This is a genomic window from uncultured Cedecea sp. (genome assembly GCF_947498825.1).
Classification (GTDB): Bacteria; Pseudomonadota; Gammaproteobacteria; order Enterobacterales; family Enterobacteriaceae; genus JGM124.
In genome coordinates this window covers 1-57,671 of sequence record NZ_CANMLV010000020.1, presented here as the reverse complement: position 1 = coordinate 57,671, position 57,671 = coordinate 1, and the positions used below count along the sequence as shown (strand labels likewise).

The 57,671-nt window shown below is 45.7% G+C and carries 51 protein-coding genes (1 of these 51 running past the window's edge); 22 read left to right on the top strand and 29 right to left on the bottom strand.

Features of this window, described 5'->3' with window-relative positions; genetic code table 11:
* Positions 1–144, bottom strand: partial view of a MurR/RpiR family transcriptional regulator gene (locus Q1A40_RS17875; RefSeq protein WP_300002900.1) — the beginning only. Its footprint begins 585 nt before the window's first position; only the first 144 of its 729 coding nucleotides appear in the window; it begins with the start codon at positions 142–144; its stop codon lies off the left edge, out of view.
* A gap of 491 nt (positions 145–635) precedes the next feature.
* Here Q1A40_RS17875 and Q1A40_RS17870 point away from each other — a divergent pair, with 491 nt between their 5' ends.
* Positions 636–1,289 carry a hemolysin III family protein gene (locus Q1A40_RS17870; protein ID WP_300002828.1) on the top strand — a complete coding sequence of 218 codons (654 nt, stop codon included), beginning with the start codon at positions 636–638 and terminating at the stop codon, positions 1,287–1,289.
* 37 nt (positions 1,290–1,326) lie between these two features.
* Here Q1A40_RS17870 and ygfZ read toward each other — a convergent pair whose 3' ends face one another.
* The gene (ygfZ, locus tag Q1A40_RS17865; RefSeq protein WP_300002825.1) at positions 1,327–2,313 is read right to left on the bottom strand and encodes a tRNA-modifying protein YgfZ; all 987 of its coding nucleotides are present in this window, start codon (positions 2,311–2,313) and stop codon (positions 1,327–1,329) included.
* 250 nt (positions 2,314–2,563) lie between these two features.
* Between ygfZ and sdhE the strand changes: the two genes are divergently transcribed.
* Positions 2,564–2,830: an FAD assembly factor SdhE gene (gene sdhE / locus Q1A40_RS17860; RefSeq protein WP_300002820.1), complete on the top strand. Its 267-nt coding sequence runs from the start codon at positions 2,564–2,566 to the stop codon at positions 2,828–2,830.
* The gene (locus Q1A40_RS17855; protein ID WP_300002817.1) at positions 2,811–3,233 is read left to right on the top strand and encodes a protein YgfX; all 423 of its coding nucleotides are present in this window, start codon (positions 2,811–2,813) and stop codon (positions 3,231–3,233) included. The genes sdhE and Q1A40_RS17855 overlap by 20 nt, the downstream gene beginning before the upstream one ends.
* On the opposite strand, the gene fldB is transcribed toward Q1A40_RS17855, so the two are convergent.
* Positions 3,230–3,751: a flavodoxin FldB gene (gene fldB, locus Q1A40_RS17850; RefSeq protein ID WP_300002897.1), complete on the bottom strand. Its 522-nt coding sequence runs from the start codon at positions 3,749–3,751 to the stop codon at positions 3,230–3,232. The genes Q1A40_RS17855 and fldB overlap by 4 nt on opposite strands.
* Before the next feature lie 179 nt (positions 3,752–3,930).
* On the opposite strand from fldB, the gene xerD reads away from it, so the two are divergent.
* The 6 genes from xerD to actS all read left to right on the top strand — a co-directional run bounded on the left by xerD (position 3,931) and on the right by actS (position 10,831).
* Complete coding sequence (gene xerD, locus Q1A40_RS17845; protein WP_300002814.1) at positions 3,931–4,827, top strand: site-specific tyrosine recombinase XerD; 897 nt, start codon at positions 3,931–3,933, stop codon at positions 4,825–4,827.
* A gap of 22 nt (positions 4,828–4,849) precedes the next feature.
* The gene (dsbC, locus tag Q1A40_RS17840) at positions 4,850–5,566 is read left to right on the top strand and encodes a bifunctional protein-disulfide isomerase/oxidoreductase DsbC (protein WP_300002811.1); all 717 of its coding nucleotides are present in this window, start codon (positions 4,850–4,852) and stop codon (positions 5,564–5,566) included.
* 6 nt (positions 5,567–5,572) lie between these two features.
* Positions 5,573–7,306: a single-stranded-DNA-specific exonuclease RecJ gene (gene recJ / locus Q1A40_RS17835; protein WP_300002808.1), complete on the top strand. Its 1,734-nt coding sequence runs from the start codon at positions 5,573–5,575 to the stop codon at positions 7,304–7,306.
* 91 nt (positions 7,307–7,397) lie between these two features.
* A protein-coding gene (gene prfB, locus Q1A40_RS17830; RefSeq protein WP_300002805.1) for a peptide chain release factor 2 occupies positions 7,398–8,496 on the top strand; the annotation gives its coding sequence in 2 pieces (ribosomal slippage) (positions 7,398–7,472 and positions 7,474–8,496; 1,098 coding nt in all).
* Positions 8,497–8,504: 8 nt separating this feature from the next.
* Complete coding sequence (gene lysS, locus Q1A40_RS17825; RefSeq protein WP_300002802.1) at positions 8,505–10,022, top strand: lysine--tRNA ligase; 1,518 nt, start codon at positions 8,505–8,507, stop codon at positions 10,020–10,022.
* Between the two features lie 89 nt (positions 10,023–10,111).
* The gene (actS, locus tag Q1A40_RS17820) at positions 10,112–10,831 is read left to right on the top strand and encodes an amidase activator ActS (RefSeq protein WP_300002799.1); all 720 of its coding nucleotides are present in this window, start codon (positions 10,112–10,114) and stop codon (positions 10,829–10,831) included.
* Positions 10,832–10,839: 8 nt separating this feature from the next.
* Here the strand turns inward: actS and Q1A40_RS17815 are convergent, their stop codons facing one another.
* The 6 genes from Q1A40_RS17815 to Q1A40_RS17790 form a co-directional block, all read right to left on the bottom strand.
* Positions 10,840–11,520, bottom strand: a complete 681-nt coding sequence (locus Q1A40_RS17815) for an ABC transporter ATP-binding protein (protein WP_300002796.1) — start codon at positions 11,518–11,520, stop codon at positions 10,840–10,842.
* 8 nt (positions 11,521–11,528) lie between these two features.
* Positions 11,529–13,217 carry an iron ABC transporter permease gene (locus Q1A40_RS17810; protein ID WP_300002793.1) on the bottom strand — a complete coding sequence of 563 codons (1,689 nt, stop codon included), beginning with the start codon at positions 13,215–13,217 and terminating at the stop codon, positions 11,529–11,531.
* Positions 13,201–14,244 carry an extracellular solute-binding protein gene (locus Q1A40_RS17805; protein ID WP_300002790.1) on the bottom strand — a complete coding sequence of 348 codons (1,044 nt, stop codon included), beginning with the start codon at positions 14,242–14,244 and terminating at the stop codon, positions 13,201–13,203. Before Q1A40_RS17805 ends, Q1A40_RS17810 begins: the two co-directional genes overlap by 17 nt.
* A 251-nt stretch (positions 14,245–14,495) precedes the next feature.
* The gene (locus tag Q1A40_RS17800) at positions 14,496–14,783 is read right to left on the bottom strand and encodes a type II toxin-antitoxin system RelE/ParE family toxin (protein WP_300002787.1); all 288 of its coding nucleotides are present in this window, start codon (positions 14,781–14,783) and stop codon (positions 14,496–14,498) included.
* Positions 14,783–15,022 carry a type II toxin-antitoxin system antitoxin RelB gene (gene relB, locus Q1A40_RS17795; RefSeq protein ID WP_159466353.1) on the bottom strand — a complete coding sequence of 80 codons (240 nt, stop codon included), beginning with the start codon at positions 15,020–15,022 and terminating at the stop codon, positions 14,783–14,785. Before relB ends, Q1A40_RS17800 begins: the two co-directional genes overlap by 1 nt.
* A gap of 449 nt (positions 15,023–15,471) precedes the next feature.
* The gene (locus Q1A40_RS17790) at positions 15,472–15,936 is read right to left on the bottom strand and encodes a nuclear transport factor 2 family protein (protein WP_300002781.1); all 465 of its coding nucleotides are present in this window, start codon (positions 15,934–15,936) and stop codon (positions 15,472–15,474) included.
* 28 nt (positions 15,937–15,964) lie between these two features.
* Here Q1A40_RS17790 and Q1A40_RS17785 point away from each other — a divergent pair, with 28 nt between their 5' ends.
* A complete protein-coding gene (locus tag Q1A40_RS17785; protein ID WP_300002778.1) occupies positions 15,965–16,435 on the top strand; it encodes a helix-turn-helix domain-containing protein in 471 nt (156 codons plus the stop codon).
* A gap of 28 nt (positions 16,436–16,463) precedes the next feature.
* Here Q1A40_RS17785 and Q1A40_RS17780 read toward each other — a convergent pair whose 3' ends face one another.
* Positions 16,464–17,354 (bottom strand): AraC family transcriptional regulator, encoded by an 891-nt coding sequence (locus Q1A40_RS17780; RefSeq protein ID WP_300002776.1) that lies wholly within the window; start codon positions 17,352–17,354, stop codon positions 16,464–16,466.
* Between the two features lie 138 nt (positions 17,355–17,492).
* Here Q1A40_RS17780 and Q1A40_RS17775 point away from each other — a divergent pair, with 138 nt between their 5' ends.
* The 4 genes from Q1A40_RS17775 to Q1A40_RS17760 all read left to right on the top strand — a co-directional run bounded on the left by Q1A40_RS17775 (position 17,493) and on the right by Q1A40_RS17760 (position 21,266).
* The gene (locus tag Q1A40_RS17775; protein ID WP_300002773.1) at positions 17,493–18,236 is read left to right on the top strand and encodes an SDR family oxidoreductase; all 744 of its coding nucleotides are present in this window, start codon (positions 17,493–17,495) and stop codon (positions 18,234–18,236) included.
* A gap of 14 nt (positions 18,237–18,250) precedes the next feature.
* The gene (locus Q1A40_RS17770; RefSeq protein WP_243079532.1) at positions 18,251–18,652 is read left to right on the top strand and encodes a VOC family protein; all 402 of its coding nucleotides are present in this window, start codon (positions 18,251–18,253) and stop codon (positions 18,650–18,652) included.
* A gap of 71 nt (positions 18,653–18,723) precedes the next feature.
* On the top strand, positions 18,724–19,707 hold the full coding sequence (locus tag Q1A40_RS17765; protein WP_300002768.1) for a trans-acting enoyl reductase family protein: 984 nt from the start codon (positions 18,724–18,726) through the stop codon (positions 19,705–19,707).
* A 1,016-nt stretch (positions 19,708–20,723) separates the two neighbouring features.
* Complete coding sequence (locus Q1A40_RS17760; RefSeq protein ID WP_300002765.1) at positions 20,724–21,266, top strand: Ail/Lom family outer membrane beta-barrel protein; 543 nt, start codon at positions 20,724–20,726, stop codon at positions 21,264–21,266.
* Between the two features lie 244 nt (positions 21,267–21,510).
* Here the strand turns inward: Q1A40_RS17760 and iolB are convergent, their stop codons facing one another.
* The 10 genes from iolB to Q1A40_RS17710 all read right to left on the bottom strand — a co-directional run bounded on the left by iolB (position 21,511) and on the right by Q1A40_RS17710 (position 34,712).
* Positions 21,511–22,335 (bottom strand): 5-deoxy-glucuronate isomerase, encoded by an 825-nt coding sequence (iolB, locus tag Q1A40_RS17755; RefSeq protein WP_300002762.1) that lies wholly within the window; start codon positions 22,333–22,335, stop codon positions 21,511–21,513.
* A gap of 9 nt (positions 22,336–22,344) precedes the next feature.
* Complete coding sequence (gene iolE, locus Q1A40_RS17750) at positions 22,345–23,235, bottom strand: myo-inosose-2 dehydratase (RefSeq protein WP_300002760.1); 891 nt, start codon at positions 23,233–23,235, stop codon at positions 22,345–22,347.
* Positions 23,236–23,245: 10 nt separating this feature from the next.
* Complete coding sequence (gene iolC, locus Q1A40_RS17745) at positions 23,246–25,159, bottom strand: 5-dehydro-2-deoxygluconokinase (protein ID WP_300002758.1); 1,914 nt, start codon at positions 25,157–25,159, stop codon at positions 23,246–23,248.
* Positions 25,160–25,168: 9 nt separating this feature from the next.
* Complete coding sequence (locus tag Q1A40_RS17740; protein ID WP_300002755.1) at positions 25,169–26,302, bottom strand: Gfo/Idh/MocA family oxidoreductase; 1,134 nt, start codon at positions 26,300–26,302, stop codon at positions 25,169–25,171.
* Positions 26,303–26,315: 13 nt separating this feature from the next.
* A complete protein-coding gene (locus Q1A40_RS17735; RefSeq protein WP_300002752.1) occupies positions 26,316–27,344 on the bottom strand; it encodes an ABC transporter permease in 1,029 nt (342 codons plus the stop codon).
* A gap of 11 nt (positions 27,345–27,355) precedes the next feature.
* Positions 27,356–28,903 carry a sugar ABC transporter ATP-binding protein gene (locus tag Q1A40_RS17730; RefSeq protein ID WP_300002749.1) on the bottom strand — a complete coding sequence of 516 codons (1,548 nt, stop codon included), beginning with the start codon at positions 28,901–28,903 and terminating at the stop codon, positions 27,356–27,358.
* Between the two features lie 90 nt (positions 28,904–28,993).
* Positions 28,994–29,923 carry a substrate-binding domain-containing protein gene (locus tag Q1A40_RS17725; RefSeq protein ID WP_300002746.1) on the bottom strand — a complete coding sequence of 310 codons (930 nt, stop codon included), beginning with the start codon at positions 29,921–29,923 and terminating at the stop codon, positions 28,994–28,996.
* Between the two features lie 37 nt (positions 29,924–29,960).
* On the bottom strand, positions 29,961–30,947 hold the full coding sequence (gene iolG / locus Q1A40_RS17720; RefSeq protein ID WP_300002744.1) for an inositol 2-dehydrogenase: 987 nt from the start codon (positions 30,945–30,947) through the stop codon (positions 29,961–29,963).
* Positions 30,948–31,266: 319 nt separating this feature from the next.
* Positions 31,267–33,195 (bottom strand): 3D-(3,5/4)-trihydroxycyclohexane-1,2-dione acylhydrolase (decyclizing), encoded by a 1,929-nt coding sequence (gene iolD / locus Q1A40_RS17715; RefSeq protein ID WP_300002742.1) that lies wholly within the window; start codon positions 33,193–33,195, stop codon positions 31,267–31,269.
* An 11-nt stretch (positions 33,196–33,206) separates the two neighbouring features.
* Positions 33,207–34,712 carry a CoA-acylating methylmalonate-semialdehyde dehydrogenase gene (locus tag Q1A40_RS17710; protein WP_300002739.1) on the bottom strand — a complete coding sequence of 502 codons (1,506 nt, stop codon included), beginning with the start codon at positions 34,710–34,712 and terminating at the stop codon, positions 33,207–33,209.
* A 286-nt stretch (positions 34,713–34,998) separates the two neighbouring features.
* Between Q1A40_RS17710 and Q1A40_RS17705 the strand changes: the two genes are divergently transcribed.
* Positions 34,999–35,835, top strand: coding sequence for a MurR/RpiR family transcriptional regulator (locus Q1A40_RS17705; protein WP_300002736.1), 837 nt, complete (start codon positions 34,999–35,001; stop codon positions 35,833–35,835).
* Between the two features lie 136 nt (positions 35,836–35,971).
* Here Q1A40_RS17705 and Q1A40_RS17700 read toward each other — a convergent pair whose 3' ends face one another.
* Positions 35,972–36,244: a hypothetical protein gene (locus tag Q1A40_RS17700; protein WP_300002734.1), complete on the bottom strand. Its 273-nt coding sequence runs from the start codon at positions 36,242–36,244 to the stop codon at positions 35,972–35,974.
* A gap of 381 nt (positions 36,245–36,625) precedes the next feature.
* Between Q1A40_RS17700 and Q1A40_RS17695 the strand changes: the two genes are divergently transcribed.
* The 4 genes from Q1A40_RS17695 to tehA all read left to right on the top strand — a co-directional run bounded on the left by Q1A40_RS17695 (position 36,626) and on the right by tehA (position 41,563).
* Positions 36,626–37,366 carry a MurR/RpiR family transcriptional regulator gene (locus Q1A40_RS17695; RefSeq protein WP_300002731.1) on the top strand — a complete coding sequence of 247 codons (741 nt, stop codon included), beginning with the start codon at positions 36,626–36,628 and terminating at the stop codon, positions 37,364–37,366.
* Positions 37,367–37,524: 158 nt separating this feature from the next.
* Positions 37,525–39,081: a PTS transporter subunit EIIC gene (locus Q1A40_RS17690; protein ID WP_300002728.1), complete on the top strand. Its 1,557-nt coding sequence runs from the start codon at positions 37,525–37,527 to the stop codon at positions 39,079–39,081.
* 14 nt (positions 39,082–39,095) lie between these two features.
* Positions 39,096–40,466, top strand: coding sequence for an adenylosuccinate lyase family protein (locus tag Q1A40_RS17685; RefSeq protein WP_300002725.1), 1,371 nt, complete (start codon positions 39,096–39,098; stop codon positions 40,464–40,466).
* Positions 40,467–40,603: 137 nt separating this feature from the next.
* Positions 40,604–41,563: a dicarboxylate transporter/tellurite-resistance protein TehA gene (tehA, locus tag Q1A40_RS17680; protein WP_300002722.1), complete on the top strand. Its 960-nt coding sequence runs from the start codon at positions 40,604–40,606 to the stop codon at positions 41,561–41,563.
* A 143-nt stretch (positions 41,564–41,706) separates the two neighbouring features.
* Here the strand turns inward: tehA and Q1A40_RS17675 are convergent, their stop codons facing one another.
* From Q1A40_RS17675 to Q1A40_RS17640, 8 genes are all read right to left on the bottom strand, one after another.
* Complete coding sequence (locus Q1A40_RS17675; RefSeq protein ID WP_300002720.1) at positions 41,707–42,357, bottom strand: response regulator transcription factor; 651 nt, start codon at positions 42,355–42,357, stop codon at positions 41,707–41,709.
* A 27-nt stretch (positions 42,358–42,384) separates the two neighbouring features.
* Entirely contained in the window at positions 42,385–45,621 is a 3,237-nt protein-coding gene (locus tag Q1A40_RS17670; protein ID WP_300002717.1) for a response regulator, read from the bottom strand.
* Positions 45,622–45,968: 347 nt separating this feature from the next.
* The gene (locus Q1A40_RS17665; RefSeq protein WP_300002713.1) at positions 45,969–48,380 is read right to left on the bottom strand and encodes an ATP-binding protein; all 2,412 of its coding nucleotides are present in this window, start codon (positions 48,378–48,380) and stop codon (positions 45,969–45,971) included.
* A 282-nt stretch (positions 48,381–48,662) separates the two neighbouring features.
* Entirely contained in the window at positions 48,663–49,646 is a 984-nt protein-coding gene (locus Q1A40_RS17660) for a fimbrial protein (RefSeq protein WP_300002711.1), read from the bottom strand.
* Positions 49,647–49,656: 10 nt separating this feature from the next.
* Entirely contained in the window at positions 49,657–50,385 is a 729-nt protein-coding gene (locus tag Q1A40_RS17655) for a molecular chaperone (RefSeq protein WP_300002708.1), read from the bottom strand.
* A gap of 2 nt (positions 50,386–50,387) precedes the next feature.
* On the bottom strand, positions 50,388–52,859 hold the full coding sequence (locus Q1A40_RS17650) for a fimbria/pilus outer membrane usher protein (RefSeq protein ID WP_300002705.1): 2,472 nt from the start codon (positions 52,857–52,859) through the stop codon (positions 50,388–50,390).
* A 248-nt stretch (positions 52,860–53,107) separates the two neighbouring features.
* Positions 53,108–53,647, bottom strand: coding sequence for a fimbrial protein (locus Q1A40_RS17645; protein WP_300002702.1), 540 nt, complete (start codon positions 53,645–53,647; stop codon positions 53,108–53,110).
* Positions 53,648–54,122: 475 nt separating this feature from the next.
* A complete protein-coding gene (locus Q1A40_RS17640; protein WP_300002699.1) occupies positions 54,123–55,157 on the bottom strand; it encodes a LacI family DNA-binding transcriptional regulator in 1,035 nt (344 codons plus the stop codon).
* A gap of 354 nt (positions 55,158–55,511) precedes the next feature.
* On the opposite strand from Q1A40_RS17640, the gene Q1A40_RS17635 reads away from it, so the two are divergent.
* From Q1A40_RS17635 to Q1A40_RS17625, 3 genes are read left to right on the top strand one after another with little or no spacing between them, the layout of a single operon-like run.
* Positions 55,512–55,955, top strand: coding sequence for a PTS sugar transporter subunit IIA (locus Q1A40_RS17635; protein WP_300002696.1), 444 nt, complete (start codon positions 55,512–55,514; stop codon positions 55,953–55,955).
* A 15-nt stretch (positions 55,956–55,970) separates the two neighbouring features.
* The gene (locus Q1A40_RS17630) at positions 55,971–56,258 is read left to right on the top strand and encodes a PTS sugar transporter subunit IIB (RefSeq protein ID WP_300002693.1); all 288 of its coding nucleotides are present in this window, start codon (positions 55,971–55,973) and stop codon (positions 56,256–56,258) included.
* Between the two features lie 12 nt (positions 56,259–56,270).
* Positions 56,271–57,527 carry a PTS ascorbate transporter subunit IIC gene (locus tag Q1A40_RS17625; RefSeq protein WP_300002690.1) on the top strand — a complete coding sequence of 419 codons (1,257 nt, stop codon included), beginning with the start codon at positions 56,271–56,273 and terminating at the stop codon, positions 57,525–57,527.
* Positions 57,528–57,671 lie beyond the last annotated feature (144 nt).

Here is a 57,671-nt window from a genome sequence, read left to right as displayed (position 1 = left end):
TAGTACTGTAGTGGTGGAGACTTCTGCTGCATCAGCGAGTTCACGGATAGTCATGTACATCACTTTATCTTTATTTTTAATAATATAGTGATAAACCATCATTTCCAGGCCGTTCAAAGTGGCAATTGCCGTGTGCGTAAACATGCTTTTTTCCTGCAGCTGAAATCTTACGAGTTGCCCGCTGACCTGTGCATTGGTGCTCGTCACTTCAAATGACGGGTCGAACTCCATGAAGTCAGTATCCAAGAAATTTGAAATAGGAAAGAGATAACTGACTACCAATATATTGCCATACTCTTGGCATCATCTGGCAATTTATTCCAACCGCACTTCGATTTTCCTGCGCCCAGCCCGCCGAATCATATCCTGTATCTATACCCGATATGATTTAGTTGCTTGTAGGCGCGCTTCACGCACGCAACACCCTGGCAACTTGAAGTATGACGGGTATATATTCATCGATGAGTGAGCCTGACGTTTACAGTCCAATGGAATGCTTCAGAGTAAATGAGAGCAAAAAATAATTTTGGCTTACACGTGTTCACTGAAATCATTCTCAGTTAGGATAGGGGTCTGTCTTACGTTATACCCGATAGCTCGAATGATTCAGGGTGCATTTCTTTAAGGGGGGCCTGATGGCTCGCAAACCACTTGTCGTTCAGGGATATTCACTGGCAGAGGAAATAGCCAACAGTATCAGTCATGGTATTGGTCTGGTTTTTGGTATTGTTGGGCTGGTATTGCTACTGGTTCAGGCAATAGACTCCAATGCCAGTGCGACTGCTATTACGAGTTATAGCCTGTATGGTGGAAGCATGATTTTACTGTTTCTGGCATCCACGCTCTACCATGCAATACCCTTTGCTCGTGCCAAACGCTGGCTAAAACTCTTTGACCACTGTGCTATCTATTTATTGATTGCAGGGACCTATACGCCCTTTTTATTGGTAGGACTTGATTCTCCCTTAGCGCGTGGCCTGATGGTGGTTATCTGGGGGCTGGCGTTAGCTGGCATCTTATTCAAACTGACGATAGCGCACCGCTTTAAAATACTCTCCCTGGTGACCTATTTACTTATGGGATGGTTATCTTTGGTGGTGATTTATCAGATGGTGATGAAACTGGCACCTGGTAGTGTCACTTTATTGGCTGTCGGAGGTATTGTTTACTCGCTGGGGGTGATTTTCTACGTTTGTAAACGTATTCCTTATAATCACGCTATCTGGCATGGTTTTGTTCTTGGTGGCAGTGTTTGCCATTTCTTTGCTATTTATCTCTATATTCTTTAACAGACTTCGCCCCAGTTCTGGGGCGAAGCTCCGACCATTACTGTTCGACCAAGCTATAAGGCAGTGGCATTATCGCCAACGTGCCGACAGTATCATCGCGGACTCTCAGAACCGTATCTGCAGCCAGATCGTTGTTCATCACGGCCTGAACCCAGACGTGGTCATCGGCCAGCGCGATAGCAGCCAGTACTGTACCGGTACGGCGCCATTTTTCGCCCAGTTGCAGTTCAAGATCTTCACCTGCAGCAGGTACCCGACCGGCCTGACCCGCTAATGACCATAGCGCACGTTTATTTGCACCACGGAATTTCGCGCGTGCGACCATTTCCTGCCCGGTATAACAGCCTTTTTTAAAGCTAATTCCGTTAAGGGCCTGAATATTCGTTGCCTGCGGAAGGAACTGGGCGCTATTGACGCTGTCAATGATTGGCAGGCCTGCTTCAATATCTAATGCCAGCCATTGCTGACTATCATTTAGCTGTGCTTGCTGACTCAGTTTTTCAGTAAGACTTTGTGCCGTGGTGGTATCAGTGACGATTAAGAAGCGTTCTGCCGGGGTGTTAAACCACAAAATAGAAGTGTTATCGATAGTCACGACCGGGGTGTGTTCGTCAGGTAAGTGCTCAAATACCGATTCGAGAGCCGTTCGTGCTTGCTGCCCTGCGAGGCCAAGCAGTACGCTTTCTTCGTCAGGAGTGATAGTCACCTTTGAAAATACGGCATATTTTTTCAGTTCAGTCAGCTGGTTGTCACGTATACTACGACGAAGAATAAAGGCAAAGCCGTCATTGCGGCGAAACAGACGTAAATTGCTCCACATTTTACCTTTTGCATCGCAGTGTGCGCACAGAACATGCTGTGAGTCAGTTAACTGAGAGATATCGGTAGTGACCTGACCTTGTAGATATTTTTCTGCGTCTAAACCCACGACATTGGACAGCGCCCAGTCATTCAGCGTCATCAGTGTCAGTGGTAGTGCGTGGGAAGCCAAAGGAGTATGTGCAGAAAACGATGTAAGAGACATAAAAGGGATCCCAAATTATCCAACAGGTTATTTAACTAATGGTAAAATAGAGCCAGGACAATGCAAGTAGTTTCAGAGTGCGATTTGTGCTTTTACGTATGTCCCGAACAGGCAAAGTAACATGTTGAATGGTAACAGACCAATATCGATAATCAGCTGATTATAAGATTCTCATCATCAGTCGGATGAAAACACGTTACACTGACACCAGCGGTTATCTCTTGTTAGAGAGTAGAATAGGGTAGAACACATGGATATTTTTAATAAATCCCGCATCCACTGGGCATGTCGGCGGGGAATGCGCGAACTTGATATTTCGATTATGCCTTTTTTTGAGTATGAGTATGAAACGTTAAGTGACCTGGATAAACAGGTATTTGTGCGCCTTCTGGAGTGTGATGATCCGGATCTATTTAACTGGTTAATGAATCATGGAAAGCCCGATGACGCTGAGCTCCAGCGCATGGTGGCGCTGATTCAAACACGGAATAAAGAACGTGGTCCTGTGGCAATCTGATTTAAGCGTTTCCTGGCGAGCACAATGGATCTCGTTGCTCGTCCATGGCCTACTGGCATTACTGGTTTTACTGATGCCATGGCCGATAAACTATACCTTGATCTGGATGGTACTGCTGTTAATGGTAGTCTTCAGTTGTGTGCGTAGTCAGCGCCGTATACATGCTTGTCAGGGCTCGTTTAAACTTCTCGAAGACAGCCGTGTTTGCTGGAAGGGCCATGAATGGCACATGGCAAGAAAGCCCTGGATTATTGATAGCGGGGTTATGTTGAAGCTGAAACGTCAGGGTAAACACGGAAGTCTGCATTTGTGGTTAGCCGCGGACAGTATCGACAGTGAAGAGTGGCGCGATCTTCGCCGCCTGCTGCTACAACAGCAGGCAAAGAATCACTCAGAGCGTTAGCTAAAATGTGTCGCCATTTCGCCAAGAATTTGTTCACACCAAATTTCGAGGCGTTCATCGCTTAAATCGTATTGGTTGGTTTCGTCTAATGCCAGACCGACAAACAGTTCACCCTCAGCGGTTACAGGAATTTTACTGGTAAATTCATAGCCCTCTGTTGGCCAGTAACCAATGAAATGGGCGCCGCTTGGTGTCAGTTTATCGTGGAGCATACCTAAAGCATCTAAAAACCACTCGCCATAGCCCAGTTGGTCACCCATACCATATAAGGCAACCGGTTTTCCTGTCAGACGAAGATTATCAAGCTGTTCCCAGACGGCTTCCCAGTCTTCCTGCAATTCACCAAAATCCCAAGTGGGTATGCCGAGAATTAATGCATCATATTGCTCCATCAGGACAGGGGAGTCGTCTTTCAGGTTATGCAGGGTAATAATTTCCGAACCAATAATATCACGGATTTTTTCAGCGGCCATTTCGGTGTAGCAAGTACTGGATCCGTAAAAAAGACCAATGTTCATAGTCATAAAAGCTCAATTGTCACGTGCAGATCTGCTTATTGTATCAGATCCCTTTCAGCACAAGTTATATATCCCCGTCAGACATCAAGCCGCAGGGGGAGGCTCTTCGCTTACAACCTTTCTGCAACGCGAATGATTTAGCGTATAATGTACACAATTTGATGACGGAGGAGCAGGCTGTGGAACAAGACCAGGCACAAATAGAACAATTTCTGGATGCGCTTTGGCTTGAGCGAAACCTTGCTGATAACACGCTTGAAGCTTATCGGCGTGATCTCACTGCGCTGGTTGAGTGGCTGGAACATCAACAGCTCAATCTGATGACTGTTCAGGCGGCAGACTTGCAAGCTTTGCTGGCAGAAAGGCTGGATGGGGGATTTAAAGCGACCAGTTCGGCCCGTATGCTGAGCGCGATTCGGCGGTTATTTCAGTACCTGTATCGGGAAAAAAAACGGCCTGATGATCCCAGTGCGTTACTGTCGTCACCTAAACTTCCTTTACGTCTGCCGAAAGACTTGAGTGAGGCTCAGGTCGAGCGTTTGTTGCAATCCCCAAGCGTTGATAACGCGATTGAATTGCGCGATAAGGCGATGATTGAGGTACTCTATGCTACTGGTTTGCGCGTATCGGAACTAACCGGGTTAACCATGAGCGATATTAGTCTGCGCCAGGGAGTAGTCCGAGTATTGGGTAAGGGAAATAAAGAACGGCTGGTTCCCCTTGGTGAAGAAGCCGTCTATTGGGTAGAATACTTCCTGAAATATGGTCGTCCCGAACTGCTTAACGGGCAGTCCCTGGATATCTTATTTCCCAGTAATCGAGCCCAGAAAATGACCAGACAGACTTTCTGGCATCGTATCAAGCACTATGCTGTACTGGCCGATATTGATAGTGAAAAATTATCCCCGCATGTTTTGCGTCATGCTTTTGCCACGCATTTACTGAATCATGGCGCGGATCTTCGTGTTGTACAAATGCTGCTCGGTCACAGCGATTTATCGACGACACAGATTTATACACATGTTGCTACGGAACGTTTACGTCAGCTACATCAACAGCACCACCCTCGAGCGTGAGTGTCCAGGAAAAGGAATTATCATGAAAAAAACATTTTTACTGCTGTCTCTTCTCATGGCAGCGATGTCAGGCACCGCGCATGCAGACAGCACAACCATTAAACAGTCACTGGAAAAACTGGGTATTGCTGACGCTGATGTTCAGGAAGCGCCTATTGCCGGTTTGAAAACCGTCCTTACTGATAGCGGTGTGCTGTATGTGACTGACGACGGTAAGTATGTTCTTCAAGGGACATTGTATGACATCAGTAAAGAGCGGCCCGTTAACGTGACCAATCAGTTGCTGATGGGAAAACTGAGCTCGCTAGAAAAAGACATGATTATTTATAAAGCGCCGAAAGAGCAACATGTCATTACCGTCTTCACCGATATCACTTGTGGCTACTGCCATAAGCTACATGAAGAGATGAAAGATTATAACGACCTCGGTATCACTGTTCGCTACCTGGCGTTTCCTCGCCAGGGAATGAAAAGTAAAGCTGCGGGAGACATGAACGCGATTTGGTGTTCTAAAGACAGGGCAAAAGAGTTTGATAGTGCTATGACGGGTGGCAAAGTGACTCCGGCGACCTGTGATATTAATATTGCAGACCAGTACAATCTTGGCCTGCAATTTGGCGTGAAAGGTACACCCGCAATTATCCTGGAAGATGGCACGATTATTCCTGGTTATCAGGGACCAAAAGAGATGAAAGAGATGCTGGATACCCACCAGAAGATGATGAAAGCGGGTGGTTAATCGCAGGTGAAACAACGAACATTGCTTCGCCGCCGTGAAGTCGATAGCACGGCGGTGCTTCCTGATACGCTTCCTCCTTTGTTAAAACGTCTGTATGCCAGCCGGGGTGTCCGTACCGAGCAGGAGCTGGAACGCGGCGTCAAAGGTATGCTGTCTTGGCAGAATTTGCATGGAATACAGTCTGCTGTTGAATTGCTGTATCGCGCATTTCGTGAGAATCGCCGCATTATTGTTGTGGGGGATTTTGATGCTGATGGTGCGACCAGCACGGCTTTAAGTATTCTGGCTCTGCGGGGAATGGGATGTATCAATCTCGATTATCTGGTACCGAATCGTTTTGATGATGGCTATGGTTTGAGCCCGGAAGTGGTCAATCAGGCGCACAGTAAAGGTGCAGAGATAATCATGACCGTGGATAACGGCATCTCTTCCCATAGCGGCGTAGAGCGTGCTCATCAACTGGGTATTCCGGTTCTGATTACTGACCACCACTTGCCGGGGGAAGTATTACCTGCGGCAGAAGCGATAGTTAATCCCAATCTGGTTGACTGTAGCTTTCCGTCAAAAGCACTGGCGGGTGTCGGCGTGGCTTTTTATCTGATGCTGGCATTACGCAGCCATTTACGCGATGAAGGGTGGTTTGAACAGCGTGGGCTGCCTGTTCCTAACCTGGCAGAATTGCTTGATTTAGTGGCGTTGGGTACCGTTGCTGATGTGGTGCCTTTAGACGCTAATAATCGGATCCTTACCTGGCAAGGACTGAGTCGGATTCGGGCAGGAAAATGCCGCCCAGGGATCCGTGCATTGCTGGAGGTTTCCAATCGTGAACCGCATAAAATTGCTGCCAGCGATCTGGGTTTTGCGCTGGGACCTCGTCTGAATGCTGCGGGCAGGCTGGATGATATGTCTGTGGGTGTTGCACTGCTATTGAGTGAAAATATTGCCCAGGCGCGAGTGCTGGCCAATGAACTGGATGCACTTAACCAAACACGTAAAGAGATTGAGCAGGGAATGCAGGTCGAGGCAATGACGCTGTGTGACCAGCTGTTACACGATCAAAGTGAATTGCCTTATGGACTGGCTATCTATCATCCCCAGTGGCATCAGGGGGTCGTCGGGATTCTGGCTTCCAGAATCAAAGAGCGTTTCCACCGACCCGTGATCGCTTTTGCCCCCGCAGGTGACGGAACGTTGAAAGGTTCAGGTCGTTCTGTGCAGGGGCTGCATTTACGTGATGTCCTGGAACGTCTGGATACCCTGAATCCAGGGTTAATGCTGAAATTTGGCGGACACGCGATGGCGGCGGGTTTATCACTGGATGAATCACGCTTTGAGGAGTTTCGCATGCGTTTCGCCTCACTCGTCAATGAACTGATGGACGCTTCGATGCTGGAAGGGGAGATTTGGTCTGATGGTGCCCTGAGCGGACAAGAGATGAATCTTGACGTTGCTGATATGCTCAGAGATGCAGGCCCCTGGGGGCAGATGTTCCCTGAGCCCTTGTTTGATGGAAAATTCAAAATCTTACAACAGCGTCTGGTCGGTGAACGTCATCTTAAATTGATGGTTGAACCTTTAGGGGGAGGGCCACTGCTGGATGGCATTGCTTTTAATATCGACTCGACATTCTGGCCTGATAATAGCGTGCGTGAAGTTGAACTGGTTTATAAACTCGATGTGAATGTTTTCAGAGGCAACCGAACCGTACAGTTGTTAATTGACAATATCTGGCCGATTTAACACCAGCAGACTACAAAATATGACGTAATTCCGGTAAACTTTCCGGTTTATGACTGCATTTGTCTTCTGACATTAATATAAGAATTTAAGCATGTTTGAAATTAATCCGGTAAAAAACCGCATCCAGGATCTCACTGAGCGTAGTAACGTTCTCAGGGGGTATCTTTGACTACGATGCCAAGAAAGAACGCTTGGAAGAAGTAAACGCTGAACTTGAACAACCCGATGTCTGGAACGAACCTGAGCGTGCACAAGCTCTGGGTAAAGAACGTTCAGCCCTTGAGGTTATTGTCGAAACCTTGGATCAGATGACGCAAGGTTTAGACGATGTTTCCGGTTTGCTGGAGCTGGCTGTTGAAGCAGAAGACGAAGAAACCTTCAATGAAGCCGTTGTAGAACTGGATCAGCTTGAGGCAAAACTGGCTCAGCTGGAGTTCCGCCGTATGTTCTCAGGCGAGTACGACAGTGCCGATTGCTATATTGATATCCAGGCTGGTTCTGGCGGAACAGAAGCCCAGGACTGGGCCAGTATGTTAGAGCGTATGTATCTGCGCTGGGCCGAAGCGCGCGGTTTTAAAACGGAAATAATTGAAGAGTCTGAAGGGGATGTGGCAGGGATTAAGTCGGTCACTATTCGTGTTCAGGGCGATTATGCTTTTGGCTGGCTTCGTACTGAAACGGGCGTACACCGCCTGGTGCGTAAGAGCCCGTTTGATTCCGGTGGCAGACGCCATACCTCATTTGGTTCTGCATTTGTCTATCCGGAAGTAGATGAGAACATTGATATAGATATCAACCCTGCCGATCTGCGTATTGACGTTTATCGGGCGTCAGGTGCGGGTGGTCAGCACGTTAACCGTACTGAATCTGCGGTACGTATTACCCATATTCCAACCGGAACCGTGACTCAGTGCCAGAACGATCGTTCTCAACATAAGAATAAAGATCAGGCAATGAAGCAGATGAAAGCTAAGCTGTATGAGCTGGAAATGCAGAAAAAAAACGCTGAGAAACAGGCGATGGAAGAGAACAAGTCTGATATTGGCTGGGGTAGTCAGATTCGCTCTTATGTATTAGACGACTCTCGTATCAAAGACTTGCGTACCGGTGTTGAAACCCGTAATACGCAAGCGGTACTGGATGGCGATCTGGACAAATTTATCGAAGCAAGTTTGAAAGCTGGGCTATAGGAACCAACATGTCTGAACAACAAGAACATAACGTAGATGCGTCAGTTGAATTAAATAATGAACTGAAAACTCGCCGCGAAAAGCTGGCCGCGCTACGTGAGAACGGTATTGCGTTTCCAAATGACTTCCGTCGCGACAGTATCTCAGACCAACTTCATGCTGACTTCGATGGGAAAGAAAACGAAGAGCTGGAAGACCTGAATATCGAAGTTGCGGTAGCCGGGCGTATGATGACGCGTCGTATTATGGGTAAGGCATCATTTGTCACTCTACAGGATGTAGGCGGCCGCATTCAGCTATATGTCTCTCGTGATGATTTAGCGGAAGGCGTCTACAACGAACAGTTTAAAAAATGGGATCTGGGCGATATCCTCGGTGCACGCGGTAAGCTGTTTAAAACTAAAACGGGCGAGCTGTCTATTCACTGTAGCGAATTACGCCTGCTGACTAAAGCTCTGCGCCCATTGCCGGATAAATTCCACGGTCTGGCGGATCAGGAAACTCGCTATCGTCAGCGTTATCTGGATCTTATCTCGAATGATGAGTCCCGCCACACCTTTAAAATTCGTTCGAAGATCATGGCATCAATCCGCAAATTCATGGTTGATCGTGAGTTTATGGAAGTTGAAACCCCAATGATGCAAGCTATCCCGGGTGGTGCAGCGGCACGTCCATTTATCACGCACCACAACGCGCTGGATCTCGATATGTACCTGCGTATTGCGCCGGAACTGTATTTGAAGCGTCTGGTCGTGGGGGGATTCGACCGGGTATTCGAAATTAACCGTAACTTCCGTAACGAAGGGATCTCCCCGCGTCATAATCCAGAATTCACCATGATGGAGCTCTACATGGCGTATGCGGATTATCGCGATCTGATCGAACTGACCGAGTCGCTGTTCCGTAATATTGCGGAAGAGGTTCTGGGTACCACTGAAGTCCCTTACGGTGAAGAGGTCTTCGATTTCGGTAAGCCGTTTGAAAAACTGACGATGCGTGAAGCGATTAAAAAACATCGCCCTGAAACAGATATCGCAAGCCTTGATGATATGGATAAAGCGGTTGCTATCGCTGAGTCTATCGGTATCAAGATTGAAAAGAGCTGGGGTCTGGGACGCGTTGTTACAGAAATCTTTGAAGAAGTGGCCGAAAGTCATTTGATTCAGCCTACTTTTATCACCGAATATCCGGCAGAAGTTTCCCCTCTGGCACGTCGAAACGATGTGAATCCTGAAATCACTGACCGTTTTGAGTTCTTTATCGGTGGTCGTGAAATCGGTAATGGTTTCTCTGAGCTGAATGATGCTGAAGACCAGGCCCAGCGCTTTGCTGACCAGGTTAATGCTAAAGATGCCGGTGATGATGAAGCGATGTTCTTCGATGAAGACTATGTCACTGCTCTGGAACATGGTTTGCCCCCGACAGCAGGCTTAGGTATTGGTATCGACCGTATGACGATGTTATTTACCAATAGTCATACTATACGCGACGTTATCCTGTTCCCTGCTCTGCGCCCGGTTAAATAGCCCTGACACCCTCCCTGTTATTGGGGAGGGTGAATCCCTGTTCGACAATAAATACCCCGAGGATCGTTTTGTTTAAGGAAAGCCCCTTTATGCGCTGGAAAATCATCGTCTGTTTGCTGATAAGTCTTCTGTTGACGGCGTGCTCTTCCAAAAACGCGAGTAATGAAGGGACCTTCAATGGTTCTGTCTATACTGTAAAGCGTGGTGATACCTTATACCGAATATCACGTATGACTGGTACCAGTGTTGGCGAACTGGCGAGAATGAATAGCCTGCCGCCACCTTACAAACTCTTAGTGGGCCAGCGTCTGCAAACCAAAGGAATGGCGAAGCGTGGCACAGGCAAAAATACGGCTGTTGCCAAAAAAACGACTCCCGCCAGTAAGGCACCTGCGGCTTTGCCTAAAGTCACACTGCCACCTGTTGGCTCTCGCTGCTGGTTATGGCCGACTAAAGGAAAAGTGGTTGACGCTTACTCTTACAGTGACGGGGGGAATAAAGGGATTGATATTGCCGGCTCGCGCGGGCAGGCAATTCACGCCTCAGCTGCAGGAACCGTGGTTTATGCCGGTAACCAGTTACGTGGTTATGGCAATCTGGTGATGATTAAGCACAACGAAGACTACATTACCGCTTATGCCCATAATGAGACTATCCTGGTCAATAACGGACAGAAGGTGAAAGCCGGGCAAAAAATAGCGACTATGGGTAGCAGCGGAGCCCGTTCTGTACTGTTACACTTCCAGCTACGTTACCGGGCGACAGCGATTGACCCGCAGCGTTATCTGAGCGCTTCCTGCTCTCGCTAACATGACTGTCAGGGATGTTCAGGGCTGTGGCTACGGTACTGGCCCTTTTCGACATAGCCGATTCGGCTGGCTATCGCCTGGGCTTCCCATTCGCTATGGGTGACCAGCAGCGCAGTCTGGCCTGCCTGATGTAATATTTCACGTACCTCGCCACTTAAGCGCTCCCGGGTCGGACGATCGAGGCTTGAAAAAGGCTCGTCCAGTAACAGAATATCCGGTTCGGAGGCCATGGCACGGGCGAGTGCAATTCTTTGTTGCTGACCGCCAGAAAGCTCATGAGGATAGTGTCCGGCATGCTGTTGTAGCTCAATCAGGGTGAGCAATGTGTCCACTCGCGCCTGTCGTCTTTCACGCGATAACTTCCGTAGACCGAAAGCGATATTCTGCGCAGCCGTCAGATGGGGAAATAGCGCATAGTCCTGAAATACCATACCCACATTGCGTTTTTCAGGGGGAAGATGAATTTGGGGGCCTGCGACACAACGTTGGGTAAGATGGATCTCGCCACCACTCAGATATTCAAATCCGGCAATTGCCCGTAAAACCGTGGTTTTCCCACAGCCCGAAGCACCGAGCAAACAGGCAATTTCACCACGTCTGACCGTCATAGAAAAACCTTCCAGTATAGGACGGGGGTTCCCGCTATAAATGACGCGGATATTATCCAGCGACAGAGCAATTTCAGACATGGGCGGTTTTACTCCCCGCGGGTAATTTGGTTCCGCATCAGCAATAGCACAGGCAGTGTGCCAGCAACGACAATTAATAACGCAGCAATCGCCCCTTCTTCGTAGGTTCCGCGTGCGGCTTCGGCATACAGTAAGGTAGCCAGAGTTTCAAAGTTTACCGGACGCAGTAGCAGAGTCGTGGGCAGCTCTTTCATAGCATCAGTAAATACCAGCAGAGCGCTACTTACCAGAACCGGACGTAAAAGGGGAAAATGAACGCGCCGGAAGGTTCCCGATGCACTTTCTCCCAGTGAGCGAGAGGCCTGTTCAAGGCTTTTCGGTAATCTGGCCAGTCCCGAATCAATCGCACCGATTGCAATTGCCTGAAAGCGAATCGCACAGCAGACAACCAATATTATTCCCAGTGACATTAACGGAAGCCCACGCATATCGAGTATACCTGCCAGCCATTTATCGACCGCAAGCGCCGGAGATAAAAAGCCAATCGCCAGGATAGTACCTGGTACGGCATAGCCCAGAGAAGATAGGCGTAAAACAGAACGGCGATAACCAGGATTGGGATTGCCCACAGCCATTTGTCGGGCATTCCAGGCGACAATCAGGCTGACGACCATTACCACCAGCGTGACGCCGCCCGCCAGCATCAGCGTGTGCTGTAAGGCATTTAACAGTGCGGGAGAAAAGGGATTATCCTCGCCAAGGCGCTTAAAGGTTTCTACCAGCAGATAACAAACCGGTGCTATAAATCCTAACAGTACCGGTAGGGCAACCAGCACAGTGGCCAGGAAGGCACGGCCAGTCGTTAATTTTACCGGTTTTACCTCGCGAAAGTGACGACTGCTATAGCCTTGCCGCTTTCGACCATAAAATTCCAGTGTCAGAATACAGAAAATAAACAGGAGCATCAGACTGGCTATCTGTGCTGCGGCAGCAAGATCTGAACGGGTTATCCAGGTGGTATACACCGTGACGGTCAGCGTTTGTATGCCGAGAAATTCAGAGGCACCAATATCATTGAGCGTTTCTAATAGGGCAAGGCTAACCCCTACAGCCAGTGCCGGACGTGCCATCGGCAACACCACACGAAAAAATGCCCCTGCTGGTGAGCAGCCTAAGGTTCTGGCAGCCTCAATTAAGTGCGCGGGCTGGCTGATAAACATCGCTCTGGCGGTCAGATAAACATAAGGATAGAGCACTAATCCGAGCAGAATTATCGCACCACCAAGGGAGCGAATGTCCGGTAACCGGAACTGCCGAGGGCTATCGTAGCCGAGCAAATAACGCAGCGCGCCCTGCAGTGGTCCTATCGGATGCAGGATATCAAGCCAGGCAAAGGCCACAATATAAGTCGGCATCGCCAGAGGCAGCAGCAGAGCCCAGGATAATATTTTCCGGCCCGGAAACTGCCAGGCTGTCACAGCCCATGCACAACCCACGCCTATCACAGCAACCATTGCAGCTACGCCAAGGAGCAGTAAAAAGGTGTTTTTTATTGCTGCCGGCAGGACATATTGAGCAAGGTTATTCCAGTGAGAAAAATCAGACTGAGTCGCGAGCCATGCAAGAGTCGCCAGAGGCGTGAGAACGCCAATGGCCACTAAAGTGGCCATCAGTTGAAGAGATGAAATACCCGAACGCAGCCCGGTCAATCGGCTGCGTTGCGAGGAAAAACGGGAGATTTTATTGATCGAATCCAACTTTATCTACCAGCAAACTTGCCTGTTTACGATGTTTCACTACCTCAGTCAGCGGGATAGCATCAACCTGAATATCACCGATAGTCTCCTTGATGACAGGATCAAGCTCGATGCCCTGAACGACAGGATATTCATAGTTTGCTTTAGCGTAGATCTGCTGGGCTGGAGCAGAAACCAAATATTCCATCAGCTCAACGGCTTTTTCTTTATTTGGAGCATGGCGTGCGACAGCTGCACCGCTGATATTGACGTGGGTTCCACCGTCTTCGAAGGTCGGTTTAATCACTTGAATCGCATCGCCCCACTGACGGGCATCACTGCCTTCTTTGGCATTTTTCATATGGCCGACATAATAAGAGTTAGCCAGTCCGATATCACAGATCCCGCCGAGAATATCGCGGGCTACGTCACGGTCACCCCCGGTTGCTTTACGGGCTAAGTTGGCTTTAACGCCGCGTAACCACTCTTCCGTTTTCGCCTCACCGTGGTGAGCGATCATCGCCGCGATCATGGCGGTGTTATAAGGATGTTGTCCGGAACGCAGACAGACTTTACCTTTGTACTCAGGATTGCTGAGTTGCTCATAATGCCAGTCAGCGGTCGGGAATGATTTATCTGCATATAACACGCGGGCACGCATCGATAGGGCATACCACTGATTGTCTTCACCACGCAGATTTTTCGGCACCGCAGTATTCAATTTTTCAGAAACGACAGGTTGCGTTACGCCTGCTTCTACCAGGTCAATCAGATTGCCTGCATCAACGGTCATTAGCAGGTCAGCAGGAGAGTTCTCTCCTTCTGCTTTTACACGTTCCAGCATACCGTCTTTAATATAAACCGTATTGACCTTTACCTTACTTTCGTTGGTCCAGGCATCCAGCAGGGGCTGAATAAGCCCTGGTTCACGGGTGGTATACAGCGTTAGCGCGTCATCAGCAAAAGCTGGTAAACTGGCAGGTAATACCAGCGCGGTAGCAAGAACAATGCGTTTCAGACGCGCAGACGGTTTGCTCAATACAGTCATTCATTTACTCCAGAGAGGTTATCAAACGTATCAAAAGAACAGCTGTTTTCTATAGCATGATAATGTAAATGATAATCACTCCTGCTTGCATGCTGAATATAGTTACTAACTGAAAATATTACCCTGAGAAATCAAAAAATGTGATTGGTATCACGTTTCTTGGTGTGAAAGGAACAGCAAAAAGTGAATTTTCTGTCAACGCAAAGTAGAAGTGGCACCTTTACTGCGAGACAGAAATGTCCTGCCGAAGTTCAGAGGATCTGTTTGACCGCTTCGGTATAAACATCTGAGCGCTCTCTTTTCCCGACAGATACTACAAAGACGACAACCTTTTCATCGATGACCTGATATACCAGTCGATAACCAGACGACCTGAGCTTTATCTTGTAGCAATCAGGCATCCCACGTAGCTTGTTAGCTTCAATGCGTGGAGATTTGAGCACCTCTGCCAGCTTCTTTTTCAGTTGTTCTCTAACCGTCGCGCCAAGTTTATGCCATTCCTTTAATGCACGTTCGTCAAAGTCCAGAAAATACGCCATCAGAGGTCGTCCAGAGTCACGCGAACAGGTCTGGGATTACGAAGGCGCTCTTTCACTATCTCCACAAGTTCGGCATCTTCATCACTCAGGAGTGTCTGTTTGAATGGCAAACGTTCATTGTCAGCGATATATTCAAGCATGAGGCGAAGCGCTTCAGAGGGAGTTACTCCCATTTTTTCCAGTGCAGCGTAAGAACGAGCTTTAAGTTCATCGTCGATACGCAGGTTGATGCTACCCATGTCTCACACCTCTTGTAATTACAAATGTCATTACAAGTATTGCATTACCGTATACCTATAGCAAGCACACAGGAAGACAGGAACGCCAGTCGAATGTCTCAGGGCGTGAAGCGGACATCAGAATGATTATATAGATATCAAAATCTATTGAAGGGCCCTGATGGTGTCATTAACCTGGAATATGAAACATCCTTCTTTTCTTTTAACGATGGATGAATAAATGCTCCTTCATCCACCCTTGTTTTAAGATAAGGCACACACAATAAAGATTTCAGTATATACCCTAAATAATTCAAGTTGCTTGTAGGCGCAGAGTCAATCCTGGCGATGAGCATAGATAAACTATGTGATTCGGCAGGATTGACGAAGGTAACGCCCAAGCAACTTGAAGTATGACGGGTATATTTGCATATATCAGAAATTCTGGTTATCCAATGTTCCGGTAAACCTTACACTCCTGCCAGCACTGTCGGGTCACCACTCCTCCAGACATTATCAACTGTGACCCGGCATATGAACCAGCCGTCTTGTTGCTTTAAAAGTTCAACGTCATAACGATTTTTCATCAGATAGTGGCGTGAGGGATCGGATTCAGGCAAGTGCTGTGCTTCCACAATCGCCTCCAGATATGCTTTATCTCCATCGATAGTTACACGTGGATTCGTCACTGAATGAGTGGTGACAATCAGCTTAAGCGAATTCAGCAATGCATCAGCTATCGTTTCTTTACCCTCCAGGACAGGATATTCAAAACCCGCTTTAGCTCCCGCAGGGCGGAAGTCAGACACCGCATCTTCAGTAAAGGCCCCTTTAATTAACTCCGGGTCTTTGAGATCAATTCCTGCCGCATATCGGTAAAGCGAATCGACGATAGCAAGATTGTTTGCAACATTTTCACTGAGTGATACTGACATAATTTGCTCCTTATGATTGGTGACTCAGATGGTATACTGTGGATACTTGGTGTCAATTAGGCACCTTTTTTCACCCAGGTATACGGAGGTAAACTGTATGTCAGCAGACAACAGGCAGGCGCACAGTCCGGAGTATTCCTCCGGTCATTCATGCGAGGACAAGGCTTCAGGGCGGTTATTACTGGATCAAATAACTGACAAGTGGTCTGTCTCAATCCTTTTCGCTCTGTGTAGCAAGCCATTGCGGTTTAACGAGATAAAGCGGTGCATGGATGGTATTACCCAGAAGTCACTGACTCAATGCTTACGCCGTCTTGAACGAAACGGCATAATTGCCCGTCGCGTCATTCCATCGTCTCAGATTGCAGTTGAATACAGCATTACCCCCCTGGGGCGCACTCTGGAAGCGCCCTTTCAGGCGCTATTTAACTGGACCCTTGAGTACAGTTCTGACGTGACACTTGCTCAGGCTGCGTTTGATGCCAGGACAACCGAATAAAATTCTGGCAGGGGATCTTCACATTTCGCTAATTGCGGGCATGGCTGAGGGAGATTTTTTTCAAATCAGCTGAGGGCGGTAATCCAAACTGTCTTGCATATTCCCGACTGAACTGAGTGTGGCTTTGATAGCCCACCGATAGCGCGACATTCATAATATTTTCGCCCGATGTGGCGAGCTTGAGCCGGGCATGCATCAGGCGAATTTGTTTCTGGTATTGCACAGGGCTTAAGGCCGTTATGGCGCGGAAGTGGCGGTGAAAAGCGGACACGCTAAGCGCTGCCATTTCAGCCAGATCCTCTACACGTATGGCTTGTGTGTAGTTTGTCTTAATCCAGTTGATCACCTTGTAAATCCTTGCAAGGTGGGTTTCAGGCGTTGCTATCTCCCTTAGCATCCATCCAAGGGGGCCCTGCAGTACACGAAAAAGAATTTCCCGTTCATACGCCGGAGCCAGAGCGGCAATTTCATCAGGCTTTCTGACAAGGGACAGCATTCTAATCCATGCATCCAGTAATTCCCGGGTGACTGGCGCTACTGAAAATCCTGAATGATAGAGATAAGCGTCACCAGTGCCGGGAATCTTGTCCAGCAGATCGGCAATAATTTCAGGCTTGGGCGTCAGGCTGACAGCCAGATAAGGTGCATTTGTAACGTTATCAGGGAACACATTTCCTACTGCGGGTAAGTCTACTGACATGACAAAATAAGTAGCTGGATTGTAGTTTAATGTCCTTCCGCCGACAGTCATGCTTTTTGAACCTGTCAGGATCAGATTAATCATAGGCTCATAAACAGCAGAAAGTCTGTGTTCAGGAATTTCTCCCTGCACCATTGCTACCCGGGGAATTCCCGTCTCTGTCCGCTGATTTCCGGCTCCGGATGCCAGTTCTCGTAGTTCGCGTAATTTATTTTCCATCAGAGATTGATAACACGTCTCCGTTATCCACAACAACATAAAAGCAGAATCGGGCAACAATCAAAGAGGATCGCATAAGCCAGCGATAATCCCGGTGCGTAACCTGTGTAGCGTATACTTTCACTTACAGGAGCAATCATGAAACACGTTCTGATTACCGGGGGCAGCAGGGGAATTGGTGCCAGCACAGCGATCGAGTGTGCAAGGCGTGGATTTGGCGTCATTCTGACGTGGAACAACCAGGCTGAATCAGCGCAATCCGTTGTCAAGAGCATCCAAGCCTCCGGTGGTAACGCCATTGCTATGAAGCTGAATGTTGGCGACGTCGGTAGTTTTGATGAGTTCCGAGCTGAGCTTGAGCGGGTGATGAAAGCACAATGGAATACAACAGGTCTTGATGGCCTCGTTAATAACGCCGGTTATGGACTCTTTAACCCTATTGAAGCCGTAACTGAAGAGCAATTTGATGGCCTGATGAATGTGCATCTCAAGGGGCCATTCTTTCTGACACAGAAGCTGCTGCCTCTTCTGCGCAGAGACTCCTGCATTGTCAATATCACAAGCGCTACCACGCGCGTCGCCACCGCTGGTGTCGCGCCTTACGCAGCATTTAAGGGGGGGCTTGAAGTCCTGAGTCGCTACATGGCGAAGGAATTTGGCGAACGCGGGATTAGAGTGAACGCAGTATCACCTGGCCCAATCCGCACAGAACTTGGCGGTGGGCTTAATGACGAATTTGAATCTCTGCTTGCTTCACAAACCGCGCTGGGACGCGTTGGTGAACCTCATGAAGTCGCCCGGGTGATTGCCTCTTTGCTGACGGGCGATGGGGGCTGGATCAATGCGCAGTCAATCGAGGTTGCGGGTGGCTATAACGTCTGATAAAGGAATTTATTTTGCTTGATCATATTTTTATCTCAGTCAGTGACCCTGTACGTTCAATCGCATTTTATGAGCGCGTACTGCCTGTTCTTGGCATCGTAAACCGCCATGACTATGACGGTGCGCAGGGGCCTCACGGACACCCTGACCTCAAAGGATTCGGTGCAAATGGCCGGATATTTTTCTGGCTCAGGCAGGGGACTGTTTGCGCTGATGCTGTCCACGTAGGTTTCATCGCAGAATCGGAGTCCATGGTTAACGCGGCGCATGCTGAAGCTCTTGCTGCTGGTGCAACCGAAATTCACCCACCGGGAGCACAGAAGCATTATGACCCCCGTTATTACGCAGCCCAGGTCAGAGACCCAGACGGATATAGCATTGAGTTTGTCTATAAAAGCTGGCAACACAATCCATAAGCCGTACACGCTTACTAAATGAACTCAGATGCTACACCAGCATAACGGGTGCACTGTTACACAGGATGAATATGAAAACTATGATGATCTATGGCGCTACCGGGTATACAGGAAGCATGATTGTTAAACACGCATTAGATTCGGGCATACCGATGACTATTGCAGGCCGCAGTGAAGATAAACTTGTCGCTATGGCCAGTGAGCTAAACTTACCATACAAAGTCTTCTCTCTTGAAAATCCGTCTGAAATAGATGAGGCGCTGGCAAGTGTTACGGTATTGCTCAACTGCGCAGGGCCTTTTGCATACACTGCCGATGCCCTGATAAACGCAGCGGTACGCAATAAGATTCACTATCTCGATATTGCCGCAGAACAGGACAGTTACAGGCTGGCTGAAGCCTATGAAGAGGATGCGAGCGCTGCAGGCGTTATGCTGCTACCGGGGTGTGGAGGATCGGTAGCAATGCTGGGGTGCCTCGCAGTACATGCCGCAGAACGGGTAAAGTATCCTATAAGCATTTCTCTGGCACTGAACGTGGCCGGATCAATGTCACGGGGCTCAGCTGTGAGCGCGATGGAGAATTTATCGCCTGAATGTCTCATAAGGCTCAATGGACAGCTGGTGCCAAAGGACCCCGGCGAACTGAGATCTTTTGATTTTGGCAGTGGTGCACGAGAATGTTTTCCAGTAACCCTGCCGGACCTGGTCACTGTCTGGAAAACAACGGGCATCCCTGACATCTCTACATTTGTACACGTTAGTGGGATTGGGTTTCCACAAGGGGATTTATCTACATTACCCGATGGCCCTTCAGCAAAAGAGCGTGAAAGCAGTCGTTACCAGGCTGTTGCCGAAATAGTAGACGCTGAAGGAAAGACAGTACAAATGCTGCTAGACACGGTTAATGGATACAGTTTTACTGCGATAGCCGCAGCGGAGGCAGCGCGAAGAGTGCTGGCGGGAGATGCAAAGCCTGGTTTCCAGACGCCCGCAGACTTATTTGGGAAACATTTCGCGGAAACCATCGCAGATACACGTATCACTCAGCTGTAAGCCTTGTGTCCTAAATGATTTGAGGGGCCAATGAATGTTGGCCTATTGAAAATGTCCTGTCTGGGGACATTACCGCATAGTCTTAACAAAAGTGAATTTTTTCTTGGCAGGGGAACAATAAGAATGCGATTTATGGGAACAGATGTTTAAGTTTGCGGTGTCATGTTAAGCGGAGCTGCCGTGGAAAACCATCATGCAGCAGGTTTTCGTGGGAACATATCGGCCAGACAGGAAAGGAGCCCAATACTGGCAGCCACTGTATAGCGCAGATGTAGCAGTGAGCATGAATACACCGCTAAGCATGGACATCGGCAGATAAGAAGCGACGCCACTAAAATCAATCACGCCGACAAAACGGGTCTCAGTAACGGAACTCACTGCGACAATGATTCACACCTAATCTGCAGCATACATGAATGTAATGACTTTATTGAAATTCCATTTCTTATCTAATTTCATGAATGAATGAATGAATGAATGAAATTATTAATTTGCGTATAAATTAATAACGCGATATCAAATGGATTCATAGTTCACAGAAATTATCATCTTCTTCGTAATAAAAGCAAGGTTGTTTCAGAAGGAATCTACTTAAAAATAAAATATAAGACTTAAGTGGGAAGTATATTAACAGGCTTTTATGTCATAAAGGTTATCGTAAAAGGTAATGCTTATGTTATCTATTTATACCCGTCATACTTCAAGTTGCTTGGGCGTTACCTTCGTCAATCCTGCCGAATCACATAGTTTATCTATGCTCATCGCCAGGATTGACTCTGCGCCTACAAGCAACTTGAATTATTTAGGGTATATATTGATGGTAATCATTAATTGAGTATTATTTTTGTTATGAAGTAGTATCAATAAAAGTGAACTTGCTTGTCTTGCTTGTGTTTTTATAAAACGCTTTTTTCGGGGTTAAGTGTTGTATTTAAGCATAATGTCTCTTATCAAAAATTATTTTTTAATATCTAATTTAGTCGGTTGATTAACGTGTTTTTTTAAAAGGATTATTTATGTCAAGGAAAGTTTTTATTGGATGTTTGTTGTCTTCGTTTGTCATTGTTAATGCTAATGCCAGTACAAATAATCACTCTTTTTCTCTGGGGTATTCAGAGGGTAAGGTCAAGGATTTTAAAAGTATTAGTGGCATGAACGCCCAGTATCGCTATGAGTGGAATTCTCCCGTCAGTTTTATGAGTTCATTTACCTATATGAAAAACAATGACTCCAGAAAAAGAAATTATCCTGTCTGTAATAAACAAATAGATTTAAAATATTACACTCTGCTGGCAGGCCCTGCATATCGTGTTAATGATTATGTGAGTTTCTATGCTCTGGCAGGGGTGGCGTATACAAAAATTCAGTATACAGAGGCCCGTTTTCATTTTTTAGATAAGAGCGAACATAATGCGACTTCGGTTGCTTATGGCGCGGGTGTTGTTATCAATCCGATGCAGAACCTCTCTGTGAATATCGGCTATGAGAGAACGAATTCTAAGTCTGATGACCACATATCACTTAATGGCGTAAATATAGGGGCGGGTTTCCGCTTTTGAGTCAGTTTATGTTTTGTTAACGCGTTATTCACGGTATTTTTCTGATAGCTGTATTCTGATTATCTGAAGCGCGCTCATCAGGATAACCCCATCCACAGGATGGGGTTATCTATACCCGTCATACTTCAAGTTGCCTGGGGTTACCTGCGTCCAGCCCGCGAATCACAGAGTTTACCTGTGCTCATCGACGGGCTGAACTGGGAGCCTGCAAGCAACTCGAATTATTTTGGGTATATACCTGATATTATTGCGAGTTTTTAGCGTAACTTTCGCCGTTTATCCAAAGGTGGCTCTCTTCCCAGGTAAATAGCCATTTACGTACTGGACCTGCCATGACATTCAGATAATAACTGTCATAGCCCGCGATGGTCGCGACGGGATGATAGCCTTTCGGGACTTTGACGACGTCTTTGTCATAGACCGCCATACACTCATCCAGCGAGCGATCGTCGGTATAAACTCGCTGCATGCAAAAGCCCTGAGGCGGATTTAAGCGGTGGTAATAGGTCTCTTCGAGACGGGTTTCCTCAGGTGGATTATCGGTATCGTGTTTGTGGCTGGGATAAGAGCTGGTACAGCCTTCATTGGTATACACTTCAACCACCAGCAAGCTATCAGCGGGTTTATCTTCCGGCAGAATATTATGGACATAACGCTGGTTGTGTCCTTTACCTCGAGCTTCGGCATCAATATCCTGCGGAGCAATCAGCCGGGTGGGGTAAGTGCCTTGACCGGGAGCGGCACAGACCGCAAGCTCCAGTTGGGTCAGAGCCTCTACCTCAATGCTCTCACCTGAAGTGACATATACCGCCCAAGGCTTAAGCCGTTCAAAGGGGCTCATTCGCTCACCAATGTTCAGGAAACTTGCCGAAGGAGTATCAATCGTTGCACGCCCGGCAACCAGTACCAGGCAGCGCTCTTCAGCCACTGCCGGTAATGATAACTTCTGGCCTGCATTTAACTGATAGACGTCAAAGCCCACATAACCCCATCCTGCATTTTCAGGCGTGACGGACTGAGTGCGTCCTTGGCTATTGGGTGGCTGCCAGCGTGAAAGTAACTCGGACATTGTTCCCCCTTAAATTAACCCGGCATTACGCGCCAGATTACTCAGATTATTGTAGCCGAGGCGAGCATAGGTCAGCGGATGGGCAATCGCCGGATCCTGCTCAGCTTCTACCACTAACCAACCTTGATAGCCGTGCTGTTTGAGTAATGCCATGATGGGAGGGTAGTCGACGCAACCGTCTCCCGGGACGGTGAACACGCCACTTAACACCGCATCAAGGAAACTTGTCTTACGGTTTTTCACCTCAGCCAGTACTTCTGCACGTATATCCTTACAGTGAACATGGTTGATGCGAGAAATCCAGCGCTGTGCCACTACAAGGGGATCTGCACCGGCAAAAGTGAGATGACCGGTATCCAGAAGGAGTCCGACTTCAGGGCCGGTATGGGTCATCAAGTTATCGACATCCTGGGCGCTTTCAATCACGGTTCCCATATGGTGATGATAAGCAATTTGCACCCCCTGTTGCTGTGTATAGCGGGCAAAGGCAGTCAGCTTTTCGCCATATTCCTGCCAGCGTTCTGCCGGAAAGCGCGGACGCAGATGAACGGGGGTTTGTTGATCCCCGTGAATGCAGTCGGAGACTTCGGCAAATACCAGCACTTTGGAACCGAGTTCGCGCAACAGCGTCAGGTGTGGCTGCACTGCTTCAATTTCTTCTTCCACACTGCGCTCCAGCAAGCGACCGGAATACCATCCTGAAACCAGTTTCAAATCATGCCGGGTGAGAATAGGGCCGAGCTCCGCTGCGGTACGCGGGAATTTATTACCCAGTTCAAACCCTTCAAATCCTGCTTCTTTTCCTTCGCTAAGGCAGGTTTCGAGCGGTGTATCGGAACCGAGTGAAGGTAAGTCGTCATTGGTCCATGTCAGTGGATTAATACCTAAGTGTACGGTCATGATGTTTTCCTTAATATGTAGTCTGGCCGCGCTCACGCCATAGAGCAATCAGCTGCAAATAGTTATCGCGAATACGTTTCACCAGTTCGGCATCGTCAATCTCACGCTTCAGCCAAGCCTGCGATGGTTCACCAAAAAGGGTGCGGCCGACGGCAAATCCTTTAACAATTGGATAATTTGCAGCGGTATTAAATCCGTCGCGTAATACAGAGACAGGTGCATCGAGACCGAGGATGACAACACCGCGACAGTGAGGATCGCGTTTTTCAATCAGGGCGCTGAGTGCCTTCCAGCCAGCATCACCCAGTGGGGGTAATTTCCACCAGTCGGGATAAATACCGATGTTGTAGAAGCGGGAAATAGCGCGTAAATACAGGTCGTCATTACGCGGCATATCTGCAGGTAAAATCACCTCTAATAACAGTTCATGCCCTGACTGACAGCAAGCCTGATAAACCTCAGCAATTTTTTGTTCTTGCTCAAGACGTAAACTATGAGCATCTTCGGGGTGGAAGAACACCAGACATTTAACGATGTGTTCCTGTGGCCAGCTGATCAATTGTGAGCCGATATTGCCATGTTCCATTTCTAACGGACGTGAACCGGGTAGTTCTATCGGACGACCAATCCACCAGCCTTCGCCGGTAATTGCATTCAGCGCATCCTGACCAAAGGTCCCGTCACACAATAAGCCCGCTTTCCCTTCCAGGTCGGCATGCTGTGCCGCTTCCCGGCTGGCTTGCAGGATCAGCTGCTTCAGCGCTGGGATACGGCGTAAGTCGGCACCGCTTTGTAAGGCCATTTCGGCTAACTGGCTACGGTGGTCAAATGCCATTACACAGAGTTCCGGCCACTGTCGGCGGCGAGAAATTACACGATGAAGATGATTTAAATGGCTGTCGAGATCAGGGCGTGGGACGGACTCTTCACGCGCCAAATAGTCATCAAGTTCGATTTTGCCAGGCATAGCCGGCGCGCAACCGTGGCGGGATACCACCAGGGCACCGCAAGCATTGGCATAACGACAGGCCTGAACCCAACCTTCATCATTAATATAACCACGCAGTAAACCGGACATAAAAGCATCTCCGGCACCCAGTACATTGAGTACTTCGACCCGAACACCGGCAACATTAATCCCGCCGTCCAGCGAGTCGGGGATCGGCCCGGTAAAGACTGAGCACCCTTGTGCTCCGCGCTTACAGACCAGCGTTGCTCCAGTGACTTCACGTACTTGCTTGAGCGCTTGCAGGGTATCGGTCGTTCCCCCGGCAATATGAAACTCTTCTTCAGTACCGACAACGACATCAAATAAATGCAGTACTGACTGTAATTGTTGGGTTACTTGTTCGGCAGCAATAAAACGTGTTTCACCGTCCCCCAGCGCTGTCAGACCCCAGAGAACGGGACGATAGTCGATATCCAGAGCCGTACGTACCTCATTACGGCGCGCATATTTCAGCGCGGTAAGTACCGCATCACGGGTGCGTGGGTGGGAAAGATGGGTACCGGTGATAGCAAGGCAGCGGGCAGAGGCAATATATTCTTCAGTGAAGTCTTCTGCGGTAATCGCCATATCGGCGCAGTTTTCGCGGAAAAATATTAACGGAAAGGTATCGCGGTCTTTAATACCGAGTAACACCAGGGCTGTGAGCCGCTCAGTATCGGTTATCAGATGACTGGTATCACAACCCACCTGAGTCAACTCTTCACGCAGAAAACGCCCCATATGTTCGTCGCCTACGCGCGCCAGCATGGACGATTTTAATCCCAGGCGTGCAGTACCATAGGCTACGTTACCTGATGAACCGCCAAGATAGCGGGAAAAACTGGTGGCATCTTCGAGCCGGGCACCAATCTGCTGACTATAAAGATCGACCGCCACGCGTCCCATGCAAATGAGATCCAATTGTTTTTGTTTCATTCTTGGTCCTTAGACAATGTCAGATACTTTCACCCAGCGGCCGTCCTGATGAGACAGGGCGATAGCATCGAGAATACGTGAAACTTTCCAGCCTTCTTCAAAGTCAGGCCATAACGGCGCGTCACCCGCAATGCCATCAATAAGATCGCGTATCTCGACGGTTTTTTGATCGTTAAAACCAATCCCGTGGCCTGCTCCCATACAGAACGCGCCATATTCAGGATGAGCAGGGCCTACCAGTAAGGTACGGAATCCCTGACGCCCTTCCGGATCCTCTTGCAGATACAGCTTCAGCTCTGCCATGCGTTCCTGAGTAAAGGTGATAGCACCTTTGGTGCCGGTAATGGTCCACGTCAGACCCATTTTGCGGCCGCTGGCAACTCGCGAGGTCTCAATAATGCCTTGCGCACCTCCGGCAAAACGCACCATTGCATGTGCCTGATCTTCGTTTTCAACGGCAACCATTTCGTGGCTACCGGCATATGCCGGGCGCTCGGGAACGACAATTTTTAAATCGCCACATACCTGCTCAATATCGCCCACCAAGTATTGCGCCATATTGACGATATGCGCGGCCAAATCACCCAAGGCACCTAGCCCGGCGGTTTCTTTAAAGCAGTGCCAGTGAATCGGTACCCGCGGGTCGGCCATATAGTCTTCGTTATGTGTACCGTAAAAATGGATAATTTCGCCGATTTCCCCCCTTTCGATGATCTGCTTTGCCAGCTTGGCGGTGGGATTTTTCATATAGTTGAAACCCACCAAGGTTTTCACGCCAGCCTTACGTGCGGCATCCACCATCTGTTTTGCGTCACGGGCATTAAGCGCCAGAGGTTTTTCAGAATAGACATGTTTCCCGTGACGAATCGCCTCCAGTGCCATCTCTTTATGGAGGTGGTTAGGGGAGCAAATATCGACCACATCAATATTGGGATCGGCGACCAGCTCACGCCAGTCGCTGGTGGCCCGATTGAAACCAAACGCCGCAGCGCGTTTTTCAGCAAGCTCCGGTGTCACTTCTGCCACCATTTCACGTACCAGCTGACCTTGCAGTTCAAACACCGTTGGTGCCTGGGCATAAGCAATCGCATGGGCTTTGCCAATATATCCTGTACCAATCAGACCAATTCTTACTTGTTTCATAAATGCTCCTGAACTAAATTGCGCCGCGACGGCTCTTGGCATAGGTATCAAAGGCAACCGCCAGCACGATAATCAGGCCGGTAATAATCTGCTGGTAATAAGCAGAGACGTTCATCAGTACCAGGCCGTTAATTAAGATGCCCATAATGATCGCGCCGATAATCGTTCCGCTAATGCGGCCATAGCCGCCCATCAGTGAAGTTCCGCCAATAACGACTGAGGCAATAACGCGTAATTCGAAGGAGATCCCGGCGACGGCTTCAGCACTTCCCAGACGAGCACTCAGCACAAATCCCGCCAGTCCAGCCAGACAGCCAATCACCACATAAACGCTAACCAGTACACGTCTGACATTGACCCCGGCCAGTCTTGCAGCCTCAGGGTTACCGCCAATGGCATAGACAAAGCGTCCCCAGCGCGTTTTATGCAGTGCCAGATAACCGATAATCGAGACGAAGGCGAAGATCCAAATAGGAATGGAGATCCCGAGCATTTCCCCGCGTCCCCACCAGCGGTAACCGGCATCAAAACCTGCGATTGGCGCACCATCGTTAATCACCAGCGTCAGCCCGCGCCAGATAGTCATACCGCCTAAGGTGACAATAAAAGGCGGTAGGCGCAGGCGAGTAACGCCGAGTCCTTGCACCAGACCTATCAGCGTACCCATAGCCAGACAGATCCCCATTGCTAACAGCCAGCTCATCCCGCCCCAGGCATCGGGATCGACGGTGGTAAAGTTGTCGCCTTTAATCACATAAGCGGCGGTCATGGCACAGAGCGCAAGAATCGATCCGACGGAGAGATCGATACCGGCAGTCAAAATAACGAAGGTCATACCGATAGCGATGATCCCGTAGATCGACACCTCGGTAAGAATGTTTAATATATTGCGTTCGCTCAGGAAGTTACTGTTCTGTGTCTGGAAAAAAACCAGCAGCAGGATCATAAAAATCAGTACCCCAAAGCGCTCAAAAAAGCCGATAAAGTCGATACGCGATACGCGCTTTTGCTCAGCTTGTGTTTTAGAAATCATCTGCGTCATGGGTTCTCCCGTTATGCGGCATTTAACGCACTGTGGTTAATCGCCATCATTGTCATCAGGCGTTCTTCATTGGCCTCATCACCGTGTAATTCTCCGGTGATGTGTCCTTCACTCAGGGTGATTATTCTGTCGGATACGGCCAGTATTTCTGGTAAATCAGAGGAGATGACGATAACGGCCACCCCTTGGCTTGCCATATCAAAGAGCACCTGATGGACTTCAGATTTTGTACCAACGTCGATACCCCGGGTCGGTTCATCGACAATTAAGACCCTTGGATTGAGCGCCATGCAGCGCGCCAGAATCACTTTTTGCTGGTTACCGCCGGAGAGCTTGCGCACTTCCTGTTCTGGATTCACCATTTTGATTTGCAGCGCCTGGCGATAAGCGGCAATCAGAGCATCTTCTTTGTGGGGACTGACGAAATAACGCCAGGTCAGTAATGATGAAAGACTGGAGAGAGACATATTGTCGCGAATCGATAACCCCAGTACGGCACCCTCTTTTTTGCGATCTTCTGGTACCAGAGCAATGCCCTGATCCAAAGCATGCATTGGATCCCGAGGCTGATAAGGTTTACCGTCGAGTTCAAAGCTACCGCTGGTAAATTTATCCGCGCCAAACAGGCAGCGTGCAATTTCTGTGCGGCCTGCACCGACCAGGCCTGCGATTCCTAGCACTTCTCCGGCATGAACATGAAAACTGACATCTTTCAGAGCAATACCATGTGGATCGAGTGGCGGTTTCTCGCGGCTTAATCCTTTGATCGATAAACGTATTGGTTTATCCTGGTGATGCGTCAGGCTAGCGTCCCGGCGGTTAAACACCACGTTACGGCCGACCATCAGACGGATAATTTCCTCAACATTGGTCCCTGCAACATCGCCAGAACCGGTATAACGCCCATCCTGAAATACCGTAAAACGATCGCAAAGCTGGAAAACCTCATGCAGGCGGTGGGTCACGTAAATGATACTGACGCCACGCCCCTTCAGCTCACGAACAACACGATGCAAACTTTCAACTTCGCTATCACTGAGTGCCGCAGAAGGTTCATCCATAATGATGAGTCTGGCATTCAGCGTTAGCGCACGGGCAATTTCGACCATCTGCTGCTGAGCGACACTTAAGCGTGCAACAGCAGTTGTTGGAGCAATATTCAGCTGCAAATAATCCAGAATAACCTGCGCTTCGTTATTGACCGCTTTGGCATCAACAATCAGGTTATGGCGGCGGGGTTCACGACCGAGGAACATGTTTTCTGCCACCGTCATATTCGGTAACAGGTTAAATTCCTGGTAAATAGTAATGATGCCTTTATTCTGGCGTTCTACTGGCGAATCATCCGGCTTGAGCGTCTCACCATTGAACCAAATTTCACCATGAGTCTGGGGCTGTGCACCGGCCAACGCTTTTAACAATGTCGATTTTCCGGCACCGTTTTCACCCAGCAGGGCGTGGATCTCTCCTGCACCGACGCGAAGATTGGCGTCACTGAGTGCCCAGACACCGGAGAAACTTTTTGCGAGCTGGGTAACTTTTAATAAGGGCTGCGACATCAGTAGGCTCCTTGTAACGCCCGTCGTTAAACGGGCGTATAACCTTCGAACTTCAAATAACTCGAATGATGGAGGACATATAAAATAGGTTTATTTACTGGTTTCGCTGATACGTTCTGCTTTATCGAGGTTATCCTGGGTTATCAGGGTAGGGGCGTAGTCCGCTCCGGTTATCGCCTTTTTATCGCGGATGTTATCGACCAACTGAGTCATTGCCGTGGTCACGGCATAGCCCGGACGCTGATCGGCGGTGACGGCAAGCCAGCCGTCTTTTACTCTCTCAAGGGCTTCTGGTACCGCATCAAAACCGGTGACGAGGATCTCACCTGGTTTCATGCCTTGTGACTGCAGTGCTTCAATGGCACCTAGTGCCATATCATCATTTGCGGCCAGGATAATCTGCGGTTTCTCAGGCAAGGATGGCAGCACGCTTTCTACGATGCGCATGCCTTCAGATCGCATCCAGTTACCGGTCTGATCGACGACGATATTGTATTTTTTACCGCCTTCATTCAGACGATCGCGGATCCCTTTGGTCCGCTCGATGTTGGAGGAGGAACCTGGCTGACCGGTAAGCAGAACGATTTCAGCTCCCTCAGGGAACTTCTCAATCACGAAGCTCGCGATTGCCTGGCCGCCCTTGTAGTTATTGGCACCAAAATGTGGCACCGGTTTTTCGCTAATAACGGAACGATCCAGCGTCACTACCGGTAAATTTGCGTCCTGGATTTCAGCGACGGCACTTGAAACAGCGTTAATATCATTAGGAGAGACGATAAATCCCTGAGCACCACGCGTGATGGCATTTTCCAGATCGGCTGCTTGTTTCGGTGAGCTACCCTGGCTATCAAGAACCTGAAGTTTTACCCCCATCTCTTTGGCAGCGTTAACGGCAGTACGCTGCATATGAACTTCAAACGGCATGGCGAGATTTGGGGTACTGAAAACAATTTGTTCGTTTGCAGCTAATGCAGGAGCGGTGGTTAATGCGATAAGGGCGGCAAGAATGAGTTTTTTCATTATTATATCTCTTCTGTTTGTAGGGTTTTATTGAAGGTTATAATGTTATTTCACACCGGCTATGCAGGGACTCCAGTGCTTTGTCGGCCAGGTACAGGGCACGCTCACCATCTTCGCCGCTGCATTCTGGTTTAGTTTCACCACGCAGAACCTCAACAAAATGCTGCCATTCTGCGGCATAGGCTTCTTTATAACGTTGCAGGAAAAAGTGTTCTGGTAATGCGCTGCGACAACCTGTGGCGCTGAGGTGCTGTACTTGGTTTTCCAGAATATTTCCGGCAGACAGCAGACCGTTAGCGCCATGTAATTCAAGGCGTTGGTCGTAGCCATAGGCTGAACGGCGACTGTTTACAATGGTTGCCAGCGCACCAGAGCGATATTTCAGGACAATGAACGCCGTATCGATATCACCGGCTTCGCCGATAGCGGGATCGACCAGATTACTTCCCTGAGCGTAAATAGAGACGGGTTCTTCACCCATAATGAAACGGGCCATATCAAAATCATGGATCGTCATATCACGAAACATGCCGCCAGAAACTCGGACGTATTCAACCGGTGGTGGGGAAGGGTCGCGTGAGATAATCAACAGGGATTCAGGTTTGCCGATACGGCCTTCGAGAACCTCTGTTTTGACACGACGAAACTGTGGGTCAAAACGACGATTAAAACCAATAAACAGCGGAACGTTATTTGCTCTTACCACTGTAAGACATTCACGAACACGGGCGAGGTCAAGGTGTACGGGTTTTTCACAGAAAATGGCTTTGCCATGGCGGGCGGCGAGTTCAATTAAGTTTGCATGGGTATCGGTTGCTGAGGCAATGAGTACAGCATGTACGTTAGTATCAGCCATTACCTCGTCTACGCTTTGTACCTGTATTTTATACTGGGCTGCAATACGGGCGGCATTTTCTTCATTCGGATCAACAACTGACCACAGATTTGTCTCTTTGTGGGCGGCAATATTTGCTGCGTGGATCTGGCCAATGCGACCGGCACCCAATAAAGCAATGTTAAACATAGCGGCTCCCGAAATGGATATTGCGTTAATCTTTTTTACCGGAGGAACCCGGCACCTTGGGCAATTCAAAATCGACACCTAAAATAAAACATTTATTTCATTTTAATGCAGATTGAAAGTTTCATTTTTGTGTGTGGGTTAACATTTTGTTCTTTTAATGGGTTCTTTCTGTAACCAAAATCACAGTATTGACTGAGCAGATAAAATTGCAGAAGGCAGAATTGAGCGATTTAGCGAAAATACACAGCTGGCAGGGAATGAAGCCCAATAAGATGAAATAAATATTCCGCCTGGTTTACAGGCGGAATCGGGGGAGGGATTAATACTGACGGGCGCGTTTGAGCATGGCCTGAGTATTTTCAAAAGCCAGGGTTACCGCAGAAGACTGTGCAGTCCCGGCATCACCGGTTCGCCACCAGGCTTCGTAATCATGTGTCATGGTCTTCGGCAGGACTTTAATATCCAGCAGAGTTGGGCCATCTGCTAATTTAGCGGCCTCCAGAGCAGCAAGCAGACTTTGCTCATCGTGAACGCGAAAAGCACAGCAGCCATAGCTCTCAGCATTTTTAGCAAAATCCACCTTCACCAGCGGTCCGTCGAGCTTGCCGGTTACCGGATTTCGCTGGCGATTCTCGGTTGCCAGACTGCTGATACCGTGTCCCATCTGGAGATTATTAATACAACCAAATCCTGCATTATCAAACAGTAAAACGGTTATTTTTATTCCCTCCTGCACGGCGGTTTGCAGCTCAGAATGGAGCATCATATAAGACCCGTCCCCTACCATGGCATAGGCCGGTTGGTTGGGCTTCGCCAGTTTAGCGCCCACTGTCGCGGCTATTTCGTAGCCCATACAGGAGTAACCATATTCCAGATGATAGCTATCGGGTGTTTTCACCTGCCATAGTCGCTGTAAATCACCCGGCAGTGAGCCTGCAGCGCCGACAACAATCGCGTTGTCTTCAATATGCTGATTGATAAGCCCCAGTACGCGGGTTTGTGTCAGTGAAGTACCAAGAGCCTGGCTGTACTCTTGCAAGACTTCATCAAGATGCCCGGCGACTTCAGGCGGATCTCCGGGTTGCCAGTGGCGCGTCCATAATCGCTGACATTCGCTATGCCAGGCCGCTTTGGCCTGGACAATATCGTCACCCCATTGCGAGCGATAGTTAATGTCACTGAGCTCTGAAGCTAACCGCTCAAGTCCTGCACGGGCATCGGCGACCAGCGGCATCGCGTCGAGTTTCATGGCATCAAACTCTGCCACGTTCAGCATCAGAAACTCTGCGTCGGGTGCAAAAAGTGACTTTGAGCCGGTAGTAAAATCGGTTAAACGAGTTCCGACACCAATAATTAAGTCTGCCTTGGGGGCCAGCAGATTGGCGGCAAGTCCTCCAGTGACACCCAGACCACCAAGGTTTAGCGAGTGCTCACTTACCAGCGCACCTTTCCCCGCTTGTGTTTCAGCGAAAGGAAGCCGTGCTGTTTCAACGAATCTCTGAAAAGCGTCATGAGCGCCTGAATAACGCACCCCTCCACCACAAATCACTAAGGGGCGACGTTTGCTTTTAATCAGTGCCAGTGCGCTTTGTAGCCGGGTTTCATCAGGTGGACGGCGCTCAATATGATGTACGCGACGCGCAAAGAAGCTGGCCGGGTAATCCCATACTTCACCTTGTACATCCTGCGGCAGGCAGATAGTCACCGCCCCAGTGTCTGCTGGGTTAGTTAGTACTCGCATGGCACTTAACATCGCGCTCATCAGCTGCTCAGGCCGATTAAGACGATCCCAGTAACGTGATACCGGACGAAAGCAATCATTGGTACTGATGCTTAAGTCATGGTACTGCTCAATCTGTTGTAGTACCGGGTCCGGCTGACGGCTGGCATAGATATCCCCCGGTAATAGCAGCAACGGAATACGGTTAGCCGTGGCGGTTGCTGCTGCCGTAATCATATTGGCAGCACCAGGGCCTACTGACGAGGTTACCGCGTAGATACGCCGACGCAGATGTTGTTTCGCAAACCCGGTAGCAATATGCGCCATGCCTTGTTCGCTACATCCCTGGTAAACTTTCAAGTGGCCGGGAGCTTCTTCCAGCGCCTGACCGATACCTAAAACATTACCGTGGCCAAAAATGGTCATCACGCCTTCGACAAACGGCTGTTCTTCACCTTCCACATCAATATATTGTTGATTAAGAAATCTGACCAGAGCCTGTGCCATGGTTAAACGTAGTGTTGTCATTATTCCCCCAATCAGCCTAGTGTCGGCATGGAAAATGCGGCACCTTGCTGGTGGTTGCTTTCCGGCCAACGGGCAGTAATGGTTTTCATTCGGGTATAGAAGCGTACGCCATCATTACCATGGACATTCAGTGGTCCGAAGATGGAACGTTTCCAGCCTCCAAAACTGTGGAAGGCCATAGGGACAGGAATCGGTACGTTAACGCCAACCATGCCGACCTGAACCTCTTCACAGAAACGTCTTGCGGTGCCACCATCGCGGGTGAAAATGGCCGTCCCATTACCGTATTCGTGCTGGTTAATCAGATTCAGCGCACTTTGATAATCGGCTACGCGTACGACACTCAGTACCGGACCAAAGATCTCCTCTTTATAAATCGTCATCTCCGGCGTGACATGGTCAAACAGCGTGGGCCCGACAAAATAACCTTCTTCATTATCTGCCAGTTTTAGTCCGCGACCATCAACACGCAGCGTTGCGCCCTGGGCTTCGCCACTATCAATGTAACCCAGTACTTTGGCACGATGTGCGCTGCTTATCAGAGGCCCCATTTCATTTTCTGGCTGGTGACCGAGGCCTGGGCCAACCCGTAAAGTGGCCATCTGTTGCTCCAACTGAGAACAGAGAGTATCGGCGGTGCTGTCACCAACGGCAACCACAACGGATAACGCCATACAACGTTCTCCTGCAGCACCAAAAGCGGCCCCCATAATGGCATTCGTTGCCATCGCCATATCCGCATCGGGCATCAGAATACAGTGATTTTTTGCTCCACCCAGCGCCTGGCAACGTTTACCCTGAGCTGATGCGGTATTGTAGATATATTCGGCAATCGGTGTTGAGCCAACAAAACTCACCGCCTGTACACGTGGGTCAGTCAGCAGAACATCAACTGCTTCTTTATCTCCTTGCACCACATTAAAGACGCCATCGGGGAGCCCCGCCTCTTTCAGTAACTGGGCCAGTTTTACCGCCAGGGAAGGATCTTTTTCCGAGGGTTTAAGTACGAAGGTATTTCCGGTTGCAAGGGCAATAGGGAACATCCACATTGGCACCATAGCCGGAAAGTTAAAGGGGGTGATCCCGACACAAACTCCCAGTGGTTGCATCAGAGAGTGACTGTCAACGCCAGTGCCGACGTTCGCGGAATGCTCGCCTTTTTGCAGATGTGGAATACCGCAGGCGAACTCGACGACCTCCAGGCCGCGGGTTAACTCACCGACTGCATCAGAGTAGACTTTGCCATGCTCTTCACTAATCAGTTTTGCCAGGCTATCCATATGCTGTTCAAGCAAACTTTTAAAGCGGAATAAGACACGGGCACGTTTGAGCGGAGACTGGCGGGACCAGTCGGGGAAAGCCTGCTGCGCGGCAGCAATCGCTTGTTCTGTCTGTTGTACCGTACTCATGGCAATCTGACGGATCTGCTTCCCGGTGGCTGGATTGAAGATTGCCTGAACGCGCTGACTGTCACCCGTGATACATTTGCCGTGAATAAAATTCGCTACCGTCTCCATATCTACCCTCTCGCTGTTAAATAGATGTCCTGAACACTGTATATGAAACAAACATTTCATTTCAGCTTGAAATAAAATAAAAATTGATTATTGTGATCAAGAATCAATTTTGATGTTTGTGCAATAGATAACCGACAAGGATTGATCGTAGCCTGGTGTCAGCAGGTGATGGGAACCGACCTGGGAATGGAAGTATTTATGTGGAAGGTAATAACGGTACATCTGTTTCATTTTCCGTTTGACTGAGTTTAAATACCCGGTAGCACACTTTTTAGGGGGAATAATATTGACCACTGCGACGAACTTAAGTGAACTGCAACAGCAGATCCGTTACCGCTATGATGACCTGAGCAAACGGCTGCAGCAGGTGTCACGCTATGTACTGGATAATACCAATAGCGTGGCCTTTGATACCGTCGCGATAATTGCTGAACGTGCGGGGGTTCCACCTTCAACCCTGATCCGCTTTGCTAATGCTTTTAATTTCAGTGGATTCAATGAAATGAAACAATTATTTCGTATGAATCTGGTGGAGGAAACAGCAAGTTATACTGACCGGGCGCGGCTATTCCGTGAGATGGAAAGTGAAGAAATACCAGAAACACCCTTTGATATTCTGCAAGAGTTTGCCCGTTCTAATGGTCTTGCTTTACAGCAGCTGGCAGCCCGCACTAAACCAGAAATGCTGGAGCAGGCGGTAGAACTGCTGGCTCAAGCCGAAACGATTTATGTTGTTGGTTTACGGCGCTCTTTTAGTGTTGCTGCCTATCTGAGTTATGCCCTGAGCCATCTCGAATGTCGCCCGGTATTACTTGATGGAATGGGGGGAATGTTTCGCGAGCAAGTCAGTCGTATTACCGAACGAGATATTTTAGTGTCGATTAGTTTTTCGCCTTATGCTGAAGAAACGGTGATGATCAGTGAAATTGCTGCTAATGCGGGTGCTAAGCAAATCGTCATAACCGACAGCCAAATTAGTCCGCTTGCAGTTCTCAGCGATCTATGTTTTGTGGTTAAAGAGGCTCAGGTCGATGCCTTTCGCTCTCAGTCAGCCACGCTGTGCCTGGTGCAGTCACTGATGATTGCGCTGGCGTATTTCCAGGGGAATCGAAAAACTGATTAGCGCTACTGCAAATTTCTGCAATATTTTGAGTTGGTTGAATATTGCTATAGAGAAGACAGTCGAATCGCAGGGTTTGTCTGTGCTTATCGACTGCCTTCTCTTTGCGTCTAGAAGTGACTCTAATTATTTAGGGTTTTTAATTAAGCAAAGTCCATGCTGATTCCCATGCGAAACCAATACCCGGTTCATACTGATTTGCACTACTAGACCATTGGGAACAAAAACCGCTATTAGGGAAAGGTTGACACTCATATATCTTTTTATCTTTGGGCTGATAATCTATCGTACCTGCAGTATAGAATCTGATATTATCTGGGAATATATAGTTATCGTGATTTTCCTTATTTAACACTGGGACGTTAATGCCTTGTATTAATACCTTTGGAAATTTACCTGCTATTACTTTCATTCTGGCTTTATCTTCTTGTATATTATCTTTTTTATTAATAATGAATTTTTATTGTGTTTCCTTTCTGTGATGCATAATAGAATCGATCGCTTCAGTGAAGGTTAAACTGATGTGCGACTAAAAACGAGTTGAGGCAGAGCAGGGGAAATGAATGGAAGAAAAATCTGCATCTGAAACCCCATTTTTTGATGGCATCAGGGGATCTCACGTTGTTCCAGTGTCCTATTGGACAGGCTGTAGGCACTGTCATGATCTGTTTTTCAAACAAAAGATGATTTCGATGAAGCGGTTTTAAACTGTAATAAAACTTGTGTCTTACATTGGTTTAAGGTCATCTTAGGGCTTTATGGTATTTTTACACTACAATGAGAAAGGTAGGCTATGCTGGATTTTTTGAAAAATTATACAGATTTAACAACCAGTGAAAAAAAAGCGCTAAAATACATTGTTGATCATATCGCTGATATTCCCTTTTTAAATATCAATGAGTTAGTTGATAAAGCCTTTGTCTCAAAGACCGTTATTGTAAATTTATCTCAAAAATTAGGCTTTAACGGGTATAAAGAGCTTAAATTTAAGATTAATGAGCATATCTTAGCCGAAAACAAAGATAAAAACCAAAATCTCCCTTCGTTTAAAAAACAACTGGAAAGAAATATCAGCAAAAGTTTCACTTTGATCAATGAAGAGCAAATTTATGATTGTGCTAAGTCATTGCGTCATGCAAAGAATATTTTTATCGTCAGCCGAGGAACCAGTAAAGCAGTTGGCTACTATCTTGAACACTTATTGTTTTCATTAGGATTACATTGCTTTTTTATTAATGATTATAATTTATCTGATTCATTCACTCGCTTAGTCAGTAGCGAAGATACAGTGGTATTCATTTCACTTTCTGGTAGAACAAAGAAAATAATAGAAACTGCAAGAGCCGTTCAATTAAAAGAGGCTAATATTATTAGCATGACAGCATTTAATTCTAACGAACTGACAACTTATGCTGATAATAATCTTTTTTGTTTTGCTGATAATCACGACACAAAAAAAGATGATACTAAATCCAGAGTGGGTTTTTTTATTTTAGTTGATTTGCTTGTGTATGAGTTAGAACAATTAATGTAATTAATATTATGAATTACATTAATCAATTCACTTTAAAATGTCCTGGGTCATAATTTATGACCTCAGTTAATATTTAAAACCGCAGAATCATTTGCTAAAAAACTATTAATGCTAGTATGACAACAATTTAAACATTCATTGTCATCGGGGTCGTATATATGGCTAAGAGAAAGTTTAGTGATTCAATTCAGCGGTTTGGGAGAACATTGCTTCTTCCTATCGGTGTTCTGGCCCCCATTGGTATGATTCTTGGTATCAGTGGGGCTTTGGTGCAATCCTACATGATTGCTCGATTCCCTTTCCTGGGAAACGAAACAGTCAATGAGCTATTAGTCAGTATTCGTTCCATTGCTGGTGTCATCTTTGACAACATTCCGTTGCTGTTTGCAATGGGGGTTGCTTATGGCATGAGTCAGAGAGATAAGGGCATCGCGGTTTTTGCCTCGGTGGTTGGATACTTAACCTTGATAATTACCATCAATGTCTGGCTGATATTGAATGGGAAGCTGGCTGATGCTGCGGTTATGACCCAAGTGGGGCAAATCAAAGTGTTAGGCATCCAAACCATGAATATCAGTGCTGCTGGAGGGATTATTACGGGATTGATTGCCGCCTGGGCTACCGATAAATTTTATAATCTTGAGCTACCTACCGCGTTTGCTTTCTTTGCCGGGAAAAAGTCTGTCTCCATTATCATGATAGGTCTCATGATGGTGGTTGGCGCCTTTTTACCCTTTATCTGGGAAATTTTAGTTCTTGGTTTAATGAAACTCTCCGCGGTGATCCTGAGTCCGGTGGGGCCATTCTTTACTGCCGGGGGAGAACGGTTGTTTATCCCCTTTGGATTACACCATGTCTGGAACGTCCTGTTCAGATTTACTGAGGCAGGTGGTTCTTATGTGATTGATGGCGAAACCTTTGTTGGTGTTGTTCCTGCTATGACAGAAGTCTTGTTTAAGCAAGGACCCAACAGTGAATACTGGTCAATGATGCCAAGCCTGACGCGTTTTATGGCCCAGCAACAAATGCTGGTTACACTCTTCCTGTTCCCTGCTATTGCTCTGGCGATTTATAGAACGTCAAGAAAAGAGAATCGTGCTGAAGTGAAATCGATGCTCGTGACGATGGTATTAACCGCAATGCTCGGTAATGTTACTGAACCGCTGGAATTCACCTTTGTCTTTATTGCACCGCTGTTATATCTCATCTATGCCATGATCGTCGGTATTGGTGCGGTGTTACTCTCTTTGGCCGGTGTGGCAATAGGGTATATCCGAGGCACCATTTTTGATTTCACCATTTTTGGCCTGCTCTATGAACATACCAATTGGATTTTCTTGGTTCTCATTGGTGGCTGTTTAGCCGTAGTCACTTACTTTATCTTCTACTTCGCTATCGTGAAATTTGATATCAAAACACCAGGAAGAGAAGAGTCCGCTAATATTAAAAGTACATTAATCAAAGAAAAACGCTACGGAGAAGCCGCCGCTATTCTTGTTGAGGCTTTAGGTGGAAAACAAAATATTCGTAACGTCGATAACTGTATTACTCGGCTTCGTATTGATATCGCCGAGACAGATAAAATAGACAAAGATTTAATATTGAAGTCAGGTTGTTCAGCATTTTTATTCCCTACGGAAAACCATATTCATGTGGTTTATGGACCTAAGGTTGAATTCGTTCGTAATGCTGTTGATGACGCAATGAAGAAATAAAAAAGGGATAGATTATGAGAGCTTTATATGATTCAAAGAGTAAAACAATCGACGACCGTGGTATCAAAGCTTTGCTGTCTAATGAAGCAAAGTATTCAACCTGGTTAATGTTCGAATCCATGTTAGCTCAAGCACAGGCTGAACTCGGTTTTATTCCTCAGTCAGCTGCTGATGAAATAAAAGAAAAAGCCATCATAGAGAATATTGATTTTGAGGAAATGAACCGTATCTATCAAAAGATTGGTCACGGGTTTGTTCCCTTTCTAAAAGTGTTAGTGAATGCCTGTTCGGAAGAGAGCGGCAAATATGTGCACTATGGTATTACGACTCAGAATATTCAGCAAAGTTCACAGCTGTATATGATAAAAACAGTGCATCATAAATTTATGTTGCTGTTGAGTGAAATCATTGAAAATCTGTCAAATTTAGCCGACAAAACCAAAAAAATGGTGATGCCGGGCAGAACTCATGGCAGACATGCGATTCCCATCACTTATGGCTACAAAGTTTCAGTATGGATCAGCGATTTCATCGACTGCTATCAGCGTATGAAAGAGTGTGAAAAACGGGTATTTACCATCATGATGGGTGGCGCCGTGGGGGCCTTTAACTCAATGCCTGGTGTAGGGATGGCGGTACAAAAAAGGGTTGCGGAGCTTACCGGCATGGAAGCGATGGAAGTCCCCTCGAGGAACTTGAGCACCCATAAATTAGAATATATTTCTAATCTGGCACTGATGGCGAATATTTGTCATAAAATTGGTGAAGAGGTTTACAGCACCACTTTGGAAGAGATCGCTGAGGTTTCCGAAGGATTCACCAAGGGTACCGTGGGTAGTAGTACCATGCCGCATAAAATTAATCCTAAATTAGCCAAAGGTATTATCGCCAATTCGCAGAAACTTTATTCTTTACCCAGTGTGGGGATGTACTCTGCGGTCCGACCTTATGAAGGGGACAGTAGTTCATATATGTTATTTGATGGATTACTCGAAGAGGCTCTGGAGTTAACTACTGAGATCCTGTTAAGGACAGAAGAACTGTCCAGAACTCTTGTTCCTCATGAACAGCGAATGCTACATAATGTATTAAGAAATAAAGGATTGGATAATACTGAATACGTTATGATGAAAATGGCCGAAAAACTGGGTAAAGATAAAGCACATTCACTGCTGTATGATGAAGCGATTAAAACAGCAGCCGATGGTGAGGATTTTTACAGCAATTTGATTAAAAATGAGGTTATTTCTGCAGCGTTTACCGAGGATGAAATTAAACACATGCTGGATCCCAGAGCCTATATTGGTCTCTCGGTTGAAATAGCAGAAAAAGAGTCACTGCGTGGTTTTGCTATCGCGAAAGAGATTAAACAGCGTTATCAGTAAATTGTCACAAAGGGAGTTATCTTTCCGGGGATAGCTCTCTTTAAATAAGTATCCCAGTGTATTTAAGTTAGATTTATTGCTGATGGTTTTCTTCGCGTATAATCTTTATTGTTCATTCCTCTTTTCGGCTAATCATCATGTCAGTGATGCAGTTTGTTCATCGTGTTCCTGTTAGTTTTTTTGGGATAGTTCTCGGGGTCTTTGGGTTGGGTAGCAGCTGGCGCTATGCTGCTACGCTTGGGATTGGCCCAGCCTGGTTGGGTGAGGCACTTATTTTTTCTGGGTGTTTTATCTGGTTAATACTGGCGCTGATTTACCTCGCTCGCTGCCTGACCGCTCCGAAAGCGATATATGATGAGTTTCTGGATAATAACCAGTTTAGTTTCATTAGCCTGTTACCTGCGGGTGGCGTATTGGTTTCAACAGGACTGTATCCTTATCATCTGATGCTTGCCAATATATTAATGATTGTCGGCGCTATCGGGCAGTTGACTTTCTCCGCATGGCGTTGCGCACCTCTGTGGCGCGGTGAATTTGCTTCAGAAGCGACAACACCGGGTTTTTATCTGCCAACCGTCGCAGCTAATTTTATCTGTGCGATGGCTTTTGGAACTGCCGAACATCAGGATATCGGTGCACTGTTTTTGGGGGCGGGGCTGATTTCCTGGCTAACACTGGAGCCAGCCATTATTCATCGCCTGCGTACGCAGACGGCACTGGCTGGCCCGGCCCGGGGCGTTATTGGTATTCAGCTCGCTCCTGCTTTTGTTGCCTGCTATGCATGGCTATGCGTTAATGGAAATCATTTTGATATCTTCGCCCTGTTATTGTTGGGTTATGGCTTGTTGCAACTATTCTTCATGCTGAGGCTGGTAAGATGGTTTTTTGCCGGCGGTTTTAGTCCGGCGATGTGGGCATTTTCGTTCGGACTTTCCGCGATGGCGAATGCGGCTTTGCGGCTGGCACAGAGTCGGGCAGGAGATGATATGCAGGTATTGTCGTGGATACTCTTTTCATTGGCCAATGTGTTACTCACCGGACTTATCGTGAAAACCCTTTTGTTACTCATAAGCGGCAGGCTATTACCTAAAAAATAAGCCACGCCCCTCTGTTTTATCCCGGGTATTGGAAACCAGTGATAGTGCTGCAGGTAGCATTCAGGCCATAGGCGTGGGAAAGCGCTTTATGGCCTGTTCGAGCGTTGCCTGCCAATATAAATACATGAGGAGGCAGTGACGATTTAGTCAAAAATATTATTTATCGTACAGAACTGTATAAGTTCCTGATTATTATCGATATCTAGTTTTCTCATCGCTGAATTTTTTTGTAAGCTAATTGTTTTAGCACTACGATTAAGCCGTGCAGAGATACTCACGATGGATTCTCCAGAAACAAAGTAACGCAGGACTTCGAACTCTCTGGGTGAAAGACTGTTGATTTTATCATTAAGTAAAGGCTTCTTTTTTACTTTATACGAGTCAATGTTAAAAGAAGGAGGATAATAAATATGATTCATTCGGATTGCATGCAGCGCTTTACGCATCTCATCAAGAGGATCTTGCTTGTAAACAACTCCGGCTATCCCAAAATCGTATAAAGATGAAACGATCATTGAGTTAGTAATCATGGTGAGTACCAACAATTTAATTTGTGGATAGCTTCTCTTTAAATAACTGACAAAGCGGATGCCATCTACATAGAGCTCATCCTTAGGCATATTATAGTCGGTAATTATAATGTCCGGGATGTCAGTCTCTAAGCTTTTGATTAATGCTGAAGATGTTGAGTACGTCCCAATCACCTCAATATCAGGCAACTGATTAATATAATCTTTCATTCCAGCTAAAACGACTTGATGATCGTCGACTAATACCACTCGCATCTTTTTCATTTTTTTTCTCTTGGTTCAGGAGTCTGTTCATTGCTCAAGTAGCAGTTGTATCTCGCTCACCAGGGCATTTACCTGTGGAATACTTTTTTCATCCATACCATGCAATTCCAGATATTCTCCCATAATTTCCAGTCGCAGAGAAAGATCATGATAGTTAGCAAGTACCAAAGCACCTCTCATACGATGTAAGGTCATGGCTATCATCTTTGCATCCAGACTTATTATCGATTTTTGCAGGGCTTCCAAATCATCACGCATCGATTGAATAAAGATATCCCGGTGCTTAGTGAGGATATCTACTGTTGGTTGTGCGAATAACGACTCATCAATATGTTTTAAGTGCTCAGTGCTAATATAATTGCTTAAAATTTCAGATAGTTTTTTTAATTCAATCGGTTTTACCAGCCAGGCATCCATCCCGGATTCAATGCAACGTTTTTCTTCATCCAGCATGGCATTAGCAGTCAGTCCTATAATAGGAACAGTGACACCTTCAGAACGTAATTTCGTCGCCAGCCCATAGCCATTGAGATAGGGCATATTAACATCAGTAAAAACCATATCGCTCGGAGAGATATCCCACAGTGCCAGGGCTTCTTCTCCATCACTTGCCAGTGTTACTGCACAGCCCAGCAGCTCAAGCTGCTCCTTCAGTGTAATTTGATTGAGCGGATTATCTTCAGCAATAAGTACATTAATTGCAAAGTGAGGAAAGACGGGCTGTTGAGATTGTTGCGTCCTGTTCCCGTAGAAAAATTGTTCTAAACCAAAGCCGATACTGAATATATTATACGCGTCTATATTATAAGCATGATCAAACTGCTCTGATAGTGAAACCGTGACTGTTTGACCTTCCCAGTCGACGGGAAGAATGTCTTTTTTTAATTGAATATCCACGAGCGTTGTATGTCTGTCATCACTGGGCATTTGTTCGACAAATATCTTGACATTTGCCCCCCAAAGACTGAGCCACAGAGCAATATTCTTTGTTAAATCAGGATGGGGACTACGTACTACTATATTGGCCTGATCAAGTTTGGGCATGATCGTAGGCGGAAGATTTATTTCAGGTAAATTGAAATCGATTTCAACAGAAAACTTACTACCAATACGTGGCTCACTGATGACCTGTACTTTACTGTTCATTAATCCAGCAAGGCGGGAACAAATAAATAACCCCAAACCTGCACCACTTGCGGTATAACTTTCAGAGTTGACCAGGAAGAAAGGCTGAAACAGATTTTTTTGATACTCTGCTTCTATTCCTATGCCGCTGTCTAATACCTCTATCAGCAAGCGAGATTGTATTGCTGTTTTTTTCGTCTGACTAATACGAACAATCACATGACCATAGTCAGTGAACTTTATGGCATTACTGATTAAATTATTAATAATCTGACGGAGCCGATTTGGGTCACCGCAAACCTGGGCCGGAAGATCCGTCGGAATAATTGAAAATAGCAACAGCCCCTTATTATAGGCAACTGATGAGTAGGAACTGGTGCAACCTTGTACTAATTCAAGAGGATTAAATGCAACATTTTCCAGCTGTAACTGGTTAGCTTCAATTTTACTGATATCAAGAATATCGCTGATCAGCTGCATCAATGACTGAGAAGCGATTTCAATTCGGTTCAGATATTGCCGCTGTTTTGTATCCAGTTCAGTTAAAGAGAGCAGTTCTATGGTGCCAAGGGTTCCGTAAAGAGGGGTGCGTATTTCATGACTCATTGTTGCCAAAAACAGAGTCTTAGCTTCATTGGCTTCGTTGGCTGCAAGTTTTGCCTGTTTTAAGTGACGTTCAGTTTCGACATGAAGACTGACGTCAGTGAATGCACAAAGGATGACATCTTTTTGTTTATAGCGCGTGGATAAATAGCTGACGTCAACCGTTAATGTATCTGAAATGGCCAGCTGTTCAATCATACCGGCTTCATTGTCACGAATGATTTGACATAAAAAACTATCTGACCAGCTACTGATGCCAATTTTTCCGCTGTCATCAGGATTTAGCCATGTTAACGCCAGCTCATTAGCAAAAACAACCCTACAGTTTTCACGCGAAATCAGGCAGACGGCAACCGGAGCCGTTTGAATAAGTGTTTTGCTGAATTCTTCACTTTCTAATAATTTTTCATGGGCAGTTTGCGCAGGTAAAATAACGCGTTGTGTATACCAACGATGATACATCAGACTGCCAAACAGGCTAAAAAGGATAATGGTGAGTAACCCACCGGATAACCAAGTATTATCCTGGAAAAAGCTCAGGTAACTGACAAGATAATAGCCTGTCCAGTTATCACTATCGTCCTCCACTTTAAAAACGATACCGTTTTTCGTCAAGTATATACCTTGCTCTTCGAATGATGGTGCGTCACCTTCACCCAGCAAAGTACCGTAGTGTTCATGCACAAACCAAAAATTATCACGGCGCAGCAGCCAGAATGAACTATCAAGCGTGGGGTAAACCGCACGCTCCAGAACATTAATTCTGTGTGGGTCAAGAATAGCTACAGCATATAAACAATCCTTGGTTTTATTGGCTGAAGAGGGCGTTGTTGCTTGGATTTCGGTCATGATTATACCAAGCAATTTTCCGGGGAGATGTTGGTCTTTAAACCAAACCACTTTATTATTCTCATTAACAACCTGACAACCTGCAACTTCCTTCTGGGAAATATATTTTTCTGTCGCTTGTGTCACTGTCTGGAATTCAGTGAGGTCTTCTTTGAAGTCAGAATCATCATCATCTAAAGCGGGAACACCGATATTAACGATATCGCTGGCTGAAATTAACCATACCGATGACGATGGAAAATACGAAGCTGACCAAAAATTTAAGAATTTATACGAAAGATAAGTACCATACGGGGTGATATCCTTTTCTGTTTTAGTGCAGTCAGCATTTTTTGAGCACTCCCAGGAGTAAGTCAAGTTAGCCTGTGATTCGGGAATGCTATAATAGTTGTCATGAGTACCGGGGTATTTTTCAAAAACACCGCGATTTAATAATTCTTCATTTTTAACAGCAAAAGAGAAATCTTGAGGATCGTTGATATCCTGTAAAAACTTTTCCTGTTCCCGGGCGTAAGAAACGAGTGTTGAAAAGTCCAGGATCAGACGCTTCTTTTCCTGCTCAATTATGCGTAAGCTCCCCCACAGTAGTAAAACTGCAAGTGCAAAAGTCAGGGGAACTATTCCAAATAGTAACCAGTTATGCCGCCGTGACCATTGAAGGATTTTGATTAAAGGGGTTTCCCGCATATGGCCTCTATTTTTTAACATTTATGTAAAAGACATCTCAGAGCAATATACAAAAAATGGACTGCCATAATGTGATGGCAGCAGCTTTTTTTGCACATTACGCTCTACGGTAAAACAAATTTTTACTATAAAAAGCCGATACAAGCTAAAAAATTTTTAGCTTAACCAGCCTGTCTCAGGCTGGAAAGTGGAAGGAATCTCAGGACTAAGCATATACCGAGGTCACAATAAAGGGCGACGCTTGATATACATGCCAGTGACAGGATAACCTGGGAACGATCTTCTGGATAATCACTTATTCACTGAGAACCAGTCCAGCTAAAAGACTGTCGAAAAACAGTGATGAATTATACAGTAGATGAAGATTCAGCTTTTATTTTCCGTTCATAGTGTCGTGCCAGTTCTCTTCCAATATCCAGTACGCTGTAAGCATTAATGATAGTGGTATGTGCATTTTCATACAACGAACTGTTCACCGAAGAAGGAAGGGCGATAATCCGTGGCCCAATCCAGTGGGTGCTTCTGTAAGAGTGAGGCCATGTAGAGACTAGTGTTCCCGATATTTCTGACTCCAGAGGACGGGCATCTGCTCCCCACAGGCAAAGCCAGTCGCAAATATTGTTGACCATTTCTGGCAGCACGCCATCTACAAAAACCACTTCATGGGGTAAATGAATTGCGTCGAGCTCAAACTTATCTTCTGGTAATGGAAAGGTGATATTTACGGCAACCCTGGTACCAAGCTCAGGGATACTTGCTGCTTCAATGGTGCCATTCATCATTTTGACCAGCCTCAGACAAATGGACAGCCCCAAACCCGATCCGACTCCCGGACGGTTGGTATGAAAGAAAGGATCAAATAATTTTGGCAAATCAGTCTGGTTAACCCCAATACCTGAGTCCGTCACTTCGAACGTTAATTGTACCGAACCAAGAGTGAATTCTTTAGCAGTGATGCGTAATATAATATGCCCTATATCGGTGAACTTAATAGCATTATTCATTAAGTTATCCAGTATCTGCCGTAATCTGATGCTATCACCGATTAACGTTGAGGGAATGCCAGGATCACACATCGCATAGAGAGTCAGATTTTTACTTTCTGCTTTTGCGGAGAAAAAAGTGATCACCTGTTCAGCAAGCTCCATCGGATTAAACAGTGTATTGATCAGTTGCAGTTTCCCCGCCTCGATGACTGACAGATCAAGGCTATCATTAACTATTCTCTGCAGACTGGTAAATGCGTATTTTAAAGTATTAAAGTGGTTATTCTGCTGCTCAGTATGTGGCGTCAGATACATAAGCTCGAGCGTCGCTAACATACCGTATAACGGGGTACGAATTTCATGGCTCATGGTTGTGATAAAAATAGATTTTGCCAGATTAGCTGCCTCAGCATTATTTTTTTCATTTTTTAGAAAATGCTCTTTTTTCTTTACCCAGCTAATATCATTTAATAAGCACAATACTATCGCCTCATCGGTTTCCTCCAGGAGCATGGTGCTTAACTGATAAACTTTTCCGTTATTCAGATAGATTTCCTGTGATGTTAACGATGCTGTATGGGGTACTATTTTGCTCAGCCATTCAGGATCGCTGGAAACCCACTCTCTAATCAGTGAGTTAGCCAATAAAATCTCTAAATTGTTAGAGCGAATTAATCCGAGTCCAACAGGGGCGTTATCTACCAGACTATTTAGCCTGGCATTCCTTTTCTCCAGATAGCGAAAACGTGCTATGTTCGGTTTCATCAAATAGCGGAACAGATAGTAATTAGCCGCAAAATTAAGAATTGTAATTACCACAATCAAGATTAACAAGCCAATAAAGCTGCTAATATTTTCTTTTATAACAGTATGCCATTCCACACAATATAATAATCCCCAGCCTGGTTGTCCTAAGGAAATATTCAGACTTAAATATTTTGGGATAATATTATTTTGAATGTTTGATAACAAATTTTTCTGAGAGTTACTAATCAGACATTGGGATACATTTCCCATATTCTTTTTAGAGGAAACGACTTTTCCTGTCGGGCTGAGCAAAAACTTGTTGTCTTTAAAAGATGATATTTCATTGATAGTATCATTAGTTGGTATAAATGATATTCCTAACCACTCACTATGAGCCGGGTTGTTTTTTAATGGAATAAACATATACATTCTATCATCATGAATGTCAGAAGTATTAATCCATACCACTTTGTTTTCACTTGGTTGTATACTGTGTTGATCGAACTGAGATAAGTTTCGCCATAACCAGAAACGATCCTGTTTTATTTTTTGACGATTTTTTGGTGAGGGGGAAACGATAAAGTCAATTTCTCCACTCAGTGTAGATATATGAATAAGATCAACATTTTTTTCAATGAGCGTTGAAATATGGTTTTTAGTAGGAATGATATTTGAATTGCCGTTTACATTCAGTTTCGGTTGATAATTTAAAAAATTGTAATTCTTATTGTTTTTTTCTTTAAATAGTATAAGTACTTCATCTATATTGCTGTTGTCAAAAGTAGAATATAGCAATGATAATAGCAGTGTTTCATAGCTTTTATAATAGTTTCGAGTATTAATTGCATCATTTTCAACTGAATTGTATATATCAGAGAAAGAATCATTCGTTTTATTATTAATATAAACGATTATTGTTATGGTAAATAAAAACACAAACAAAAATGAGATAGCAGTTAACGAGAGTTTAATGAAAAAAACACTCCAGTATCTTTGCTTGTTCTTGATATCATTATAATATTTCATGCACACATCATAAAGGCGTACCGCCTTTTATCAATAAGGTTTACCTTAATTAAACAGTTTATAGTCAGATGAATTTGCATAGTGAGTGGCAACTGACTACTACCAGACGGTTAACAGTATGAAATCTACTATCGGTCAATGAGGAGATTGGTCTATATTTTAGTCTTAAATAGGCCGTTCCCTGGCCTTTCCAGACTGAAACTATTATGGCTGGAGTAAAGTTAATTCTATGTTTTTATTGGTTATAATAACTATAAAATGTTTAAGTAACCGTGCTGAGGATCAATAAGAAACCACAACGCGAATTGTTTTCGAAAATGGTCCGGATACAATATTGCTGCCAGGTATATGGGAAAGCGTGGCACTATAAGGCAAGTTAAGTGGTATATATGGCATCAGTTCACCCACAAAATAAGGTTCGTTATAGTTTACATCGCCACTGCTATTGCTGAGCAGTACCTGTAATCCATTACCCATATCTAAGTATTTATTATCTAATACAGTATTATTATTTGGTTCAAAACGTATTGAGACATTCAACCCGGTTGCACAGTCTGGTCTTACTGCCATGCCCACAGTAAAGTTTTTAACGACGGTGCTGCCAGCGTAGAGATTCCGGGGATCCAGAGTACCAAAATTCACGCTGCCGCCATTTGAGGCAGCGACATAAACTTCTGGCGAGGGGCAAAGTAGCGTCAGGTTACCGACGAAACGAGCATAAATAGGGGCACCAATATTGGCTCCTGCCTCATTAATATGATAGCCCAGTAAAAAAATGCCAGTATCAAAAGGCTTCAATGCATCGACACCTTTTCTTACAGTAAACGCGTAGCGGATACCAAAACTTCTGTCCAGCCCAACAGCGGGTTGCCCCCAGGAACCTAAGAGAATATCAGGAACCGTCGGGAGAGTGATATTATGCTCTACCACACTGCCAAGGTTATATCTCTGATATATATCAACGCCGCTGTTATTCAGCATGCTCTTTACACTTTCAGGTATAGCAAACTTGAAATAAATATTATTCGTAGGGCCGGTAAATTGACAGGTTAAACCAATAAAATCACTATTCTGGCTAACGAGTGTTGTGCCTGGTGGTATTACTGCCGTGTCGTTCGTTATCTCAAAGCTGATAAACAGATCGATATGATCACCAGCACTTGTTGGCCGACAATTTGAGGCGGCAGCAAAAGCCTGATTGATACCAACCACACAAAGAGTAGCGATAAGAAGCAGCGTGTTCCTGACATTATTTAGTTTAAACATATCTCACCCTTTAGACTGATGGCTTCTCTTTTAATAAAGAACAGCTGCTGCCAGAACATGTGTATTTCAATGTTTGTGGGGCGCCGTAATCATCTAAATAAGTCACCATAATATTATTCCCATTTCGCTGTTTGTCATTTAACTGATAAACAAAGCTGCTGTTTGGCGTTATAATAACCTCCGAGAAATCCTTCACTTTTTGTGGGGTGTTATTAATGTTAATCACCACAACATGGTAAGGTGTCGGGTTATTGAAAACCAGTTGATTATTTTTCTTCTCTACTTTCAGCTCTTGCTGCCAGTTATTTTCTGGGTATTTTACTAATCCCTTCGGACGATAAAAAAGTTTAAAACGAGACTGAATCACCACTTCCACCACATTTTCTATATTGCTTTTAGGTGGAACGCCGAGAATATTAAAATACAACAGGCTTTCTTTATCCTGAGGCAGTGGTGTTGTCTCGTTAACTGCATTGATACGGATCTGTTTTTTCTGATTCGGCTCAATCCGCTGTAACAGTGGCAGTGCGACTAAAGGTTCAGATATTTTCTTACCGTCACTCGACTCAAGCCAGGTTTGTACTAAAAATGGATCTTTAGCATCAATGTTCTCTACCACAACACTCACACCAGGCTTTGCTGCATCATAGATAACGCGAGTACGATCCATTGTAAGTGATGCCTGAACAGCGCTGCTTAATAATAAGAGCGTACTTAGAATTACGTTAAATTTTTTCATTTCTATAAATCCTTCGAACAGGTTAATTGTTTCAGCTTCTGGATATCGGTATTTTTAATCATTATCTGGCAAGATTGATTAACGCCCCATTTAACAGATATCTTCTGTGATTTCTTCAGACCTGTCAGATAGGTTTGTCCTTGTTCTGAAACAATACCGAGTTGTTTATTACTTTCTCTATCATAGACAGTAGCACCAAACGGTGGAACTGTCCCATCAGTAAGGGTTATTTTTAGCAGTACTTTTTCACCGATAACAGCATTAACTTTGGCATAACCGATGGCTCCGGAGGTTAAGGCCGCTTCGATTACGTTATCTTCAATGCTGACGTTATCAGGCATGTTATCAAGATCAAGATACTGCGCACTGCGATAATAGGTCGGGACATTACTTATCCCTGCAAGCCCAAAACGGTTCGTGATGGACTCATTATCGTTTACGGAAACGTTACTTGCAGTATCCGTATCAATAATCATACGCGCCTGGTTTGGGTACACTCTTCGGTGAAAAACAGGTCCCTGCTGAGTGAGCGTTATCGAACCGTCTACTGCTGCACTCAGAGACTGATGGTCTTTACCATAAGCTCCACTTAACTGTGTTGTGGCATAAGGCGTATCACGATAAACCGACGCATTCATCGCCGTATTTTCAACGAAATTGCTGCTTGAAACACCAATATTAATATTGTTATTATCCTTCACTGTTGAATAACTAACATTATTACTATAATTGTGGTTTCGCTCATTGTAAGAACCAAAATATTGCATCCTTGATTTTGAATCACCACCAAACGGAATGCTTAATGAAAGATAAGCTTGTTTAGCGCGATTCTCTTTTGATGAAATACTTTGGCTGACCGAAAAACTTAATAATGTATCTTTGAACCATTGATTATTCAGCTTTGTGTTATAAGACAAATTCAGGCTGTCACTACTTTTTGCTCTGTTCCAGTATGTCGTTACTGAATAATTCAGATTAACGTCAGCATTCAAGTCAGGCAGTTGCTGAGTAAAAGAAGTTGAGAATGAATTTTTCTGCCGGTATAAAGCATCTCTTCTTTTCGCCTTGGTTTCCACATAGTTATTAACTGACATATAGCCTTCATTGGAAAACTGATAGCCCGTCAGATTCAGTCTGCTGGAGTCAGAAAATCTTTTAGCGTAACTCAGTCTGTAGCTTTCTCCCCGGCGCGGCGGTGTGCTCTTAATATGGCTGCGCGACTGGGTGACATCAAAAGAAAGCGCTCCCAGCTCCCCCATATTGGTACCCAGCCCAAGGCTGTAAGCCTTATACTGGCTGCCAATTGTAGAGAACAGTCCACCGTAGGCAGAAACATCGTTCAGTAGTCCCCATGATGCTTCGCCAGAAACAAAACCTGAGTTCACCTCACGATAGCTAAGAGGATCAAACTGCCCAGTATTGACTTTATAGCTTACCGTGCCTTTACGTGTCAGGAACGGTATCGCTGTGGTTGTTACCTGAAACTGGCGGACAGAACCGTCTTCTTCTTCTACCTTGACATCCAGCGTACCAGAGAGTGATGAGCTCAAATTATCAATTGAGAAAGGCCCCGGAGGTACCTTTACCTGATTAAGTATTCTGCCGCTTTGAGAAATAGTTACCGTTGCATTACTGGTTGCTGTTCCTGTTATTTGAGGAGCATAGCCTCTTAAAACTGCTGGTAACATATTGTCGTCGCTAAAGGCGCTGGCCCCCTTAAAACGTACGGAATCAAAGATATTACTGGATGTATAATGCTGGCCGATAAAAAATTTCGACGCCAGAGCAGGAATATCAGTAAATGCATAGGTCTGAATCCACTGCAAGCTATCTTTCTTGTTTTGCTCGCTATTATTTTTCTGATACTGATAATTACTACGCAGACGCCAGGGACCGATATTTGCTCCTGCTGTACCGTAAGAACTCAGGCTGTTAGAGCCAGCTGAATTTTTGCCTCTGAAATAACTATCAATGATACTGTAATCCAGTACCAGGGCATTCACCCCACTGTCACGCTGCTGCGGAGGTATCCAGTTCTCGTCATTATATTCAAAGTAAATCTGCGGTATTGAAAAGTGTAGTTCTTGTTTTTCATCGTCAAAATTAACTTTGATATTTGCATCCTGAGAACTCAGATCGAAACATTCCCCTTGATTCCATTGAGGAATTTTTTTAATAAATTCATTTTTTAACCCAATAGACTGGATCAAACTACTTGTCAGACAAGGTTGGATTATGTTTTCGTTTTTGACGAAGCCTATCTTATCGAAAAAATTAATTTTTCGACCATTGACGGTAACGCCGACAAAATAAACACCCTCAGATTGCATACTTTTTTCAAAAGCAGTTAAGTCTATATCAGGAATTCCAGAAATAACGAGGGCCTGTTCGTTAAACTGCACGTCCTGCGCATGAGCGAAATAGGAATAGAAGAACGTACTGGTGAGTAATTTAATAATTATGTGTTTTTTCATATGATTTATTGATTATCAAAAAATAATCGCACCAAGTAGAACTAATATTAGAGGGTAAAGAAGAGTGTTATACAGTGCAGATTCGAATCTGCACTGTATATATTATGCATAATTTGTGTGGGAGTATATTTTCATTATTCAGTTAATCTGGTCATAGAATGTATCTATGCTGATCTGTTCGCTAAGTTCAGAATCTACAAACCACACGAATTATTCAGGTATATAACAAGAATACCTGATGCTATCGATTACTGATAATCCAGAACGTAAGCAACGGTTGATTTTACTGAACCGGCGGTAGCAGCACCCAGTGCTTGCATACGGGCAGTCAGGTTGATGGTATTGTTACCTGCATATAAAGTCTGCTCAACTTTGTCGTTGTTTTTCAGGACAACACCGGCAGTAGGATCTTCGAACAGAACACCCATATTCTGTGCAGTACCGCTGCTTGCCCACAGGTTACCAGTTGGATCCATCTGGCCGGTAAAGGTTACGCTAACTTTAGAGTAAAGATTACCACTATTAGTTGGGTCTAACATGCAGTTAGTCAGTTCCAGAGCAAAATCAGATACTGGACCTTGGCTTCCAGCAGTCTGAAGTGAAGCAACTGGTACAGAACCCAGTGGAACTTGTTTATTTACAGATGAAGGGACAATAGTACATGCACCGGTGTTAACAGTACCGTTAAACTCAATGGTACCGCTACCTGCATCTGCAGCAAATACAGATGATGATGCGCCAGTAATAACTAAAGCCAGGACTGAAGATGCTAATACGTTCAATTTCATTTTATTTACCTTTTAATTGATTTGGTATGTGTTTTATTTCAAACACAGTCTTTCTTTACAGTATGGGGCAGCCATACGCTATTAAATTCATTTGCTAAATTAGTTTTCACTTATGAGAACTAATGGTTAATTTATCTATTTAAATAATCAACCGGACTGTCTCATCAAGGAAGGATTACATAGTACCCGACGGTTAGTTTTACTGATATAAGGGAAACCTTATAAAGAGTGTGTGGTCATTAAAAGTTTGACGAAGCTATAGAGACTAAATAAGTCGGAAGTTATGTTTCGTGACTCTGTTAAAATAAAAGTTAAGAAAAATCCTATATGTTATTGATTTTAAATGGAAGGCTGTGAGTTATTTCGATAAGGCGTCATGAGGACTGGGGATTTTGTTGGAAAAACATCGGAAAGGTTATCGTAACTGAACGGGTATTTTTCCCAGACTTGCTGGGAAAAAACGTATTGTTTGTCGTTATGTACTTTGCCGTAACTCAATTTGGTAGTTGAATAACTCAATGCGTGACTCGTCCAGTTCATCATCCTGACTGTCACCGAGTAACTCAACCAGAAGGTTGCCCGCGACTTTACCCATATTCTGATAATCGATATGGATAGCCGTTATTGTCGGATACATTTGGGCGCAATTCCCTGAATCATCAAGGCAGGCGACAGCAATATTACCGGGGATCTTCAGTAAACGACGCTGACACTCAAACAGGATACCCAGGGCAAGTTCTTCATGGCTGCAAATCACGGCATCCACTTCGGGCTGTTGCAGTAACATTTCACTTAATGCGTAACGACCAAACTGGAGACTGGCGGTATCCCGCGTGGTGACCACCAAATCTGAATTCTGATAGCGGCTAAGCATGGCTTTATGCCAGCCATTAAGTCCCTGGCGCTGTAGACGGTTGTCCATATTGGCACCAATAAAACCGATATTTTTGTACCCCCTGTCCAGCAGTTGTTCGGTCAGTTTGCGTGTCGCTTCTAAAAAAGAGGTCTCAATAGAAATGTCTGCCTGACTATAGGGAGCACCGACGACATTTATCGTAGGAATATTGGCTTTATCGATAATCTGGTAGGTTTCATCGGCTAACTGCGAACCAAAAATAACCAAAGCTGCGGGGTTACTCTGAAACAGCGTGGTTAATATTCTGGCTTCTTTATGATGGTTATGTTCATGGCAGCCGAGTAATAGCTGGAATTCATTTTTATTGAGGATCTGCTGCAGGGACTGAATAAAACGTGAACTGGCTTTGTCCGAAAGAGAGGGGAGTAATACCGCAACAATATTACTGACACCTGAAGCCAGCGCTCCGGCCGCGCCATTAGGAATATAGCCAAGAACTTCAACGGCATGCTCTATTTTTTCGCGTAGTTTATCTGAAACTTGTTCCGGTGTTCTTAAGGCACGGGAAACCGTCATGGTGCCAACACCCGCAAAATTAGCCACTTCTTGTAATGTAACCCGTCCGGTATTGCGACGCTTACGTGTTGTTTTCATTCAGGCTCCCGGAACACTCACTGTCAATGACTTCCATTATATTCACCACGCTATTTATCTGTCTAATCAGGTCGATACATTATTGCATTGTATCTGTTCGTTATTATCCATGCTGTCTGGATTTCAGTTTATGCCGTGAATCGCATCGTTTATCCACGTTTATGAAAGGGGCAATGGGGCGATAAGTAGAATCATAAAACTGAAATCGTGATAGCGCTATCATCAATTTCTGATAGCGCTATCACGATTTTATGATAGCGCTATCAAATGGCGTTATGAAATGAGAGATCAATCACATTTATCTGTTCGTTAAAAACTTACTCTGCTCGCCATCATCACCTGGAGTCTTGAAGCATGTTAAAAAATTTATTAACCACAGAGGTTGTTCAGATAGTCGAACAGGCAAAAGACTGGCGCGATGCTGTTGCCCTGTCCTGTCAGCCGCTGATTGAAAATGGTTCGATAGAACCACGTTATGTTGAGGCTATCTATCGCTCCCATGAAGCGATTGGTCCTTATTATGTGGTTGGTCCGGGTATTGCCATGCCTCATGCTCGCCCCGAAGAAGGAGCGAACAAACTATCTCTGGCTCTGACGGTTATCCCTTCAGGGGTAAATTTTGATGCCGATGAAAACGACCCGGTAAAATTGTTGATTGTGTTAGCCGCGACAGACAGCACAAGTCACATTGAAATCATTTCTCAGCTTGCTCAGTTATTTGATAACGAACAAGACACCCAGGCCCTTTTACAGGCGACAACTGTGCCAGAAATCTTATCTGTCATTGCACGTTATTAATCCAGGAGTTCAATTATGAAAATTACAGTGGTTTGTGGAAATGGTTTAGGTACCAGTCTGATGATGGAAATGAGCATCAAAAATATCCTCAAAGAGTTATCTGTCAGTGCTGAGGTTGACCATGTTGATCTCGGTTCTGCTAAAGGAACGCCGAGCGATATTTTTGTCGGCACGAAAGATATTGCCGAGCAACTGGTTGCTCAGTCAGTCGGCGGAAAAATTGTTGCACTGGAAAATATGATCGATAAGAAAGCCATGAAAGAGCGCTTGTCGGTGGCATTAACAGAGTTAGGCGCACTCTAAGCAGAGGTCAGTATGGATTTCTTTCGTTTCTTGATGAGTGATGTGCTTTCAGAACCTGCCGTACTGGTTGGTCTTATCGCCTTAATTGGCCTGATTGCACAGAAAAAACCGGTTACAGAATGCATTAAAGGCACCGTCAAAACCATAATGGGTTTTGTAATTTTAGGTGCCGGAGCGGGTTTAGTGGTCTCATCACTGGGAGACTTCGCTAATATTTTCCAGCACGCCTTTGGTATACAAGGTGTGGTACCGAACAACGAGGCTATCGTTTCTGTTGCACAGAAAAGTTTTGGTAAAGAAATGGCGATGATTATGTTCTTCGCTATGGTTGTCAATATCTTGATTGCGCGTTTTACCCCATGGAAATTTATCTTCCTGACCGGGCATCACACCTTATTTATGTCAATGATGGTGGCGGTTATCCTGGCGACAGCCGGTATGACTGGTACGACTCTGATTGCAGTCGGTTCTCTGGTTGTCGGTGTAGCCATGGTCTTTTTCCCGGCGATTGCACATCCATACATGAAAAAAGTGACCGGTTCTGATGATGTTGCTATCGGGCATTTTTCAACGTTGTCTTATGTACTGGCTGGTTTTATTGGCAGTAAATTTGGTAATAAAGCGCATTCAACGGAAGATATGAATGTGCCGAAAAGCCTGTTGTTTTTACGTGATACGCCGGTTGCTATCTCTTTCACAATGAGCATTATTTTCCTGGTAACCTGTGCTTTCGCTGGTGCCGATGTGGTGAAAGAGCTGAGTGGTGGTAAGAACTGGTTTATGTTCTCCATTATGCAATCAATCACTTTTGCCGGTGGTGTTTACATCATTCTGCAAGGTGTACGTATGGTTATCGCGGAAATCGTTCCTGCATTTAAAGGCATTTCCGATAAATTAGTCCCCAATGCGAAACCTGCACTGGACTGCCCGGTCGTCTTCCCTTATGCACCGAATGCAGTATTAGTTGGCTTCCTGAGCAGCTTCAGCGCAGGATTAATTGGCATGTTTGTCCTGTATCTGTTGGACATGACGGTAATTATTCCGGGCGTAGTACCCCACTTTTTTGTCGGCGCAGCCGCAGGGGTGTTCGGTAATGCAACCGGTGGACGCCGTGGTGCCATTTTGGGTGCTTTCGCACAAGGCTTGCTGATTACCTTCTTGCCAGTATTCCTGCTGCCAGTACTGGGTAATATCGGCTTTGCGAACACCACCTTCAGTGATGCTGACTTTGGAGCACTGGGTATTCTGCTGGGGATTATTGTTCGTTAATAATCACCAAATCTTTGATAAAAAACTAACGCCAGCAATATGCTGGCGTTATGACATTTAATTTTTATCAGGAAGCGCCGTAAAACCTCGTTCTTCTAGGGCGAGGATATAAGGCGTGCTTTTGACCTTCTATCCAACCCGTCA

What these genes read in the sequence shown, in the direction of transcription:
- Q1A40_RS17690 (WP_300002728.1), top strand. Translation starts at nt 37,525, where the DNA reads ATGGCTAAGAGAAAGTTTAGTGATTCAATTCAGCGGTTTGGGAGAACA.
- iolB (WP_300002762.1), bottom strand. Translation starts at nt 22,335, where the DNA reads ATGTCCGAGTTACTTTCACGCTGGCAGCCACCCAATAGCCAAGGACGC.
- Q1A40_RS17780 (WP_300002776.1), bottom strand. Translation starts at nt 17,354, where the DNA reads ATGGAAAATAAATTACGCGAACTACGAGAACTGGCATCCGGAGCCGGA.
- Q1A40_RS17665 (WP_300002713.1), bottom strand. Translation starts at nt 48,380, where the DNA reads ATGAAATATTATAATGATATCAAGAACAAGCAAAGATACTGGAGTGTT.
- Q1A40_RS17695 (WP_300002731.1), top strand. Translation starts at nt 36,626, where the DNA reads ATGCTGGATTTTTTGAAAAATTATACAGATTTAACAACCAGTGAAAAA.
- Q1A40_RS17670 (WP_300002717.1), bottom strand. Translation starts at nt 45,621, where the DNA reads ATGCGGGAAACCCCTTTAATCAAAATCCTTCAATGGTCACGGCGGCAT.
- iolD (WP_300002742.1), bottom strand. Translation starts at nt 33,195, where the DNA reads ATGACAACACTACGTTTAACCATGGCACAGGCTCTGGTCAGATTTCTT.
- iolE (WP_300002760.1), bottom strand. Translation starts at nt 23,235, where the DNA reads ATGACCGTACACTTAGGTATTAATCCACTGACATGGACCAATGACGAC.
- Q1A40_RS17640 (WP_300002699.1), bottom strand. Translation starts at nt 55,157, where the DNA reads ATGAAAACAACACGTAAGCGTCGCAATACCGGACGGGTTACATTACAA.
- Q1A40_RS17730 (WP_300002749.1), bottom strand. Translation starts at nt 28,903, where the DNA reads ATGTCGCAGCCCTTATTAAAAGTTACCCAGCTCGCAAAAAGTTTCTCC.
- Q1A40_RS17775 (WP_300002773.1), top strand. Translation starts at nt 17,493, where the DNA reads ATGAAACACGTTCTGATTACCGGGGGCAGCAGGGGAATTGGTGCCAGC.
- Q1A40_RS17870 (WP_300002828.1), top strand. Translation starts at nt 636, where the DNA reads ATGGCTCGCAAACCACTTGTCGTTCAGGGATATTCACTGGCAGAGGAA.
- Q1A40_RS17760 (WP_300002765.1), top strand. Translation starts at nt 20,724, where the DNA reads ATGTCAAGGAAAGTTTTTATTGGATGTTTGTTGTCTTCGTTTGTCATT.
- Q1A40_RS17765 (WP_300002768.1), top strand. Translation starts at nt 18,724, where the DNA reads ATGAAAACTATGATGATCTATGGCGCTACCGGGTATACAGGAAGCATG.
- Q1A40_RS17805 (WP_300002790.1), bottom strand. Translation starts at nt 14,244, where the DNA reads ATGACTGTATTGAGCAAACCGTCTGCGCGTCTGAAACGCATTGTTCTT.
- sdhE (WP_300002820.1), top strand. Translation starts at nt 2,564, where the DNA reads ATGGATATTTTTAATAAATCCCGCATCCACTGGGCATGTCGGCGGGGA.
- Q1A40_RS17815 (WP_300002796.1), bottom strand. Translation starts at nt 11,520, where the DNA reads ATGTCTGAAATTGCTCTGTCGCTGGATAATATCCGCGTCATTTATAGC.
- Q1A40_RS17800 (WP_300002787.1), bottom strand. Translation starts at nt 14,783, where the DNA reads ATGGCGTATTTTCTGGACTTTGACGAACGTGCATTAAAGGAATGGCAT.
- Q1A40_RS17655 (WP_300002708.1), bottom strand. Translation starts at nt 50,385, where the DNA reads ATGAAAAAATTTAACGTAATTCTAAGTACGCTCTTATTATTAAGCAGC.
- Q1A40_RS17635 (WP_300002696.1), top strand. Translation starts at nt 55,512, where the DNA reads ATGTTAAAAAATTTATTAACCACAGAGGTTGTTCAGATAGTCGAACAG.
- Q1A40_RS17625 (WP_300002690.1), top strand. Translation starts at nt 56,271, where the DNA reads ATGGATTTCTTTCGTTTCTTGATGAGTGATGTGCTTTCAGAACCTGCC.
- Q1A40_RS17725 (WP_300002746.1), bottom strand. Translation starts at nt 29,923, where the DNA reads ATGAAAAAACTCATTCTTGCCGCCCTTATCGCATTAACCACCGCTCCT.
- Q1A40_RS17660 (WP_300002711.1), bottom strand. Translation starts at nt 49,646, where the DNA reads ATGTTTAAACTAAATAATGTCAGGAACACGCTGCTTCTTATCGCTACT.
- relB (WP_159466353.1), bottom strand. Translation starts at nt 15,022, where the DNA reads ATGGGTAGCATCAACCTGCGTATCGACGATGAACTTAAAGCTCGTTCT.
- actS (WP_300002799.1), top strand. Translation starts at nt 10,112, where the DNA reads ATGCGCTGGAAAATCATCGTCTGTTTGCTGATAAGTCTTCTGTTGACG.
- tehA (WP_300002722.1), top strand. Translation starts at nt 40,604, where the DNA reads ATGTCAGTGATGCAGTTTGTTCATCGTGTTCCTGTTAGTTTTTTTGGG.
- Q1A40_RS17785 (WP_300002778.1), top strand. Translation starts at nt 15,965, where the DNA reads ATGGTATACTGTGGATACTTGGTGTCAATTAGGCACCTTTTTTCACCC.
- Q1A40_RS17700 (WP_300002734.1), bottom strand. Translation starts at nt 36,244, where the DNA reads ATGAAAGTAATAGCAGGTAAATTTCCAAAGGTATTAATACAAGGCATT.
- Q1A40_RS17685 (WP_300002725.1), top strand. Translation starts at nt 39,096, where the DNA reads ATGAGAGCTTTATATGATTCAAAGAGTAAAACAATCGACGACCGTGGT.
- dsbC (WP_300002811.1), top strand. Translation starts at nt 4,850, where the DNA reads ATGAAAAAAACATTTTTACTGCTGTCTCTTCTCATGGCAGCGATGTCA.
- Q1A40_RS17790 (WP_300002781.1), bottom strand. Translation starts at nt 15,936, where the DNA reads ATGTCAGTATCACTCAGTGAAAATGTTGCAAACAATCTTGCTATCGTC.
- Q1A40_RS17710 (WP_300002739.1), bottom strand. Translation starts at nt 34,712, where the DNA reads ATGGAGACGGTAGCGAATTTTATTCACGGCAAATGTATCACGGGTGAC.
- fldB (WP_300002897.1), bottom strand. Translation starts at nt 3,751, where the DNA reads ATGAACATTGGTCTTTTTTACGGATCCAGTACTTGCTACACCGAAATG.
- Q1A40_RS17650 (WP_300002705.1), bottom strand. Translation starts at nt 52,859, where the DNA reads ATGAAAAAACACATAATTATTAAATTACTCACCAGTACGTTCTTCTAT.
- Q1A40_RS17675 (WP_300002720.1), bottom strand. Translation starts at nt 42,357, where the DNA reads ATGAAAAAGATGCGAGTGGTATTAGTCGACGATCATCAAGTCGTTTTA.
- iolG (WP_300002744.1), bottom strand. Translation starts at nt 30,947, where the DNA reads ATGTTTAACATTGCTTTATTGGGTGCCGGTCGCATTGGCCAGATCCAC.
- Q1A40_RS17735 (WP_300002752.1), bottom strand. Translation starts at nt 27,344, where the DNA reads ATGACGCAGATGATTTCTAAAACACAAGCTGAGCAAAAGCGCGTATCG.
- Q1A40_RS17740 (WP_300002755.1), bottom strand. Translation starts at nt 26,302, where the DNA reads ATGAAACAAGTAAGAATTGGTCTGATTGGTACAGGATATATTGGCAAA.
- ygfZ (WP_300002825.1), bottom strand. Translation starts at nt 2,313, where the DNA reads ATGTCTCTTACATCGTTTTCTGCACATACTCCTTTGGCTTCCCACGCA.
- Q1A40_RS17645 (WP_300002702.1), bottom strand. Translation starts at nt 53,647, where the DNA reads ATGAAATTGAACGTATTAGCATCTTCAGTCCTGGCTTTAGTTATTACT.
- lysS (WP_300002802.1), top strand. Translation starts at nt 8,505, where the DNA reads ATGTCTGAACAACAAGAACATAACGTAGATGCGTCAGTTGAATTAAAT.
- Q1A40_RS17630 (WP_300002693.1), top strand. Translation starts at nt 55,971, where the DNA reads ATGAAAATTACAGTGGTTTGTGGAAATGGTTTAGGTACCAGTCTGATG.
- iolC (WP_300002758.1), bottom strand. Translation starts at nt 25,159, where the DNA reads ATGAAACAAAAACAATTGGATCTCATTTGCATGGGACGCGTGGCGGTC.